50 protein-coding genes (2 of these 50 cut by a window edge) are annotated in these 57,671 nt (G+C 60.6%); 16 read left to right on the forward strand and 34 right to left on the reverse strand.

Features of this window, described 5'->3' with window-relative positions; translation table 11 throughout:
• The 5 genes from BMZ40_RS06330 to BMZ40_RS06350 form a co-directional block, all read right to left on the reverse strand.
• Positions 1-514, reverse strand: partial view of a 2-isopropylmalate synthase gene (locus BMZ40_RS06330; RefSeq protein ID WP_092373260.1) — the start only. 1,019 nt of this gene lie to the left of the window's left edge; only the first 514 of its 1,533 coding nucleotides appear in the window; it begins with the start codon at positions 512-514; its stop codon lies beyond the left edge, outside the window.
• A gap of 124 nt (positions 515-638) precedes the next feature.
• A complete protein-coding gene (gene pssA, locus BMZ40_RS06335; protein ID WP_092373261.1) occupies positions 639-1,397 on the reverse strand; it encodes a CDP-diacylglycerol--serine O-phosphatidyltransferase in 759 nt (252 codons plus the stop codon).
• A gap of 25 nt (positions 1,398-1,422) precedes the next feature.
• Positions 1,423-2,064 (reverse strand): phosphatidylserine decarboxylase family protein, encoded by a 642-nt coding sequence (locus tag BMZ40_RS06340; RefSeq protein ID WP_092373262.1) that lies wholly within the window; start codon positions 2,062-2,064, stop codon positions 1,423-1,425.
• Between the two features lie 77 nt (positions 2,065-2,141).
• Positions 2,142-3,416, reverse strand: a complete 1,275-nt coding sequence (locus BMZ40_RS06345) for a CgeB family protein (protein ID WP_092373263.1) — start codon at positions 3,414-3,416, stop codon at positions 2,142-2,144.
• Entirely contained in the window at positions 3,409-4,671 is a 1,263-nt protein-coding gene (locus tag BMZ40_RS06350) for a glycosyltransferase family 9 protein (protein WP_245751045.1), read from the reverse strand. Before BMZ40_RS06350 ends, BMZ40_RS06345 begins: the two co-directional genes overlap by 8 nt.
• A 139-nt stretch (positions 4,672-4,810) precedes the next feature.
• On the opposite strand from BMZ40_RS06350, the gene BMZ40_RS06355 reads away from it, so the two are divergent.
• The 6 genes from BMZ40_RS06355 (at position 4,811) to BMZ40_RS06375 (ending at position 9,670) form a co-directional block, all read left to right on the forward strand.
• The gene (locus BMZ40_RS06355) at positions 4,811-5,500 is read left to right on the forward strand and encodes a precorrin-2 dehydrogenase/sirohydrochlorin ferrochelatase family protein (protein WP_092373264.1); all 690 of its coding nucleotides are present in this window, start codon (positions 4,811-4,813) and stop codon (positions 5,498-5,500) included.
• Positions 5,478-6,305, forward strand: coding sequence for a cytochrome C assembly family protein (locus BMZ40_RS06360; RefSeq protein WP_092373265.1), 828 nt, complete (start codon positions 5,478-5,480; stop codon positions 6,303-6,305). The genes BMZ40_RS06355 and BMZ40_RS06360 overlap by 23 nt, the downstream gene beginning before the upstream one ends.
• Positions 6,306-6,326: 21 nt before the next feature.
• Entirely contained in the window at positions 6,327-7,655 is a 1,329-nt protein-coding gene (gene hemA / locus BMZ40_RS06365) for a glutamyl-tRNA reductase (RefSeq protein WP_092373266.1), read from the forward strand.
• Between the two features lie 11 nt (positions 7,656-7,666).
• Complete coding sequence (locus BMZ40_RS19150) at positions 7,667-7,999, forward strand: hypothetical protein (RefSeq protein ID WP_092191123.1); 333 nt, start codon at positions 7,667-7,669, stop codon at positions 7,997-7,999.
• Between the two features lie 11 nt (positions 8,000-8,010).
• Positions 8,011-9,015 (forward strand): tRNA lysidine(34) synthetase TilS, encoded by a 1,005-nt coding sequence (gene tilS, locus BMZ40_RS06370; protein ID WP_177193047.1) that lies wholly within the window; start codon positions 8,011-8,013, stop codon positions 9,013-9,015.
• 310 nt (positions 9,016-9,325) lie between these two features.
• Positions 9,326-9,670 carry a PilZ domain-containing protein gene (locus BMZ40_RS06375; RefSeq protein WP_092373268.1) on the forward strand — a complete coding sequence of 115 codons (345 nt, stop codon included), beginning with the start codon at positions 9,326-9,328 and terminating at the stop codon, positions 9,668-9,670.
• 87 nt (positions 9,671-9,757) lie between these two features.
• Here BMZ40_RS06375 and BMZ40_RS06380 read toward each other — a convergent pair whose 3' ends face one another.
• The 10 genes from BMZ40_RS06380 to BMZ40_RS06425 all read right to left on the reverse strand — a co-directional run bounded on the left by BMZ40_RS06380 (position 9,758) and on the right by BMZ40_RS06425 (position 20,960).
• Entirely contained in the window at positions 9,758-11,395 is a 1,638-nt protein-coding gene (locus BMZ40_RS06380; protein WP_092373269.1) for an FAD-dependent oxidoreductase, read from the reverse strand.
• A 96-nt stretch (positions 11,396-11,491) separates the two neighbouring features.
• Positions 11,492-12,583 (reverse strand): glycosyltransferase, encoded by a 1,092-nt coding sequence (locus BMZ40_RS06385; RefSeq protein WP_092373270.1) that lies wholly within the window; start codon positions 12,581-12,583, stop codon positions 11,492-11,494.
• A 136-nt stretch (positions 12,584-12,719) separates the two neighbouring features.
• Positions 12,720-13,673 (reverse strand): aminotransferase class IV, encoded by a 954-nt coding sequence (locus BMZ40_RS06390; protein ID WP_092373271.1) that lies wholly within the window; start codon positions 13,671-13,673, stop codon positions 12,720-12,722.
• A 111-nt stretch (positions 13,674-13,784) separates the two neighbouring features.
• Positions 13,785-14,813 (reverse strand): aspartate-semialdehyde dehydrogenase, encoded by a 1,029-nt coding sequence (locus BMZ40_RS06395; protein ID WP_092373272.1) that lies wholly within the window; start codon positions 14,811-14,813, stop codon positions 13,785-13,787.
• Positions 14,814-14,828: 15 nt separating this feature from the next.
• Positions 14,829-15,716 (reverse strand): methylenetetrahydrofolate reductase [NAD(P)H], encoded by an 888-nt coding sequence (gene metF / locus BMZ40_RS06400; RefSeq protein WP_092373273.1) that lies wholly within the window; start codon positions 15,714-15,716, stop codon positions 14,829-14,831.
• Between the two features lie 164 nt (positions 15,717-15,880).
• Complete coding sequence (locus tag BMZ40_RS06405) at positions 15,881-17,086, reverse strand: type II secretion system F family protein (protein ID WP_092373274.1); 1,206 nt, start codon at positions 17,084-17,086, stop codon at positions 15,881-15,883.
• Between the two features lie 66 nt (positions 17,087-17,152).
• The gene (locus BMZ40_RS06410; RefSeq protein WP_092373275.1) at positions 17,153-17,557 is read right to left on the reverse strand and encodes a (deoxy)nucleoside triphosphate pyrophosphohydrolase; all 405 of its coding nucleotides are present in this window, start codon (positions 17,555-17,557) and stop codon (positions 17,153-17,155) included.
• On the reverse strand, positions 17,554-19,497 hold the full coding sequence (locus tag BMZ40_RS06415) for an ABC-F family ATP-binding cassette domain-containing protein (RefSeq protein ID WP_092373276.1): 1,944 nt from the start codon (positions 19,495-19,497) through the stop codon (positions 17,554-17,556). The genes BMZ40_RS06410 and BMZ40_RS06415 overlap by 4 nt, the downstream gene beginning before the upstream one ends.
• A complete protein-coding gene (locus tag BMZ40_RS06420; protein ID WP_092373277.1) occupies positions 19,497-19,919 on the reverse strand; it encodes a hypothetical protein in 423 nt (140 codons plus the stop codon). Before BMZ40_RS06420 ends, BMZ40_RS06415 begins: the two co-directional genes overlap by 1 nt.
• Before the next feature lie 39 nt (positions 19,920-19,958).
• Positions 19,959-20,960, reverse strand: coding sequence for a glycosyltransferase family 2 protein (locus BMZ40_RS06425; RefSeq protein WP_092373278.1), 1,002 nt, complete (start codon positions 20,958-20,960; stop codon positions 19,959-19,961).
• Between the two features lie 210 nt (positions 20,961-21,170).
• Between BMZ40_RS06425 and mutY the strand changes: the two genes are divergently transcribed.
• Both mutY and BMZ40_RS06435 read left to right on the forward strand, forming a co-directional pair.
• On the forward strand, positions 21,171-22,295 hold the full coding sequence (mutY, locus tag BMZ40_RS20035; RefSeq protein ID WP_177193048.1) for an A/G-specific adenine glycosylase: 1,125 nt from the start codon (positions 21,171-21,173) through the stop codon (positions 22,293-22,295).
• Positions 22,292-23,143 (forward strand): alpha/beta fold hydrolase, encoded by an 852-nt coding sequence (locus tag BMZ40_RS06435; RefSeq protein ID WP_092373279.1) that lies wholly within the window; start codon positions 22,292-22,294, stop codon positions 23,141-23,143. Before mutY ends, BMZ40_RS06435 begins: the two co-directional genes overlap by 4 nt.
• 34 nt (positions 23,144-23,177) lie before the next feature.
• On the opposite strand, the gene BMZ40_RS06440 is transcribed toward BMZ40_RS06435, so the two are convergent.
• From BMZ40_RS06440 to BMZ40_RS06465, 6 genes are all read right to left on the reverse strand, one after another.
• Positions 23,178-24,038 (reverse strand): ABC transporter permease, encoded by an 861-nt coding sequence (locus BMZ40_RS06440; RefSeq protein WP_092373280.1) that lies wholly within the window; start codon positions 24,036-24,038, stop codon positions 23,178-23,180.
• Complete coding sequence (locus tag BMZ40_RS06445; RefSeq protein ID WP_092191093.1) at positions 24,035-24,871, reverse strand: ABC transporter permease; 837 nt, start codon at positions 24,869-24,871, stop codon at positions 24,035-24,037. The genes BMZ40_RS06440 and BMZ40_RS06445 overlap by 4 nt, the downstream gene beginning before the upstream one ends.
• Positions 24,868-25,953 carry an ABC transporter ATP-binding protein gene (locus BMZ40_RS06450; RefSeq protein WP_092373281.1) on the reverse strand — a complete coding sequence of 362 codons (1,086 nt, stop codon included), beginning with the start codon at positions 25,951-25,953 and terminating at the stop codon, positions 24,868-24,870. The genes BMZ40_RS06445 and BMZ40_RS06450 overlap by 4 nt, the downstream gene beginning before the upstream one ends.
• 68 nt (positions 25,954-26,021) lie before the next feature.
• Positions 26,022-27,077: an extracellular solute-binding protein gene (locus BMZ40_RS06455; protein WP_092373282.1), complete on the reverse strand. Its 1,056-nt coding sequence runs from the start codon at positions 27,075-27,077 to the stop codon at positions 26,022-26,024.
• A gap of 201 nt (positions 27,078-27,278) precedes the next feature.
• Positions 27,279-29,513, reverse strand: a complete 2,235-nt coding sequence (locus tag BMZ40_RS06460; RefSeq protein WP_092373283.1) for a hybrid sensor histidine kinase/response regulator — start codon at positions 29,511-29,513, stop codon at positions 27,279-27,281.
• Positions 29,514-29,691: 178 nt separating this feature from the next.
• On the reverse strand, positions 29,692-30,729 hold the full coding sequence (locus tag BMZ40_RS06465; protein ID WP_092373284.1) for an acyltransferase family protein: 1,038 nt from the start codon (positions 30,727-30,729) through the stop codon (positions 29,692-29,694).
• Between the two features lie 213 nt (positions 30,730-30,942).
• Here BMZ40_RS06465 and BMZ40_RS06470 point away from each other — a divergent pair, with 213 nt between their 5' ends.
• A complete protein-coding gene (locus tag BMZ40_RS06470) occupies positions 30,943-31,848 on the forward strand; it encodes a VgrG-related protein (RefSeq protein WP_092373285.1) in 906 nt (301 codons plus the stop codon).
• Position 31,849: 1 nt separating this feature from the next.
• On the opposite strand, the gene BMZ40_RS06475 is transcribed toward BMZ40_RS06470, so the two are convergent.
• The 12 genes from BMZ40_RS06475 to BMZ40_RS06530 form a co-directional block, all read right to left on the reverse strand.
• Entirely contained in the window at positions 31,850-32,353 is a 504-nt protein-coding gene (locus BMZ40_RS06475; protein WP_092373286.1) for a GNAT family N-acetyltransferase, read from the reverse strand.
• Positions 32,346-33,368, reverse strand: coding sequence for a D-alanine--D-alanine ligase family protein (locus BMZ40_RS06480; RefSeq protein WP_092373287.1), 1,023 nt, complete (start codon positions 33,366-33,368; stop codon positions 32,346-32,348). Before BMZ40_RS06480 ends, BMZ40_RS06475 begins: the two co-directional genes overlap by 8 nt.
• Positions 33,365-34,363: a D-alanine--D-alanine ligase family protein gene (locus tag BMZ40_RS06485; RefSeq protein WP_092373288.1), complete on the reverse strand. Its 999-nt coding sequence runs from the start codon at positions 34,361-34,363 to the stop codon at positions 33,365-33,367. The genes BMZ40_RS06480 and BMZ40_RS06485 overlap by 4 nt, the downstream gene beginning before the upstream one ends.
• The gene (locus BMZ40_RS06490) at positions 34,348-35,583 is read right to left on the reverse strand and encodes a KamA family radical SAM protein (RefSeq protein WP_092373289.1); all 1,236 of its coding nucleotides are present in this window, start codon (positions 35,581-35,583) and stop codon (positions 34,348-34,350) included. The genes BMZ40_RS06485 and BMZ40_RS06490 overlap by 16 nt, the downstream gene beginning before the upstream one ends.
• Positions 35,584-35,902: 319 nt before the next feature.
• On the reverse strand, positions 35,903-36,877 hold the full coding sequence (locus BMZ40_RS06495; RefSeq protein WP_092373290.1) for a hypothetical protein: 975 nt from the start codon (positions 36,875-36,877) through the stop codon (positions 35,903-35,905).
• 1 nt (position 36,878) lies between these two features.
• A complete protein-coding gene (gene pyrC, locus BMZ40_RS06500) occupies positions 36,879-37,883 on the reverse strand; it encodes a dihydroorotase (RefSeq protein WP_143075562.1) in 1,005 nt (334 codons plus the stop codon).
• Positions 37,884-37,887: 4 nt separating this feature from the next.
• The gene (locus BMZ40_RS06505; RefSeq protein ID WP_092373292.1) at positions 37,888-38,322 is read right to left on the reverse strand and encodes a YqaA family protein; all 435 of its coding nucleotides are present in this window, start codon (positions 38,320-38,322) and stop codon (positions 37,888-37,890) included.
• A gap of 1 nt (position 38,323) precedes the next feature.
• A complete protein-coding gene (locus BMZ40_RS06510) occupies positions 38,324-39,343 on the reverse strand; it encodes a tRNA dihydrouridine synthase (protein WP_092373388.1) in 1,020 nt (339 codons plus the stop codon).
• A gap of 124 nt (positions 39,344-39,467) precedes the next feature.
• Entirely contained in the window at positions 39,468-39,893 is a 426-nt protein-coding gene (locus BMZ40_RS06515; protein WP_092373293.1) for a DUF4079 family protein, read from the reverse strand.
• A 121-nt stretch (positions 39,894-40,014) separates the two neighbouring features.
• On the reverse strand, positions 40,015-43,140 hold the full coding sequence (locus BMZ40_RS06520) for an efflux RND transporter permease subunit (RefSeq protein WP_092373294.1): 3,126 nt from the start codon (positions 43,138-43,140) through the stop codon (positions 40,015-40,017).
• On the reverse strand, positions 43,137-44,090 hold the full coding sequence (locus BMZ40_RS06525; protein ID WP_245751046.1) for an efflux RND transporter periplasmic adaptor subunit: 954 nt from the start codon (positions 44,088-44,090) through the stop codon (positions 43,137-43,139). Before BMZ40_RS06525 ends, BMZ40_RS06520 begins: the two co-directional genes overlap by 4 nt.
• A gap of 252 nt (positions 44,091-44,342) precedes the next feature.
• A complete protein-coding gene (locus BMZ40_RS06530; protein WP_092373296.1) occupies positions 44,343-45,752 on the reverse strand; it encodes a mannose-1-phosphate guanylyltransferase/mannose-6-phosphate isomerase in 1,410 nt (469 codons plus the stop codon).
• Between the two features lie 229 nt (positions 45,753-45,981).
• Here BMZ40_RS06530 and BMZ40_RS06535 point away from each other — a divergent pair, with 229 nt between their 5' ends.
• The 7 genes from BMZ40_RS06535 to mltG all read left to right on the forward strand — a co-directional run bounded on the left by BMZ40_RS06535 (position 45,982) and on the right by mltG (position 57,076).
• Positions 45,982-46,815: a rhodanese-like domain-containing protein gene (locus BMZ40_RS06535; RefSeq protein ID WP_092373297.1), complete on the forward strand. Its 834-nt coding sequence runs from the start codon at positions 45,982-45,984 to the stop codon at positions 46,813-46,815.
• A complete protein-coding gene (locus BMZ40_RS06540) occupies positions 46,808-47,719 on the forward strand; it encodes a DUF362 domain-containing protein (protein WP_177193049.1) in 912 nt (303 codons plus the stop codon). Before BMZ40_RS06535 ends, BMZ40_RS06540 begins: the two co-directional genes overlap by 8 nt.
• A 51-nt stretch (positions 47,720-47,770) precedes the next feature.
• Positions 47,771-50,071, forward strand: coding sequence for a carbamoyltransferase HypF (gene hypF / locus BMZ40_RS06545; RefSeq protein ID WP_092373299.1), 2,301 nt, complete (start codon positions 47,771-47,773; stop codon positions 50,069-50,071).
• Positions 50,072-50,085: 14 nt separating this feature from the next.
• The gene (sppA, locus tag BMZ40_RS06550) at positions 50,086-51,921 is read left to right on the forward strand and encodes a signal peptide peptidase SppA (protein WP_092373300.1); all 1,836 of its coding nucleotides are present in this window, start codon (positions 50,086-50,088) and stop codon (positions 51,919-51,921) included.
• 168 nt (positions 51,922-52,089) lie between these two features.
• Positions 52,090-55,641, forward strand: coding sequence for an FAD-binding and (Fe-S)-binding domain-containing protein (locus BMZ40_RS06555; protein ID WP_092373301.1), 3,552 nt, complete (start codon positions 52,090-52,092; stop codon positions 55,639-55,641).
• Complete coding sequence (gene ruvX, locus BMZ40_RS06560) at positions 55,638-56,039, forward strand: Holliday junction resolvase RuvX (RefSeq protein WP_092373302.1); 402 nt, start codon at positions 55,638-55,640, stop codon at positions 56,037-56,039. The genes BMZ40_RS06555 and ruvX overlap by 4 nt, the downstream gene beginning before the upstream one ends.
• A complete protein-coding gene (gene mltG, locus BMZ40_RS06565) occupies positions 56,036-57,076 on the forward strand; it encodes an endolytic transglycosylase MltG (protein WP_092373303.1) in 1,041 nt (346 codons plus the stop codon). The genes ruvX and mltG overlap by 4 nt, the downstream gene beginning before the upstream one ends.
• A gap of 21 nt (positions 57,077-57,097) precedes the next feature.
• On the opposite strand, the gene BMZ40_RS06570 is transcribed toward mltG, so the two are convergent.
• Positions 57,098-57,671: the 3' portion of an HD-GYP domain-containing protein gene (locus BMZ40_RS06570; protein ID WP_245751047.1), read on the reverse strand. Its footprint extends 536 nt past the window's final position; only the last 574 of its 1,110 coding nucleotides appear in the window; the start codon falls outside the window, past its right edge — the gene reads right to left on this strand; it ends in the stop codon at positions 57,098-57,100.

Raw genomic sequence — 57,671 nt, forward strand, 5'->3', positions numbered from 1 at the left:
CGGTGTCCGGCACGTTGATGGTCGTGGCCCCGGCCGCGATGACGCGCTCGAAGACCTGGGCCAGAAAGGGCCAGTCGGAACGGGAGGCGTCCTCGGCCGAGAATTCGACGTTGGAGGTCTTCGACGCCGCGTATTTGACGGCGGCCTCGGCCATGTCCAGCACCTCGTGACGTTCCTTGCGCAGCTTGTACTTCATGTGAATGTCCGAGGTGGCCAGGAAGGTATGGATGCGCGCCTGCGGGTTGCCCTTGATCGCCTCCCAGGCACGATCGATGTCGCTGGGCAGCGCCCGGCAAAGCCCGGCCACCTGGCAGTTCTGCGCGGCCAGGGCGATGTCGCGCACGGCCTCGAAATCGCCCTGACTCGCGGCCGGAAAGCCGGCCTCGATGATGTCGACACCAAGTATTTCAAGCTGACGGGCCAGGCGTACCTTCTCATCGCGGTTCATGGTTGCGCCGGGAGACTGCTCGCCATCACGCAAGGTCGTGTCGAAAATGTAAATTCTTTCTGACATGATGCTCTCCTTTTAATGGATGATGTATAATCGATAGTTGATAAAGACAACGACTGATCCTGGCTGAATGTACGCCTGGATGGCCGTTTTCTGCAAACGATGCTGAGGGGGTTACGTTTTTCCTTTACGAGATCTTGTGAGAAGACTCTCGTAGAAAGGATTTCCCGCGTAGGGGTAGAAAGAAGTAGGTGTAGATGAGGCCGGAGAAGATGTAGCCGATGAAGAACACAAAGCTCAGAAGCTTTGGTTCGGATGCGACGAGCACGAAAATGAGCAGTGCCGTGACCGTGGCGCTGAAGCGATGCGCGCGAATGACCTCGGCGTCCTTGAAGGATGCGTAGCGGACATTGCTGACCATGAGAATGGAGACCAGAAAGGCGAGCCCGAGCGTGATGCCGGGCACCAGATCGGCCATGGATTCAGGGATGTACGAGGAGAAGAGAACAAAAGTGGCCAGGGTACAGGCCGCCGCCGGAATGGGCAGGCCGATGAAGAACTTCTTGCTGATCTTGCCTGTCTGGATGTTGAAGCGGGCCAGCCTAAGTGCTCCGCAGGCCATGACCAGAAAGGAGGCCATTATGCCCAGGCGGCCGAACTCGAAGGTGTTCCACTGGTGGATCATGATGGCCGGTCCCACACCAAAAGCGATGAGATCGACCAGGGAATCCAGCTGGACGCCGAAGTCCGAGGCCGAATTGGTCAGCCGCGCCAGCTTTCCATCCAGCCCGTCAAAGACGCAGCTGACGATGATGGCCACGGCAGCCATCTCGAAACGCCCGTCAATGGACCACAGAATACCCAGGAAGCCGGTCAGCAGACTGGCCATGGTCATCATGTTGGGGAGCAGATAGTATCCCCGATGCTTGGGTTTCAAGTGTTCCATTAAGAGTCCCGAATAAATCTCTTTTTTATTTTTTGCGGGCCAGTATCGACTGCCCTGCAAAAACCTTGTCACCAATTCGAACAGTTGGTTCATACTCGGCAGGCAGGTAAAGGTCAACTCTGGATCCGAACTTGATCAGTCCGAAACGCTGCCCCCGGCCCAGGGAGTCACCCTCCTCGCTCCAGCAGATGATGCGCCGTGCGATGAGCCCTGCGATCTGGACCATGGTCCAGGAACGGCCGTCCCCGTCCTCGATCAAGAGCGAGTTGCGCTCGTTGTCGGTGGAGGCCTTGTCGAAGGAGGCGTTCAGAAATTTCCCGCCAAAATAGGAGATGCGCGCAATGCGGCCGGTCACGGGCATGCGGTTCACGTGGACGTTGAAGACGTTCATGAACACACAGACGGCGGTGCGGTCCTCGCCGGTCATGGGATCGCGCATGGTTTCGACCTTGATGACCTTGCCGTCGGCCGGAGAAACGGCCACGCCCGGCTCCTGGGGCACCACGCGCTCCGGATCGCGGAAGAAATTGAGCACGAAGAAAAGAGCCACGAGCAGGACGGTCGCCATGAACCAGCAGTCGAGCAGGGCGAAGGTCAGGGTGGCCATGGCCGTGAAGAAAATAAAAGGCAGGCCTTCAAGAGAAAGACCGATCGAGGGCTTAAGCATGAGAACTCCTGATCAATTTATGGGCAAGGGTCTGACTACTCGGGGGGAAAGAGAGTTTCAAGCCAAATTTTCCCCGATCATTTCCCCGGCCGTGGGCCCGAATACAGTTTTTTCCATTCATCAAGAAAGAGGATGGCCGTTTCGAGTCGGCCAAGACGCCCTTCCCGGCCGCGCAAGGTCCAGACCAGATCATCGAAGCTCACCGTGGACGCAAGATTCAATTCGGCCAACAGGGCTTCCACTTCCGAACGCAGATGCGGCGCGATTTGCGCCCGCCAATCATCGGGTGGGATCTCCTTGACCTGCATGAATTTTTCCGCGTGCCGCAAAAGGGTCTGCATGCGGTGGGCGTAGGTGTGTTCGGCCAGCACCCGGGCCCGTCCCCTGGCCGCGACCTCGGCCCTGGCTTCGGGATGGGCGAGGTAATATGCTATGCCTTGCAGCAATTCGGGCATGTCGGAGAAAAGGGCCAGCTCATCTTCGGCGAAAAGTTCGGACAAGAGCGCGCGCCGGTCCACCAGCTGAAAAGCTCCGCAGGCAGCAAGCTCGAAGGTGCGCGGATTGACGAAATCCCCGTCCCCGACCAATACGCCGGGCCTTACCGAGGAATGCAGATTCACGTTGATGGTCGTGGAATTGAAGATGCGCACCACTTCCTCGGTGTCAATACGCGCTCCGCCTTTTTGCAGATAGGGCGCAAGGGTCGTCTCCCCGTCCCAGTCATTGCCCCAGATGCGCAGGTCGTGCCCTGTCAGTTGCCGAAAAGCCAGCCGCCGATTGGGGTAACCCGCGCCCACAAAGGAAATTTCGCTGCCGCACTTGCGCCGCTCGACGGCTGAAAGTTCCAGCGGCCGGTGCACGGACGGATCCGCCGCCAGGGGCAGATAGAATGAATCGTGCTGCCCCAGCGCCGCCAGCTGATCCCCGAAATCTCCCTTCTGGATGACCGCGAAAAGGTCGTAATAGGGGGCAAAGGCCTTCCAGTAGGGAAAAACCTCGCGGTCCTCCACGAACCACATGGCCGTGGGCACCCCGTCGCGCCTCAGTCGCTTGAGGGCCTGCCGGGACAAGGGCGCCTGCGCCATGGCCAGGACCAGATCGGGGCAGAAGGATTCGACCTTGGCCAGGACGGCCTGGGACACGACCTGCAGAAAGCTGTTCTCCAGATAGTCGAGACGGTCCGTGCCCACGCGCAGGTCTTTCAGGGCCGAGAAGGCGGAAAAAAAATCCGGAGCCTCGAAATATTCGACCACGTGCCCAAGCTCCCGCAGGGCGTTCCCGCAGTAGCGTCCGATGGGCAGGGAGCCGCCGTACATGGGCAGAACAACCAGAATTCGTCGGGTTTCAGTCATGGGCCCGTCCTCGCAGTGTTTGGGGCAGCATCCAGTCGCGCTCCTGCATCCAGGTTTCCTCCGGCAAGAATTCCGCATCGCTCCGCATGGGCAGCCCGGCGTAGGCGGCGGCCATCGCCCTGAACGCCCTGCGCCGCCCGAACTCGGGGTCCGTACCGGCGACGACGGTGAAGGTCAGGCCCAGTTCGTCGAAGCCGCTGGTCATGACCGCGCACCCCGGTGCAAGTTCCCTGGACGTGTGCCCGCTGACATGACGCAACACGGACGGGTCGCCAAAAACACTGCGGCAGGCTACGTCGTGCGGGCAGGGCGCGGTTTCAAGGCAGGGCGCGCACTCTCGTGTGGCCTGCAGGACCAGGTGCCCCCGGCCGTAGGGCCCGGTCTCGTGACACCAGGCCGAGGAAAGAAAAAAGGCCAGCACGGGCACGCCCAGATGGGCAGCCAGATGCATGGTCCCGGTATCAGGCGAGACGAGCAGGTCGAGCCCGCCCACGGTGTCATGGAGTTCCTGCCAGCCGGTGCGGCCGACCAGGTCGCGGACCTCGCCCCGGAGCGACGCGGGCAACAGTGCGGCAAGTTCCCTGGCGGCCCGCCGCTCGCTACCTGAGCCGAGCAGATGGATGGGGCCGCGCCCCACGCGCCCGGCCGCGGCCTGGACCAACGGGGCCAGCATCGCGGCGGGAAGGGACCTGCGTGCGTTCTGCCCGGCCATGACCACGCCAATGCCGCCGCCGCGCGGAACCGCGTCGGGATTGACCCGCTCCGGAAGCGCCGGCTGCTCGGCATAAAGCCCCCACACGTCGACCAGATTGAGGCCGGTCAAGGCCCGGGCCCTGGTCCAGCGCATGATCTGTCCGGGCCAGGAATCGATCAGCCGCTGTCCCCGATGCGACCGATAACCCCGGACCGTCGAGCACGGAAACATCCCGGCCAGGGCAAAACTTAGCCCGGAAAAATTGAGATTGTAGACGCGGTGGAAATCAAGCTCCATAATACCGGCCAATTCCTCGTGCACCCGGGCCAGAATGTCGGGGCCGTGAGTTCCGTGGGCAGCGATGCCGTGCACTTCAACCCCCGGATAGACGATACGGGCCAGGGATTTGAGGGAATCGTCGACCAGCAGATGCACCTCACCGTCACCTTGCAAGGAACGCAGCAGGCGCTTGGTCTGGAGCAGGTCGCCGAACCGGGCCAGCTGAATGACCAGATATCTGGGGGAGGATTTGCACTGCATGTCGGAATCGCCGGAATTCATGACCCTTCATCCGGCAAAAACCCGCAAAAGTCCAGAACTCCCCGGATTATCAGGCCCTCTCAGCCGGCAGGACCAGACAGAACAGGACCGGGGCCCTGACGTCTTGGACAAGTGGGGCCCGCTCTGCTAGACGGCGGGCATGCGTTACTACCCTCTGCTTTTGGACCTGACCGGCATGCGGTGCCTGGTCGTCGGCGCCGGCGAAGTCGGCCTGCGCAAGATCGAGGGGCTGCTGCAATGCGGCCCGGAGCTGGTCACGGCCATCGATCCCGCGCCGCCGAACACCGAACTGACCGAGCTTCTTGCAAGGCAGGGCAACTTCTCGTATGAACAGCGGCCCTTCGCCGAAACGGACCTGGACCGGGCGCGGCTGGTCTTTGCCTGCACCAGCGATCGCGCCGTGAACGCCGGAATCGGCCGGATCTGCATGAAGCGGGGGATTCTGTGCAACATGACCGATGCCCCCGAGCACGGCAGTTTCGTGCTCCCGGCCAGCATCACCCGCGGCGATCTGACCATATCCATTTCCACCAGCGGAACCAGCCCGGCCCTGGCCCGGGTCATCCGCCGGGATCTGGAAACCCGATACGGGCCGGAATACGAGACCATGACCCGTCTTCTGGCCGACATCAGAACCGCGCTTCTGGCCCTTGGGCGAAGCAGCGACGAAAACAGGGAGATCTTTCGCAGGCTGGCCGCCTCCTCCCTGCCGGACCTGATCAAAAACGACGACCGGCACGGCTGTCTGGAACTGCTCCGGAACGTGCTTCCCACTGACCTGCATACAAGAATCGGAGAATGGTGTGATGACTGCTTCCCGACTTTTTGAATTGATCATAGCACTGCTCTACCTGTCAGGCTCGGTTTCATACCCCCTGGGACTGGTCCTGCGCCGCGCGTTCCTCAAACGCCTTGCGGCCTGGACATCAGCGGCGGCCTTCGGACTGCACACCGTGGACCTGGCCCTGCGCTCCCTGGAACTGGGGGCCGCCAACCTGCAGCACGGCCAGTTCTACATGAGCCTCATGGCCTGGTTTTTTGTGCTCATCTTTTTTGTCCTGTGGTGGCGCCTCAAGCATGATTTTCTGTCCATGATCACCGCGCCCCTGGCCCTGATCCTCTTCAGTTCGTCCCTGGCCGTGCGCACCCAGGTCCTGGCCGTGCCTGAGCAGTTCAGCGTGTTGTGGTTCAGCCTGCATGTCGGCACCATCTTCGTCTCGCTCGCGCTCATCGCCATGGCCTTTGGCGCCGGGGTGGCCTATCTGCACCTGGAACGGCTGATAAAGACCAAGGCCAAGCTGCCCGGCTTCTCCAAGGAACTGCCCTCCCTTGAAACCTTCGACAGAGCCAACCACTGGGCGGTGAGCATCGGATTCCCGCTTTACACCATAAGCCTGCTGGCCGGATTTCTGTGGGCCTCCTTCACCTGGAAGAAGGTAATCAGCTGGGACCCCAAGGAGCTGATCTCCATCGTCACCTGGATCCTTTTCGCCCTGCTTTTCCATCAGCGCATGGTGCTGGGCTGGCGGGGCCGCAAACCGGCCAAAACGGCCATAATCCTTTTCATTCTTTGTCTTGTGTCCCTGGTCGGGGTCAACTTCCTGTTGCCGTCACACCACAGCTTTAGACAGTAATCCTATAGACATCACCAATCCATGAATCAGGAAATCTATCTCGTTGGTTTGAATCACAAGACAGCCGGTGTCGACATCAGGGAACGTTTCGCGCTGACCGATTGCGACCCCGCCGCCACCGGTCTGGTCATCGACGACGGAGTCGTGAGCGAAGCCATGATCCTCTCGACCTGCAACCGCGTCGAATTTCTGGTCGTCGGATCGGAAGAAGCGGACATGCGCGCGAAAATCCTGCGCTTTTGGGCCGACCAGTGCGGACAGCCCTCCGGCGACCTGGAAGGCCACACCTACTGTCACGTCGGCGACGATGCCGTAAACCACCTCTTCACCGTGGCCTCCAGCCTCGACTCCATGATCCTGGGCGAGCCCCAGATTCTGGGTCAGCTCAAGACGGCCTACCGCAACGCCGTGGAAAAGGGCGTAGCCAAGGTCATCGTCAACCGCTTGCTGCACAAGGCCTTTTCCACGGCCAAGAGGGTCCGCACCGAGACGGCCATCGCCTCCAGCGCCGTATCCATCAGCTATGCGGCCGTGGAGCTGGCGCGCAAGATCTTCACCGACCTGACCAACCACCGCGCCCTCTTGATCGGCGCGGGGGAAATGGCCGAACTGGCGGCGACACACCTTCTTTCCTCGGGCGTGCGCGACATCACCGTGGTCAACCGCACCCTGGCCAAGGGCGAGGAGCTGGCCAGACAGTTCAAGGGGCGCGCCATGCCCTTCGAAGAGCTGCATCAGGCGCTTCTGGAAACGGACATCGTCATCAGCTCCACGGGTTCGCCCACGGCCATCATCCGCGCCAAGGACATGAAGGACGTGTTGCGCAAGCGCCGCCACAAGCCGATCTTCTTCATCGACATCGCCGTGCCGCGCGACATCGATCCCGACATCAACGGACTCGACAACGTCTATCTCTACGACATCGACGATCTTAAGGAAGTGGTCGAGGAGAACCTGGCCGGAAGGATGCAGGAGGCGCAGAAGGCGCGGGGTATCGTGGCCGAGGAGGTTACAGCCTTCATGCGCTGGCGTGACGGTCTGGCCCTGCAGCCGACCATCGTCGCGCTGCTGGACCAGGGTGAATGCATCGCACGCAAGGAGCTCAGGAAATCCATCAAGCAGCTCGGCCCCAACCCGGACCCGCAGATGGTCGCCATACTGGAGCGTCTGGCCAAATCCCTGTGCCACAAGATCTACCATGAGCCCATCAGCTACCTCAAGCGCCGCTCCCTGGAAGAAGGGTCGGCCCAGCGTTTCATCCACAACGCCCGCCGGATGTTCAATCTGGACGAGGAAGCCATCCCCGAGGACGCCCATCTGAACCGAAAAGTCCAGACCGGCAGCAAATAACGGAGAATCCCATGCGCGCCTTTGTCATTGACGAAATCACCCCCGAAGACATGGAAAAGCTCGAAAGCAGGCTCAAAGAACAGGAAATGCTGAGCATCGAGCACCTCTATCACTTCAACCTGCCGCCCTCGCTGCTCACGCCCATGCAGCAGGAGCACGCCCCCGAATGCGGACCGTTCTACATGGCCGTTGAAACCGGGCGCGACTGGGTCCGGCTTGAACTCCTGGTCCGGGCCAAGCGCATTCTGCGCTGCGCATGCATCGCTTACGCCACTCCCGAGCAGCAGGAACACATGATCTCCTACCTGGAAAACCTGCTCAAAGACCTGAACATTCCCCTCTGATCCCAAAGACCATGCGACTTCAGGAGCTCCCCCGACACCTGGCCCGGCGCTGCCTAGGCATCCCGCGCTTTTGCCGGGAGACCCTTGGAGTCGATCTGCGCGGCACGCGCCTGGTGGTCGCCTATTCCACGGGCCTCGATTCCACGGCCCTCCTGCACCTGCTCGCCCTGCTGCGCGCGCCGCTTGACCTCACCCTTGTCGCCGCCCATGCCCATCACGGGCTCAGGTCCGAATCGGACCGGGAAATGGCGCACGCCGAGGAAGTCTGCGCGCACCTTGAAATTCCCTGCCGAACGGCGCGGCTCGACGTCCCCGCGCTTCAGGCCGCGTCAGGACAGGGCCAGGAGGAATGCGCCCGCCGGGCGCGCTATGCATTTCTGGATTCCGTGCGCCGGGATCAGCGGGCGGACTGGGTCGTGACGGCCCACCACGGCGACGATCTGGCCGAAGACATCGTCATGCGCCTGCTGCGCGGCACGGGCTGGCCCGGCCTGGGCGGAATGCCGGGCGTGGACCCTGGACGCGGCCTGCTGCGGCCGCTGCTTGATTGGGAAAAAAGCGAACTGCGCGCCTTTCTGGAAGAAACAGGCACAGATTGGTGCGAAGACCTGTCTAACACCTCGCCGGAGCGCACCCGCAACAGAGTCCGCCACGACATCCTGCCGCTCCTGCGCCGCGAAAATCCCTCGCTGTTCAAGACCGCCATGCAGCTCTGGACCCTGGCTCGCATCGACGAGGAATACTGGACCCTGGAACTGCCGGAACTGCCCGCTCCCGGGCGGGATTTTCTGCTGGATTCGGCACTGCTTGGCGGGCACCAGGCAAAACGCCTGCGCCTCTACAAGGCCATCCTTGACTCCATGGGCCCGGGCCAAACCCTGGCGAGCCATCTTTTGCTCCTCGACAAGGCCTGGATGCGCAAAAATTGTGGCCGGACCATCCAGTTTCCCGGCGACAAGATAGCCTCGGTGGAACCAGGCGGCATCCGCTTTCACTTCCAAAAACGCACTCCGTAAAATCCGGAATTTCCGGAAGCTGCCCCGCCATCCCCTCCAGATCCGGAGTCACGGCGGTTTTCATCGCCAATAGCTCGAAATATAAAAACAGAATCATCCCACAATCTGATCCGCCCGGAAAATCCGCATCCAAAACTGATCCGGCAAAACTGGAACAACTCCTTCACCCGTCTGATTGTACTCCGTAATTATACCTACGTACACGGCTACAAAAATCCGCATTATTTGGCATATAGTTTGCTAATTTTATACAGAGATATCGGTAGTCCGGGTTCGCGCAGCCTGACGCCGCAGAAAGGACGAGGTACATATGAGAGTAAGAAACACGAAAGATAATCGGGAAAAGGATCGCATTCCGCACAAGGCCGTCATCCGCTTTTGTGCCGGAGATCATGATGAATGCCGAATTGCCAGAATGATCAATTACAGCAGCACCGGCATGTATCTGGAATTGAACTACCCCCCGCCGAAGCTGGGTGCCAATCTGCTCATCGAGGTTCTGGAGGGCGAAGAACTCCAGAACCCGATGATGGAATTTCAGAACCCGAAGACATGCTATTACGCGAAGGTCATCTGGAAAAAAAATCTGCCCGATTCAAACGCTGAGTACGGAGTAGGTCTGCGCTACCTGTCCTCTGCCCCTGCGGAAGGTTAACCCCGCGCGGCTGTGTTCATGCCCCATTGCAAGGCATTCGGCCCCGTCAGAGGGCTAAATGCGAGATGGCCCTTTGCAGGGCCATTTTCATTTGCGCGCGGCCAGTTCCGCCTTGCGTCTCGTCAGATCCTCGAAAACCGCCATGGCCGCTGAAGCGCCCTCGCTGACGGCCGTGACGATCTGCTGCACTCCCCCGGTGATGTCTCCGGCCGCATAGATGCGCGGAATGCTGGTCCGACCCTGTCTGTCGACGCGGATATAGCCGCCCGGCTCCTGGGCCAGACCCAGATGGGACACGGCCTGCACGTTGGGCACGATACCGATGGCCAGAAAGACCCCGTCCACATCGACCCGTTCCGTCTCGCCGCTCTTGACATGCCGAAGGGTTATGAAGCGAAGAGTCTCCTTGCCCCCGATCTCCTCCACGACGTTGTTCCAGCGCACGGGGATTTCCTCCCTGAGCACGGAATCGACAAGGTGCTGCTCAGCCCGAAAACTGTCGCGGCGATGCACGATGAACACGTCCACGCCCAGATTCTTCAGATGCAGGGCGTCGGTCAGGGCGGTGTTCCCCCCTCCGACGACGGCAACCTTCTTGCCCTTGAACATGAATCCGTCGCAGGAGGCGCAAAAGGACACACCCTTGCTCATGAAACGGTCCTCTCCGGGCACATCGAGCTTCTTCCAGGCCGCTCCCGCCGCGTAGATCACGGCATCCGCCAGAAAACGCCGGTCCTGGGTCAGAACTTCGATATTCCTGCCTATCTTGATCTCCTCGACGGTCTGTCCAGTGATGACATCCACGTACTGTTTGGCCTGTTCATGAATCATGTCCATGAGCATCTTGCCGCCGATGTTGATGAACCCGGGATAGTTCTCCACTTCCGGCGTGATGCTGACCAGGCCGCCGACAATGCCTTTTTCCAGCACCACGGCATCGAGACCGGCGCGTTTGGCGTAGATTCCGGCCGTAAGTCCGGCAGGCCCCGACCCGATGATGACCACGTCGTGATGGCTTGCGTCCGCGGCGTCCAGATCGTCCCTTTCCTCGGCCAAGTCCTTGGCGGCCTTGAGGGTCAAAAGCTGAACGACAAAAGCCAGCTCCGATTCCATGCCCACGGTGGAAAGCTTTTCATCGTAAACCGTATGCGGGATGGAGCCTACGGAATACTCCTCGGCATACTCGGGGTTCTCCCCGGTCTCGACGCACTCGACACTGACCAGGAGCGGCTTCTCGACGGCCGCCTTGATGGCGTTGACGCACTGCCCGGGACAGTACGGACATGTCGGACTGACAAAGACCTTGACCAGCCTCGGCTCCTGCAATTCCTGCAACAGCTCCCTGGCGCGCTCGGACAAAAAGCTCTTTCCCGTGGAAACCATCATCAGAGCGTGCAAAAAGGCCTGTCCTTCCTCTCCGGCCGGGGCGCCTGTGAAGCGGATGGAATATTTTTCGGGGGCGATGAGCAGAGTGGGAAAACGCTCCACGCCATACTTCTCGTTGGCCGCCTCATCCTGCGAGTGCAGGCTGAGCGTAACCTTGTCGGTAAGGCGAACGAGGTCCTGCATGAGGTTGCGCGCAAAATCGGCATAGGCGTCGTTCTGCCCCTGCTTCACAAAAAGATGAACTGGCACCACATCCTTAAAGTCCTTCAGAAAGGAGGCCAGGGCCTTGCGTTGATCCTCGGGCAGAAACCATTCTTCTTTTTTGTTGGCTTTGGTCATAGAGATCTCCGTGAATGAGTCAAAAACAAGCTTAACGAGGTGATAAACAACGCACTTAGCTGTCGTCTTCGCGACAAGCAGGGAATTGTTCGTTGGTCAGGACAACATTACACCTTCTAACTCTTGAACGGTTTTTGCCAAGGTGAACTTCGATTCAACCCTCTTCCGTCCGGCCTCACCCATACGAATACGCAACCCTTCATCGTGAACAAGTTGCGCCAAGGCGTCAGCAAAGGCAACGACATTCCGTTCCTGAACGAGCAAACCTGCCTGACCGTGCAGCACGACCTCGGGAATATTGCTGACCTCGAATGCCACTACCGGAAGGCGCATGCTCATGGCCTCGGAGAGCACATATCCAAAGCCTTCCCAAAGCGAGGGCAGGGCCAGTATGTCGATGGACGAATAAAACCGCTTCATCTCCTCGACAAAACCAAGAAAGTGAAAACAATCTTCCAGCCCCAACTTTTTGACGTGGTCACGCAATTCCCGTTCAAGCTCACCTGTTCCTGCCAGCAGCACTTCAACATCGAAGCCTCGCTGTCGCAGCAAGGAGATCGCTTCTATCAAGTATTTCTGTCCCTTCTGCTTGGTCAAACGACCGGCACAACCAATAACTACTTTTTGATGTGCTCTGGGAACCAGAGCATGACTGGGCAAAGCATCAAATGCAGACAGATCTAAACCATTGTAGACAACAAACGTACGTTCGAGCGAGATCAAGTTCTTGTTCAAAGATAAAACCATACGTCGTGTATTTTCGGAATTGCAAAGCAATTTCGTCAATACGCAACGAAAAAGGAATCGGTTCAAAACGCTATCTTTGGTCGGCAATGCCAGTCCGCGACGAAAAATGATGTCCTTGACTCCGGCCATTCGCGCGGCGAAACCGCCACATTTCAAGTCCGAAGGTAAAGCCAGGATGACACTTTCCACAGCATTACTTCGAAAAAAAGAAACGAGTCCGGCCAGAATCACCGGGTTCAGAAAACTCAAGTTGCCGATTGGCAATCGCAGAAGCTCAATTTGCGGATGACGTACAAGTCTGTCCCCAAGAACCGAAGACGTGTTGGTTACGACGCAAACTCTCCAGCCTCGCTCCGCCAGAACAAGGGCATGCGTGAAAAACCACTGCTCTCCCCCGCCCCAAGCCCGATTTGAATTAAACAGACAAACCGAACGATTCACGGAAGGCCACCATGTGCGTAGAGCAAGTGAACGACTGCGGCCTCAAGGCACGCAAGAGTTCTTTCCTGATCCGCAGGCTGGAAGAGGATAACCCGCGCTTTCCATGCGCTGAGTGCTTCAACCACCGGCATGACGTTCACAAGTGCCTGACCAGCGGCCGGCCATGGGCCTTGCGGTCCGCCACCAGCAGTTCACGCAGGCGCAGACTGACCGGGCCGGGGGCGCCGTCGCCCACGACGCGGCCATTGTACCGGACCACGCCGACCGCGTCGATGCTCGTCCCGAGAAGAATGATCTCGCGGCAGTCGTAAAGTTCGGACTCTGGCACGGGACGGGTGGCGACCGGCATGAAACCTCCGGCCAGGCTCATGGCCCGTTTGAGGGTCGTGCCCATGAGGGCGTTCTTGAGTTCCGGCACGACGAAAACCCCGTCCCGGTCCACCAGCACCGCGTTCTCCGTGGAGCCTTCGGCCAGAAATCCGTCCCCATCGAAGCACAGCGGGTAGTCGGCGCCCTGCTCCACGGCGTCCTTTTTCATGAGCACGTTGGGCAGATAATTCACGCTCTTGATCTGGGACATCCAGCCCTGTTTGGCCGGAATGCGCGTGCGCACCGCGCTGACCCCGGCGGTCCAGAAGGATTCGGGCTTGCGGGCGAAACGTTTGGCCACGATGTAAAGGCTCGGATGCGGGCATTCGCGGGTGTCCAGGGTGAACCCGCCAGGGCCGCGCCCCACAAAAACCATGACATTGCCTTCGTCCGCCTTGCTGACCACGCAGACCTGCCGGATCAGGTCATCGAGTTCGGCGGTGCCGATCGGCAGCGCAAGACCGATAGCGCCTGCGGAACGCTCCAGGCGCAGCAGATGCTCGCCCAGCTGATAGATGGCCCCATCCTCGAAGCGTAGCGCCTCGAAAACGCCGTCGCCGCGATGCACGAGGTGATCATCGAGGGGGATGAGCATGAGGCGCGGATTGGTGAAAATCGCGCCCAGCCGGTGATCGTAGAAAGCCAGGAAATTCTCCTCGCCGGGACGCGGGAGTGACTGCAACCGTTCCCAAAAGAGCTGCTCATTGCCGATTTCGACCATTTTTCCCTCCATGACTGCAAGCCGCGCTTCATTGCGCCCCGCTCGCAAAACACGCCCCAAGCCGTCATTCGGTTCGGGGCGTGCGGACAAACCAGAAAACGCGTCAGGCGTTCAAGCTATGCGCAAAAGATCCCGTTCCAGGAGCACTTCCGCGATCTGGACGGCGTTCAGGGCCGCGCCTTTGCGGATGTTGTCGGCCACGATGAACATGTTCAGGCCGTTCTCGATGCTTTCGTCTTCGCGAATACGGCCCACGAAGGTGTCATCCTCGCCTGCCGCGAGAATGGGCATGGGATAGATCTTCTCGCCCGGGTTATCGAGAACGCGCACGCCGGGTGCCTGGGACAGGATGGCGCGGGCCTCCTTGGAGGTCAGCTTCTTCTCGGTCTCGATGTTCACGCTCTCGCTGTGTCCGTAGAAGACCGGCACGCGCACCGTGGTGGCTGTGAGGCGAATGGAGTCGTCGCCCATGATCTTCTTGGTTTCAAGGACCATCTTCATCTCTTCCTTGGTGTATTCGTTGTCCAGGAAGACGTCGATCTGCGGCAGGCAGTTGAAGGCGATGCGATGCGGATAAACCGAATTGGTGCTCTCCTGACCGTTGAAAAGCTGGCGCACCTGACTTTCGAGCTCGACGATGGCCTTCTGGCCGGTGCCGGAAACAGCCTGATAGGTGGAGACCACAACACGCTTGATACGGGCCGCGTCATGCAGGGGTTTCAGGGCCACGACCATCTGGATGGTCGAACAGTTGGGGTTGGCGATGATGCCCTTGTGCCAGGAAAGGTCGTCCGGATTTACCTCGGGCACGACCAGGGGAACGTTCGGGTCCATGCGCCAGGCGCTGGAGTTGTCGACCACCACGCAGCCGGCCTTGACCGCGCAGGGCGCGAATTTCTCGGACGTGGAGCCACCGGCGGAAAAAAGGGCCAGATCGACGCCGACGAAGGAATCTTCGGTCAGCTCCTGCACCGTCAGTGTCTTCGAACCGAATTCCACCTTGCTGCCCGCGGAGCGCGAAGAGGCAAGAGCCCGCACTTCCGAGTGGGGAAAATTCCGGCGAACCAACGTATCGAGCATCTCTCTGCCAACGGCGCCAGTCGCGCCAACCACGGCCACTACGGGAATCTTCTTCATCATCGCCTCCAAAATATGTTACTTCAGCCCGTCCCTGCGCGAAAAATCCTTCCAGATATCAAGGCAGGTGTCGGCTTTGTTAAGAGTGTAGAGATGCACTCCAGGGGCTCCCCGGTCAAGCAGATTTCGGATCTGGTTCTTGGCGTAGCCAAGGCCCAGCCCCCGCACCCCGCTCTCTCCGTAGACCTTGTGCACGTGCTCCAGGTCGCTCATGTACTCTCCGGGCACCGAGGCTCCGCAAAAGGAGAGCATCCGCTTCAAAGCCGCCAGGTTCTGGACCGGCAGAATGCCCGGGATGATGGGCACGCCGATGCCGACCGCCCTGGCCCGGGCCACGAAATCGAAATAGGCGTCGTTGTCGAAAAATAGCTGCGTGATGATGAAATCCGCCCCGCAAGCCACCTTGTGCCGCAGGCGCTCCAGGTCGTCGTCCATGTTTGGGGCTTCGGGATGCTTTTCGGGATACCCGGCCACGCCGATGGACAGATCTGAAAAATCCTGCCGGATGAAGGAGACCAGATCGCTGCCGTGCTGGAACTCCTCACTGTCGGGAGTGAAGGTGCTCTCGCCGCGCGGAGGATCGCCGCGCAGGGCCAGGACATTGTCCACTCCGGCCTGGGCCAGGCCCGACAGAAACGAACCGATTCGCGCTCTGTCCGCGCCGACACAGGTCAGGTGCGCCAGCGGCTCAAGGCCGTACTCCTGCTTCATGCGGGTCACGATCTCCAGCGTGTTGTGCTGAGTGCTTCCGCCCGCGCCGTAGGTCACGGAGCAAAACAGGGGGCCAAGGTCGCGCAGTTGGCGCACGACGTCAAAAAAACCGGGCCACTGCGCCCGGTCCTTGGGGGGAAAGAACTCCAGCGACAGGAACGGTTCCTGCCGCTGGAGCAACTGGGCAATGCGCACGAAAAACTCCCGGACTTTGGCTGATTGTTGAAAAATTCAAAATTCACGGGCCGTTCTAAAATGTCGAGCAGGAAAGCGAAAAAGCCAAGACGCGCAGTCTTGCGCTTACATGAGCGGTCTGGCTTTTTCGCTGACGCGACAGATCGCCGTTTTTGGGCAACCTGTCAGGCTACCGTGTCGGCGATGGAGAATATGGGCAGGTACATGCTGATGACCAGGCCACCAACGACCACGCCTAGGAAAACGATCATGATGGGCTCGATGAGGGAGGTCAGGGCGTCGACGGCCACGTCAACCTCGTCATCGTAGAAATCCGCGATCTTCGAGAGCATGGAGTCGAGCGCGCCAGTGGTCTCGCCGATGGCGATCATGTGGATGACCATGGGCGGGAAGACGCCCGTGTCGTCCAGGGGCTCGGCCAGGCTCTGGCCCTCGGCGATGGATTTCTTGGCTTCGAGCACGCCTTTCTCGACGGTCTTGTTGCCCGATGTGCGCGAAACGATGTCGAGCGCATTCAGGATCGGCACGCCGCTTGAGACCATGGTCGCCAGCGTCCGGCTGAACTTGGCCACGGCGGCCTTGCGCAACAGGGGCCCGAAGACGGGCACGAAAAGGATCCAGCGATCGACGATGATCTGCCCCTTCTCCCATTTGTAGAAGAACTTGAAGGCCACGAAAAGAGCGATGATGCCCGCGACAAGCAACATGAAATTGTTGATGACGAAATTACTCATGTTGATGACTATCTGGGTCGGCAGGGGAAGCGCGCCGCCGGATTCCCGGAACATCTGCTCGAAGGTCGGGATGACGAAGATGAGGATGACCGCGATGACCGCCAGGGCCACGGTCACGACCACGCCCGGATAGATCATGGCGCCCTTGATCTTGGCTTTGAGCTTGGCGGCCTTTTCGATGTATTCGGCCAGACGCAGCAGGACCTGGTCCAGGATACCGCCTGTCTCGCCGGCGTTGACCATGTTGGAATAGAGGGCGTCGAAAATGTCAGGATGCTTTTTGAGAGCCTCGTACAGTGAACTGCCGCCCTCGATGTCGTTTCTGACCGCGTAGAGCTTGCGGCGCAGCTTCGGATTTTCGGTCTGCTCGCACATGATCTGCAAGGCCTGCAGGATGGGCACGCCTGCATTGATCATGGTGGCGAACTGCCGACTGAAGACGACCATGTCTCGATCGGACACACCGCCCTCAAGAAAGGTACCTTCCAGAATATCCTTGGGTTTCGGCTTGACCCGGACATTGCCGTATCCCTTGCGTCGCAGGATATTTTCGGCAAATTCAAGGCTTGGAGCGTCCAAATCCCCTTTGACTGATCTACCGCCGCGTGTTTTAGCCTTATAGATGAAGACAGGCATGAACGTCCTCCAGAAGTTGGGTCGGGAAAATACGTAACCAATCGCTGCCGCGAATCCGGTGGGGGGTCAAAGCGTTTGCAGGCATGCAGAAAGTTCGGACAGAATTTCCTCGTCGGCCGGCAAAAAAGAGTAACCCCGGGCTTCTTCACAAGTGATCCAGGCCAGTTCCTGACCTTCACGCGGCGTTGGTGCGCCGGAAAATTCCGTCACAAGATGAAAGAAGAGCCGAATTGCACCTACCTTAACCTTTTTTTCCTTTACTTTCCAGAGGGAAAAAGCATCTATTGCAATGGATAATTCCTCTTCCAGTTCCCGCACAAGTGCCTGACCAAGCGTCTCCTCGGCCTCGACCTTGCCGCCCGGAAATTCCCAGAATCCCGACTCGGTCATGGATGCCGAGCGCCGGGCGGCCAGGAATCTGCCTTCGCGCACGATGATCGCGGCCACCACATCGATGGTGTCCGCGCTCATGCATCCCTCTGAATCTCAAGCTCCTGGAGTTCCTTTTCCAGATAGGCCAGATCCGACATCAGCTCTTCGGCCCTGTTCTGCAAGGCCGCGAAGCGCTGCCCGAGTTCCCGGGACAGGGCCACGTCCTCGTAGGTCGCAGGGTCGGCCAGCCGCGTCTCCAGGGTTTCCTGCTCGACCAGGTTGGCTTCAAGCTCCGCTTCGAGCTTCTCGTATTTCTTGCGCAGGGGCTTGAGCTGCTGATAGATTCTGTTGCGCATCTCGGCCTGCTCGCGCTTCTTGAGCTTCTGCTCGTTGCGCAGCGCACGAGTCATGTCTGGCTTTTCCTGCTCCTGCGCCTCCCGCGCCTTCTTGCGGGCGTGGTATTCGTCAAAGCCGCACTGATGCACCTCGATGCCGTCGGCATGCAGTTCCCAGATTTCGCTCACCACCTCGCTCAAAAGGTACCGATCATGGGCGACCACCAGCATGGTGCCCTGATACGCCGAGAGCGCGTCCATGAGGGCCTCTCGGCTCTCCATGTCCAGGTGGTTGGTCGGTTCGTCCAGAATGAGGAAATTGGCACGGCTCAGGAAAAGGGTGCTCAGCACCAGGCGGTTCTTTTCGCCGCCGCTCAGATCCTCGACCTTCTTTTCCCAGTAGCGCTCGCCGAGCATGAACAGGCCAAGGGCGGACTTGAGCTGCAGATCCGTGCATGAAGGCGAGGCCAGCCGCTTGATCTCGGACATGACCGTGAAGGCCGGGCGCACGATGTCGGTCTGGTGCTGGCTGAAATACCCGGTGACGATGCTCGACCCCATGTTGATCCGACCCTGGCTCGGCTTCAACTGGCCGGTGATGAGCTTGATCAGGGTCGATTTGCCCCGTCCGTTGGGGCCGACCAGGCCGATTTTCTGACCTCGATAGATGTTGAAGGACAGATCCGAAAACAGGGACGCGTCCGGAAAGGAAAAGGACAGCTCCACTGCGGACAGCACGGTCTGGTTGCCTCGCTCGGGCTCGGGCCAGCTAAAAGACAGGGTGCGGGCGCGGGTCTCTGGGGTCAGGGTCTGGAGTTCGTTTTGCAGCTTGCCGATCTGGCCGAGCCTGCTCTGGGCCTGCTTGGCCTTGGTGGCCTTGGCCCGGAAACGATCCACGAAGGCCTGCTTCTTGCCGATCTCCGTGCGCAGCTTGTCCGCCTGTCGCCGGATCTGATCGTTGCGTTCGGCGTTCCATTCCAGAAACTGGGTGAAATTGCCGTCCCGCAAAAAGGGCTTCTCGCCTCCGAGAAACAGGACCTTGTTCGCGACCCGGTCCAGAAAATAACGATCGTGAGCCACGAAGACGAGCACGCCCTCGAAGCTCAGCACGTAGGACTCAAGCCACTCCACGGCCTCCAGGTCGAGGTGGTTGGTCGGCTCGTCCAGAAAGAGAATGTCCGCCCCGGCCACCAGCACCCGGGCCAGCTTGGCCCGTTCGCGCCAGCCGCCGCTCAGCTCGCCCACGGGACGGGAGAAAACAGAGGGCGCAAAGCCCAGACCGGAAAGAATGGCATGAGCCCTGTGCTCAGGGTTGTACCCGTACTGATGCTCAAGTTCCTCCTGCCGGTCGTGCAGGCGGATCAGGGCGGCCTCGTCGTCCCGGTCCAGGGCGGCGCGCCACTGCGTCCAGAATTCCCCCCAGGAGGGCAGCACTTCCAGCACGAACTCCTGCAGGGGCTTGGCCAGATCGAGCGCACCCAGTTCCTGACGCACGAATCCTATCTGGGACCCCTTGGGCACCGTCACCTTGCCGGAATCGGGCGCGGTTTCACCGGCCATGATCCTGAGCAGCGTGGACTTGCCGCACCCGTTGGGACCAACCAGGGCGAGACGGGTCCCGGAATGGACCTCCATGGACAGGCCCATGAAGAGATCCACTCCGGAATACGCCTTGGAAACAGCTTGAACGGTAATCTTGGACATTATTCCGCTTCGAAGAAGATGGACATCTGGGTCATAAGGGAAGTGACGGACTTGTTGAACATGTCTTCGGAGAACTCCGAGGCCACGAACTTGGTCTGCAGCATGAGGAACTCCTCCTGCTCTTCGCCGAGCGGCGGGGTGATGGTCAAGGAAGCGCCGAGCAGGTCGCCGTTGATGATCAAGAGATCCATCAGGTCTTCCTTGCTCACCTCTTCGATGGAACCCAGGGACAGGGACACGGTCACCGTGGGCACATCGAGGGTGCCCTGGTTGGATTCCAGGGACAGAAAGCCGCTGGCGTCCTCGCCAAGTTCAAAACCCCAGATGGCGCCGTCTTCCGAGGCCGGAGAAACCAGCTCGCTTTCGGTCGCGGCCGCCTTGAGCACAGTCTCCATTTCTTCGGCAAATTTGATCAGATCCATAATAAGCACCTCAACGTGTAAAAGTGTGATGCCGGCCCTTCAGGCGGCCAGCAGAAAATGTATCCCGGCAATCCAGCCCCGCTCTTCCAGTTCCGAGGCGATGCGCGCCCCGGCTCCCCTGTTCCCCACATAGGACAGGAGAAATTCCCCCTGCGGAGCGCCCACTTCGTGCCATGAACAGACCGGACGACCACCGGCCCGTCCGCCGATCTTGTTTTGATCGACCTCCAGCCAGCAATTGATGACAATGCCGTGTTCCTCAAGCATCAGGGCCCGACGCCGGGTGATGCGCCCGCCACCGATGATCGACACCCGGTCTATCCCCCTCGAAGCAAGCCACCGAGCCAGATATTCGGCCTTGGTGCGATAGAATGCATCGGGATCGTAGCGGGGGTCCGTGCGCGTGAGCCGGGAAGGCGGATCATTCCAGATCAGCACCTCCTGGGGAACCTTGTCCATGCGCACGTCGGCGGCCATCAGACGCAGCAAAAATTCGTAATCTTCGGGAAACGGGCCGTCATAAAACGGGCCGCACCGACTGACAAGCTCTTTGCGGAACATTATGCTTGGATTGGCATAAGGCGGTTCCACAAAGCGGGACAGGGAGATCTCCTCTTCCGTCACCAGGGTGTTGGTCCAGTCCACGTAGGCTTTGTAGCCCCGGCCGGTCTCGGGATCGCCGCCGAAGCGGACCCGCCCGCCGACCAGGCCCAGGTGGGGGTGGCGGTCCAGATGGTCCTTTTGCAGTTCAAGACGGCGCGGCAGGCAGACATCGTCGCTGTCCATGCGGGCCACGTACTCGCCCCGGCACTGTTCCACGGCATAATTCATGGCCTGCACCACGCCCCCGTGTGGACGGTCGAAAACACGGATTCTGGAATCCCGGGACGCGTATCGCCGGAGCAGGCCGAGGGTGTCGTCAAGAGACCCGTCGTTGACCGCCACGACCTCGAAATCCTCAAAGGTCTGGCCCAGCAGGCTGTCCAGGCAGGCCTCAAGGCCGTCCCCGGAATTGTAGCAGGGCAACGCCACGGAGATCATACCCCGGACCCGCCGAAGCAAAGGTCATGGACACGGACCGCGATCACGGCCGCAAACTGGACACGGGCAACAGACATCAAATCTCCCTGAGCGACAATTTCGGACCACTCTTGACAGCGCGCCGAGCGCTGACCAAAGCAGAACACAGATTTCACATTTCCCGCGCAAGGTAAATCCATCCCGTCAACCCCGAACCACGGAAACCCGTCAATGCCTTCAATGCCACCAAACGGCACAGCTTCCGAAACGCTCATCGCAGACGCCCTGCTGGACTGGTTTTCCCGCCACAAGCGCGACCTGCCCTGGCGCATGACCTACAGCCCCTATCACGTCTGGATCTCGGAGATCATGCTCCAGCAGACCCAGATGGAGCGCGGCGTGGAATATTTCAAACGCTGGATCGCGCGCTTCCCGGACGTGGACAGCCTGGCCCAGGCTCCGCAAGACGAGGTCCTGAAACTCTGGGAAGGCCTTGGATACTATTCACGCGCCCGCAATCTGCACAAGGCGGCGCGGATGGTCGTGGAGCTTCACGGCGGGACCCTGCCGCCCTCGATGGAAGCGCTGCTGGCCCTGCCCGGAATCGGCCCCTACACTGCCCGGGCCATCGCCAGCATCGCCTTCAGGCAGGATGTCTGCGTCGTGGACGCCAACGTCGAACGGCTCGTTAGCCGTCTGTACAACATCGGGCAACCCGTAAAATCCCGTCAGGCCCAAAAAGAGATCGGCGAATACGGGCAGCGCCTCCTGCCAAGTGGGCATGCGCGGGAATTCAACCAGGCGCTGATGGAATTCGGCAGCCTTGTCTGCACGCCAAGAAATCCATCCTGTCCGCAGTGCGCACTGGCGCACTGGTGCCGGGCCCGGGAAGCCGGAGTGCAGGAGGAACGGCCTGTCGTCGCCAAAGCCCCCTCCCCCGTCTACCTGACCATGGCCACGGGAATACTGATCCATGACGGCCACATCCTGACGCAAAAAAGGCTGGCCGAAGATGTCTGGGGCAACCTCTGGGAGTTCCCGGGCGGAGTCGTGGAAGAGGGCGAGACACCGCAGGAGGCCGTGATCCGCGAATACATGGAAGAGACGCGGCTGATCGTGAACCATCCCGAGCCCATCGCCTCCTTCAAACATTCTTTCACGCGCTTTCGCGTGACCCTGCACGCCTTTGTCGTGACCCTGCTCTCAAGCCCGGAGGAGCTGGACCTCCAGGCCGCCCAGGAACATCGCTGGGCCAGCTGGTCCGAAATCATGAAGCTGGCCTTTCCGGCCGGTCATCGCAAACTCGTCCGCCACCTCGACAACGATCCGAAATTCCGGGCAAAGGTACACACATGATCACATTTCTGCTGACCGTCTTTCTCGCGACGACCCTCCTTCTCGCCCTCCTGACCTACACGCTGTACTGCTACGAGGAGAGCAATCAGGCGGGCAAACCGCTGGGTCCCTTCCTGGCCCTGGCCGGAAAAACCGCCCTGCGCAGCATCGCGAGCGAAATGGCGATCCTGCTGCTGCACCCATTGGGCCTGTGGCCACGCCTCTGGAAAGAGCCGACCGGCGGGCGGGATCTGGTGGTGCTCGTGCATGGGCTCTTTCACAACCAGAGCGCCTGGATTCTCTTTCGACGCTGGATGCAGGCCCAAGGTTTCGCCACGGTCTGTTTTTCCTATGCGAGCTGGAACTCAGGGTGGGACGAAACCGTAGCCGGTCTGCGCAAGGATCTCGAATCCCTGCTGGCCGCGCACCCGGACCGGGAAGTGCATCTGGTCGGGCACAGCATGGGCGGGCTGCTCCTGTGGTCGGCGCTGGCTGGGCTTCATGACTCAAGCCGCATCAAGAGCCTCGTGACCATGGGCACGCCCTTTGCCGGAAGCAAGCTCTCGCCCTTTGCGCTGTCCTCGCTGGGCAGATATCTCGGCTACCAAGGCGAAACCGTGCGCGCGGTCACGCGGTTGCCGCTGCCTTCCCACGTGCGCCGTCTGGCCCTGCATTCCCCGGCGGACAACATGGTGCTGCCCAACGCGGCCCTGCGCTGCAAGGCTCCGGGATGGGAAGAAATGACGACACGGCCGGTAAGCCATGTGGCCATGCTTCACTCTCGCGAGGTGTTCCGGGAAGTTCGCCGCTGGATCAGCACCGAGAACGCAAGCGAAGGATCACGAACCGCCGCTCAGGACCTTGCCTGAGCCTCTGCCCGCGCGGGGCGGGCAGGGCCGGTTCTCACTTGAGGCCTTCCTTGCGGTCAAGGTACAGATTGGTCAGGGCCAGCACGGACGTGCCGAGGATGAGCAAAAGCGAGATGGCATTTATCACCGGCGTTGAGCCGTCGCGGACCTGCAGATACAGATTGATGGGCAGAGTGGGCTGCGAGCCGACCAGAAAGAGGGTGGTATTGAAATTCTCGAAGCTCATCAGGAAGGCCACGGCCCCGGAGCCGATAATCGACGAGCGCAGATAGCGCAGGGTGATGTGCCAGATGACCTGAAAACGGGTTGCGCCGAGGTTCAACGCCGCCTCTTCCAGGGAATGGTCGAACTTGCGCAGCTTGGCCGAAACCACCAGCGTCACGAAGGTGGTGATGAAGGAAAACTGCCCCACCACGACCAGCCAGAAGCTGGGCCTGAAAAGATCGAAATCCAGGTTCCAGTGATCCTCGAAATAGATTCCCGCCGTCGTCGCCCCCAGCAGAATGGAGATGCCAAGGATCACGCCCGGGATGACCAGGGGTGCGAGCATCAGAAAATACAAAAAATTCTTGCCCCTGAAGTTCTCCTGCTCGAACAGAAACGCGGCGCAAACTCCCACCACCACGCACGAAGCCGAGACCCACAGCGCGGTCTGGAAGCTGACCCAAATGGAGCGCAGGTTGTCTGCGTCCTCGAAGATGCCGACCCGTTTCGGTCCGGCCGAAAAGAACCAGTCCAGGGTGAAGCCGCGCCAGGGCAGGGACGGAAAATCGGAATTGTTGAAGGCCAGCACGCAGGTCACCAGGAGCGGCGCGAACAGGAAAAAGAAATAGAGCAGGATGAAGACCACAAAGGCGCGGTCGTAGGCCCGGGATCTGGGCAGCGAGCGAATCATGAGGCCACCTCGCCCAGGCGCTGGCCCGAGAGCCTGAGGCCCACCCAGATGATGCCCGAACTCAACACCAGCAGCAGAAAGCCAAAGGCCGCGCCCTGGTTCCAGTTGAAGCTGGCGATGAACTGGTTGTAGATCTGTTCCGTGAACCACAGCGAGTTCTTGCCGCCCATGAGGTTGGGGGTCAGGTAGTTGCCGAGCACCAGCATGAAGACCACGATGGACCCGGACGTGATGCCCGGCTTGCAGTGCGGAATGATGATCGTACGCCAGATGCAGGACTTGCTCGCACCCAGGTCATAGGCGGCCTCGACCAGGCTGTCGTCCAGGCTCTCCATGACCGAGACCAGCGGCACCACCATGAAGAGCATGGACGTGTACACAAGGCCCATGATCATGGTCGCGTCATTGTAGAGCATCTCGATGGGCCGCGAGACAAGGCCAAGCTGCAGCAGAAAATAGTTGATTACCCCCGATTCGCGCAGCAGGATCATCCAGCCGTAAACCCGCACCAGTTCGCTGACCCAGAACGGCAGCAGCAGAAGGACCATCAGAAAACCGCGCACCCCTGGCCGGGAAAGCTTGGTGATGTAGAAGGCCACGGGCAGGGACACGATCAGGGTCAAAAAGGTGGTGATGACGGAATAGGCCGCCGTGCGCACGAAGGTCAGCCAGTAGATGGGCTCCAGAAAGAAATTGCCGTAATTTTCGAGACTCCAGCTCTTGCCGACCCTGAAGCTCAGGATGAGCAGATCCAGATGCGGCAGCACGATGAGCAGAACAAGCCACATCAGCACCGGAGCCAGAAAGATCCAGAACAGGCCGGAGCGCTTCATGGCGTCTCCTCCCGCGCGAACGCGATGCCGGACTCGGGATGCCAGCCCAGGGTGATGTCCTCGCCGGGACGGATGTGGTCGAAGGCGCGGTTCTGGGGCAGAGCCACGAGCAGTTCGTGACCGCTCGCGGTGGCGGTCAACAGGCGGCTGTTGGCCCCGTCGAAGAGGATGGCCTTGACCGTGACGCCGAAGGTGTTGAGCCCGGCCGGATCGGGCGGCTCGATGACCATGGCCTCGGGACGCAGAAAAAGAGTGGCCGGGCCCTTGCGCGCATCGGCCTTCTTGCGGGCGCGAAAAACCAGGTTCTCATCCGTGCGGATGATCACCGTGTGGTCGTCCATGTCCTCCACCCTTCCGGCCCAGCGGTTGTTGTCGCCCACGAATCCCGCCACGAAAGGTGTGTGCGGATCGCCGTAGAGCTCCTGCGGGGAGCCGACCTGCTCAAAGCGTCCCTTGTTCATGACCGCCACGGTGTCGGACATGACCAGGGCTTCGGACTGGTCGTGGGTAATGTAGACAAAGGTCGTACCGATCTTGGCCTGGAGCTTCTTCAGCTCGACTTTCATCTGTTCCCTGAGCTTCAGGTCAAGGGCGCCCAGCGGCTCGTCCAGCAACAGGACCTTGGGGTCGAGCACCAGGCATCGGGCGATGGCCACGCGCTGCTTCTGACCGCCGGAGAGCTGCTGGATGCGCTTGGCGCCGAATCCGGGCAGGTCCACCCGTTCCAGGATTTCCTCCGTGCGGCGGCGGATCTCGGCGGCAGGCATGTTGCGGCGCTTCAGGCCAAAGGCGATGTTCTCGGCCACGTCCATCATCGGAAAAAGGGCCAGATGCTGAAAGACCAGATTGACGGGCCGGTTGTTGGGCGTCACCCCGCGCATGTCCTGTCCGCTTATCTCGATGCTGCCGCTTGTGGCTTCCTCGAATCCGGCGATCATGCGCAGAAGCGTGGTCTTGCCGCACCCGGAAGGACCGAGGATGGAGAAAAAGGAGCCCTTGGGCACGGAAAAGGAGACATCTTCAACAGCCGAAAATGTCCCGAACTTCTTGACCAGACCGGTAATGACCAAATCGAATTGCATGCGCCTTCCGTTGTGGAAAAAAAGAAAAAAATGAGGTCCGAAGCCGGGAGGCTTCGGACCTTTCGTGCTTAGTTGGAGGCCTTGACCTTGTCCAGCACCTTGCCTTCCATGGCTTCAAGGTTGGCGGGAACGGGCGGATACCATTTGATGTTGTCGATGGTCGCCTGCGGGAAGGAACGATCGAAATTGGCCTGGAAAGCCGGATCGACAAAAGGCCCCGCACCTTTGGATGCTGTAGGAGCCTTCTCTGCAGATGTAAAATAACCACTATTCTCCGGTCGAAGCATAAAATTAATCCACTTATATGCTGCATCCAAATTTTTTGCTTTAGCTGGAATAGTGAATGTATCAATCCAACCTAAAGCGCCTTCACTTGGAGCAACAAAATCGATATTCTTGTCCTCTTCGTACAGTTTCCAAGCGCCATTATCCCAAGCTTCCGCAACAGTAATCTCTCCTGTACGAACTGATTCCAGTAATTGATCTCCATTTGACCAATAATTCTTTACCAAAGTCTTGGTCTTTATTAACTCAGATTCAATTTTTGAAAGCATTTCAGCGTATGCTTTTTCATCAGTATAAAGTTCAAACGGATTGTACCCAAGGGCAAAGCCCATTGCGATAATGAGAGGACGTTTTAAACGATAGCTAATCCGCCCCTTGTACTGCGGATCGATGAGAGCCTTCCAGGAGGTCGCGCCCTTGGCCTTTGCGGTGTTGACCACCAGACCGGAGGTGCCCCAGCAGAAGGGAACCGCGTGCGACTGGCCTCCGACCAGAGTGTTCTTCTTCACGGCTTCGAGCATGGAGGGAATGAACAGGTCGGCCTCGATTCTGGAGTAATCGATGGGCTGGTAGATGCCGAACTCTTCCTGCACCGAGGAGATACGGTCCTGACTGGGCTGGGCCAGGTCAAAGCCGGCACCGCGCGTGGCCCGCAGCTTGGCGATCATTTCCTCGTTGTTGGAGTAGGTCACCTCGACCTTGACTCCCGTCTCGGCCTCGAACTTGTCCACCAGCTCCTTGGGGGCGTACCCTTTCCAGGTCAGCAGCTGGAGGGTATCGGCCATGGCCAGAGATGAACCGACCATTAGAAAAACGATCATCAAAACAATCCGTTTCATGCGTAATTCTCCTTATAAGTGTGTAGGAAAAGCCAAATAAACATGTATCAATCTCAATCAATTTCGACAAGTGCATGACACCGTGAAGACAAGACAACGGCAAAAAAATTTCCAGGGTATTCCACGTCCGCCCTGCACAAAAAAAACTGAACGCACACTCCGGTCCGAGCAGAAAATCTTCCGCATCGCCCCCGTTAAAAATCACCTTTTGGCGAGAATCGAGATGATGGTTTCTTTGAGGTGCGCCATGTCCACAGGCTTGGCGATGTAGGCGTCCATTCCGGCTTGCAGGAAGCGCTCCCGGTCTCCGGCCATGGCATAGGCGGTCATGGCCACTATGGGGACGTCCCGGCCAAGCTCTTCCCGAATGATCCGCGTGGCCTCCATCCCGTCCATGACCGGCATCTGCACATCCATGAAAACCAGATCGACGTGCTCGCGATCCAGTATTTCGATGGCTTCACGGCCATTGGTGGCGCTTATGACCTCGCAGCCGAACTTTGCCAGTATCCGCTCCATGGCCATGCGGTTCACCCCGTCGTCCTCGACCAGCAGAAAACGCCGCCCGCCAAGGTCTGCCGCCATGTCCTCGCGTTGCGTCCGCGCAGGTTCGCTCGACCCAACGGCGAAAGGAAGGGTCACGCCGACCGAGGTGCCTTCGCCCTGCACGCTTTCGATCTGTATCTGCCCTTGCATGAGATCTACCAGACGGCGCACGATGGCCAGTCCAAGACCCGCGCCCTGATGCGTACGCACGCAGGAGCCATCGACCTGAATGAACGGCTCGAAAATATCCTTGAGGCGCTCGCTTGGAATGCCCACTCCGCTGTCCTGGACCGTGCAGCGGATTTGGCAGGGGGATTCCCCCACCGCCGAGACAAGGACAAAACTCACATCGATCCGACCCTTCGGTGTGAACTTGACGGCGTTGCCCACCAGATTGAAAAGAATCTGCCGCAGTCTGACCTCGTCGCCGAACAGGTGGGCAGGGATGCGCGGATCCGTCCGCACCTCCAGCCGCACCCCCTTTTCGCGGGCCGGAGTGCCGAAGATGTCGATGATGCTCTGCCGCACATCGGCCAGGGCGAAACTTTCCTCCTGAATGACCATCTTGTTGGATTCGATGCGGGAAAGGTCGAGAATGTCGGAAAGCAGACGGGAGAGCCTATTTGTGGAACGAATGGCCGCTTCGAGATATTCCTGCTGCTCGACATCGGGAGCCGTGGTCTCAAGCAACTGCAACATGCTCAGGACTCCATTGAGGGGCGTTCGTATTTCATGGCTCATGTTGGCCAGAAATTCGGATTTGCTGCGGGAAGCGTCCTCGGCCGCCTCCTTGGCCCTGTTCAGATCGTCCTGCGCTATCCGTCGCTCCAGCGCCATGCGGTCGAGGGCTCCGGCCACAAGACCCAGTTCTCCGGCGTCATGGTCCACCCCGGTGGGTCTGGTGTAGTCGCCGGTCCGGAAACGCTCGGCGGCCATGACCAGCGCGTTGATTCTGGGCATGAAAAAGGCCCTCTCCGCGACCCAGGCCATGACCAGGGCCAGCAGGGCCGCGCAGGCAGACAAAAGAAGGCCCGTCGCCATTGCTTTGTGGGCGTCGGCGCCTATGGAAGCCTCGGGCACTCCGACAAAGATGGTCATGTACGGTTCCGCCCCAGGAGCGTGTCTGATCTTGTAAAACGCGTTCATGCGACTGAGTCCGTCGGAACCCTTGCTGACAAAAACCCCGCTGCCCCCGCCCTGCTTTGATTTCGCCGAGGCTACAGGGCTGACGAATTCGCCCAGGGGAAAAGATTCATCGACGACGGACCTGAAGATGCGTCTGCCCTCATGGTCGGCAATGCCAATATAGGAATCGTCAGGCAGATGCTGCTCGACAAAAAATGAATGAAGCCGCGTCAGATCGAGAGCCACGGTGAGAACCCCTTTAACCTGCCCCAGTCCATCCAGGAGGGGATAGGCAAACGCAAAGGACGGAATCGAGGTTCCCCTGGAAACGATATATTCTCCCGGGGAAAAATCCCTGGTGCGCATGGCGTCCCTGAAATGCTTGCGGTCCGCAAGACTGCCGAAGGACATGGGCACGGCCGATGCCAGCACCTCCCCTCGTGGGTCAGTCAGGGCGATGTTGGTATAAAGGGGGTTGTGGAGCAGAATTCTCTTGAAGATCGCCATGCAGCCAGCGACATCCTGGTTTTGAACCCGATCCATGACCGACAGGGTCGAAAGAGTCTGCCGGGTCACCTCGGAGGTCCTGTGCTGCACACCGGCCATGGCCGTGACTATCCGGATCAACTCTTCCTCGGCGTGGCGAAACGCGTCGTCGCGGCTCTGGAGTCCATTGAACAAAATGATCCCCAGCGCCGGAAGCACTGACAGAAGCACCAGGCCGAAAAGCATGGCCCGCAGGGATTGAAAAAAAGCCAGCCGCATGAGCGTACTCCCAAGCCCCGAAAGACGGATGCATTCCGGGGCTTATTGAGCCATCCATAGCGCGCTGGCGAAGAAAAGGGAAGGAATCGGTTGAAGCGGGAAGGCTTCATCCGCGCGATCGTGACGGCGCCGGAACACGGATTCCGGCGTCATCGCGAGGAGGACAAACGGCTGAACGCTACCAGCCGATGAGCATGCGGCTCTTGTTGGGAAATTTCTTTTTGACCCGCTTGGCCACTGCGTAGGAAGCCCAGATGACAAGCGGCGACAGGATGGGCAAAAGATGCAGCCCGTAATATGGCCTGTAATATGACTGAACCGTTGAAATGAGATAAATGATCCAGCCATGCAGAAAATAAATGGCAAAACTTGAGGCCGCAAGTGTTTTTAGTAACGTGCTATCAATATGTTCATATTTATGCAAAAAGACCATGAAATAGACACACAATATCTGCTTCTGTACAAAAGCTATATCGATCCAATTGAATTCAAAAGGTTTTTTCTGCAAATTTCCACACGCATCAAAAAAAACAGCCTGCACCACGGCCAAAAAAATTGCACATCCTAACAGGTTGAAATCCTTTCCTTTAAATTTTTCATATATGAAATCTCTTTCCATCGAACATAAAATACCGAACATGTAAACAGGAGAAAAATATACAACAGACTGAACTATGGACCAATTATTTACAGGTCTATGCATAAAAATTGATATCAAAGAAAGAATTGATATTATATATATTTTTTTACGCAGATCTATTCTTATAAACCAAATGAACAAAGGGGATATTATAAACATGGCCATGATGAAAGGAATATACCAATAAACCATGACACCTCCATACCAGTAGTACAGAAGCGTTGGGCGGACAATCTGATCGTAGAAAGTAGGTTCAGGACCAAAATAAAAATCCGGAAATGGCGCTTTTATGACCAAAGCCCAGATAATGGGCAGAACGGACAAAATGAGATATGGTACGTACACATTCTTGAATTTCTTTTCCAAAAATTTGCGATAAACAAATTTTGGATAGAAAACATGATGAAAAAGAAATCCTGAAATGAAAACGAAAAGGGATGTCCCACCCGAAATCATATTGGCCACCACCCGCTCCCCAAAACTGTCGATCACCCATCCGGCGATGCCGTAGCAATGGCCAATTACAATCAGAACAATCGCAACCGCTCGAAAATACTCAAAAGATCTCAGATGCATGCTTATTATCCAAAGAAAGAAGTTGACGACAGGCGAACCGCCGCGATCAGGACCAAGTCAACCACATCCGGCAAACCAGAAAAAAATTCCCGGCATCCCGCCCGAAAAAACGCTCCGCCCGCGCCATGCCGGACCTGCCCGGGTCTGGCCCAAAATCTGCTAAGATTGCCCTGAAGCACCGATAGCGACACGATTTTGACATGGAGACGTTACATGAGCCTTCTTGATCCCATCCAACTGATGACCCTCATGGGGACCAAGCCCGAACGCAGGAGCCACAAGACTGCGCTGGAGGACGGATTTCAAAGCCACATGCGTCAGGCCCTGGGAACCAAAGACATAAACGAATTGAGCGCGAACCTTGGCGGCTCCTCCATGGAAAACTCCCTCATGCGGGATGCCCTGCACGGACTGGCCGCCATCATGAAGCAGCAGTCCTCCTCGGACGCTGGGACAGGCTCGGCGCGCAGTTCCCGTGGACAGAGCCCGATAGGCTCCCTGTCCGCGACCTTCGAGTCCGGAACATCGGGCGTGAACGCCATCGGCCATGACAGAAACGGCGGCACATCCTACGGAACCTACCAGATCGCGTCCAAGCCCGGCACCATGAAAGACTTCATCACATTCCTGCGTGACAAGGAGCCCGGCTGGGCCTCGAAACTCAAGGCCGCCGGACCTGCGGACACGGGCTCGACCGGTGGACGCATGCCGGAAGTCTGGCGTGAAATCGCGGCCGAAGACCCGGATAAATTCGGCGCGCTGCAACGGGATTTCATCGAGGCCACCCATTACGCCCCCGCTCGTGACAAGATTTTGGCACGAACCGGCGTGGACATGGACACCATGCCAGCCGCAGCCCGCGAAGCGCTTTGGAGCACGGCGGTTCAGCATGGAGCCGGCGGAGCGGCCAGGATCTTCGGACGGGCCATCAAAGCCATCGGCACGGAACAGCCTGAGCACCAGTTCGCGCAAAAACTCATCGACAAGGTCTACGACAACCGTAAATCACAATTCGGCTCCTCCACGGCCAGCGTGCAGGCCAGCGTGAAAAACCGCATGAACGTGGAAAAGGAAATGGTCCTGGCCATGCTAAGTGGCGACAAACAGTCCGTGGCCTAGCTCATTCCTGCCTCAAGGGCCCGATATTTTTTGTAAAATAGAGGATGTCCTCACCCGGGGCATAGTAATCGCGAATGCGGGCCTCCAGGCTGAAACCGCAGGACAGATAGAACCTTTGCGTCGGCGCGTACTGTTCCCGTGACGACGTCTCGGCGATGAGCTTGCCTCCCTTGCCCCTGCGCAACCGCGCCTCCACTTCCGCCAGCAGTTTCCTGCCCAGCCCCTGACCGCGCATCTCTTCATGCACCGCGATCCAGTACAGATCATGGGTGCTCTCGGTGCACGGCGTGGGGCCATAACACGCATAGCCCAGGGGGCCACGCCCAGGGATCTCGGCGAACACGAAAAAATATCCGCTCTCCTCTCCTTTGGCCAGACGCTCGGCCACCAGCTCCTCGGCCACATCCACCTCGGAAGCCGAGAAAAATGTCGTGGAGGTCACTATTTCGCGCACGGCGTGCTGGTCTTCGGCGCGTACCTGATCACGAAAGAAAATCTCATGCACGGCAGGTCTTCTCCCCCCGGCCCGCCCTCTCCAGGGCATCGAGGACGATGTCCCGGACCAGCGCGGCATGGTCCAGCCCGGCCTGCCTGGCCGCGGCCACAAAGCCCGCGTCCGGGGAAATGCACGGATTCGGATTGACGTCGATGATGCGTACCAGGCCGCCGTCGCCAACACGAAAGTCGATGCGTGCGTACCCGGCCAGACTGAAAAGTTCCCAGCAGGAAACGCCGATCCGCGTCATCTCACGGACCAGGGACTCATCCCCGGCAAGATCGAAGCTGCGCGACGAAGCGGCGTAATCCGCACTGTCCTGCTCCCATTTGGCCGCATAGTGCAGGATGGCCGGACCCGGCGTCGCCGCATCGAAGACCATCTCCGCCAGGGGCAGCGCGCGGACCTTCCCGCCCTGCTCCGCCAGCAGGGCCAGGTTGAACTCCCGGCCGCTAACATAGCCTTCGGCCACGCAATCTCCGCCCATGCGCGGAGCCAGTTCCTTCATGACCGTCAGCAGCTCTTCGCGCGCACGCACCTCGACGACGCAGTCCGGGCCAAGGCCGAGGGAAGCATCCTCGAAACGCGCCTTGACGATGTATCTGCCCGGCCCGGGGAAAACGCCCCGCTGCAATTCCCCGAGCGTCGCACCGCAAGGCACGGGCAGCCCGGCCGCATGCATGAGCCGCCGGGCCAGGGCCTTGTCGCCTGCCAGGCTCATGCTGCCCTCGTCCGCCCCGGTATAGACAAGCCCGGCCTTGCGAAACAGGGCCGGCGCCAGGCATGCGAGGCTGGACACCCCATGACAGGACTCGACCAGATTGAAGACCACATCGGGCCTGCGGTGCGCCAGAGCGGCCTCAAGCGCCGAGGGATCGGAACCCAGGACATGCTCCGAGGTCCGCCAGCCGCAACGGGCCAGGCTCTCGCGCACGCTTCGGGCCTGCAGCACCGTGTCGAGGGCGTCGGGGGAAGCGGCGTCAGGAACGCTCTCGCGCACCACGGCCACATGCAAAGGGCTCACGTGCGTTTCCTTTGAGCCCTGTTTTCGGCTCTGCGCATGGCGGAATCCATGATGCCCCTGATGAGTTCGGCATACTCCAGCCCGATCTTGCCGCAGAGAATGGGCAGGTCGGAACTCTCCGGATTGAGGCCCGCCAACGGATTGACCTCGATGAACCGAGCCTCGCCCCGCTCGTCCAGACGCACGTCGACACGCCCGGCGTCCAGGCATCCAAGGGCCTGCCATGCCGCGCGGGCCACCTCGGCGGCCTGCCGAGCCGGGCCGTCGGTGGCCAGTTCGTAGAGCGCCCGCTCGCGCCATTCCTGCTTGTTGGCGTAGGTGTAGGCGCACGCGTCGCCCCGGGCGGTGGCGAGCACCTCCATGACCCCGAGCACCCTGCACTCCCGGCCGCTGCCCAAAATGCCCACGGTGAATTCCCGGCCCGGAAGAAACGTCTCGACCAGGGCGGGCTGACGATACGTGCGCAGGACATGGTCGCAGATCTCGCGCAATGCCTGCCGGTCCCTGACCAGGGACTTGTCGCTCACCCCCTTGCTGGACCCTTCGGCTACGGGTTTGACAAAGAGCGGAAAGGGCAGATCGATTTTTTCCACCTCGTCCATGCTGTTCACGATCCTGAAATCGGCCGTGGGCACGTCGTGCGCCCGCAGCACCGCGTTGGTCCAGCCCTTGTGCAGGGACAGGGCCAGCACTTCGGGCCCGGAGAAGGTGTAGGGAATGTCCCACGCATCCAGCAGGGCCGGAACCTGGGCCTCGCGGGCCAATCCGAGCATGCCCTCGGCGAAATTGAAGACCATGTCCCAGCGCCGCCCGCCCGCCAGGGCGCGCACCAGCGGGCCGGCCCCGCCGATCAGCTCCACGTCGTGCCCCTGGGACAAGAGCGCACCTCTGACGGCCTCGACGGTGACGGGACTGTCCAGTTCCGCCACCTCGTCCCTGTCGTATCCGGCCGCCAGGTAGTCCTGCTGCAGATCGTAGGTCATGCCAACGAGCATGATCCCTCCTGCGGGCAAAGCTGATCGGGGTAATGGAAAACACGGTTTTCATAGTTGCGCAGCACGATGCCCTGCTCGTCCCGGCCCTGAAAATAGTCCGGTTGCAGCGGCACCTTGCCACCGCCGCCGGGAGCATCGATGACATAGGTCGGGATGCAGTAGCCCGAAGTGTGCCCGCGCAGATTCCGGATGATGGTCAGCCCCGTCTCCACCGGAGTCCGGAAATGGCTCGATCCGGGAATCGGGTCGCACTGGTACAGGTAGTAGGGCCGGACGCGATTGCGGATCAGCCCGTGCATGAGCCGCTTCATGGTCGGCGCGTCGTCGTTGACGCCGGATAGCAGCACTGTCTGGCTCCCGAGGGGGATGCCGCCGTCGGCCAGCCGGTTGCAGGCCTGGGCTGTGTCCGGCGTCATCTCGTCGGGATGCGTGAAGTGCAGGCTGATGAACAGCGGATGATAGCGGCGCAGCATGCGCACCAGCTTGGACGTGATGCGCTGGGGAAGCACGGCCGGAACCTTGGAGCCGATGCGGATGATCTCCACATGTGGAATGGCGCGCAGTTGGGACAGCAGCCACTCGATCTTCATGTCCGGCAGGGTCAGCGGATCGCCCCCGGAGAGCAGCACGTCGCGCACCTCGTCATGTTCACGAATATAGTCGAGGGCGGCCTGCCAGCTGCGCATGTCCGAGCGGTGCCCGACCTTGCCCACCAGCCGGGAGCGCGTGCAATAGCGGCAATAGGTCGAGCAGAACTCCGTGACCAGAAACAGCACCCTGTCCGGATAGCGATGGACAATGCCGGGAACCGGGCTGTGCCCTTCCTCGCCGAGCGGGTCCGGAGTCTCGAAAGGCAGACTCAGCGTTTCACGCACATCAGGCAGGATGCAGCGTCGCACGGACTCGCTGCGGGAGGCGACCCACAGGTAATAGGGCGTGGCGGCCGCGGGCAGTTGCCGCCTGGTCTTTTCGAAGACCGGGGCGGGCACGCCAAGAATCCGCGCCATGGCCTCCACGGAGGTGACACGGTTCTTCAGCTGCCAGCGCCAGCTGTCCCAGTCTTTCTGCACGGCACCGGGAAAATGCGTGCTCATGAATTTCTTGCGATGCGCCCAGAGGCCAAGCTCCAGGTCTTCGGGAAGGGAAGATAATGAGGGGGGTTCGGCCAGCTCCTGGTCGATTTCGGAAGGCTCTGCCGCGACTAATTCGACAACGTCCATGGTTTCCTCTGCGCACGTAAAATTATTCAAAAAATGAAAACGCGCCAATCATCGACAATATATTGAAATAAAAACATAAAATCAGCGAAAATCATCCATGCGCATCCTCTTTAAACAGCGAAAAAAGACGCATGTTCCCTGATGCGACGGCTCATATGCCTTTCCCATTTTCTTGTCATCAGACTTATGCCCATGACGGCGCAAAATTTTTGAAATTTTCAAAAATATTTCCAAGAGGCCCGCAGGGACTTGGAGGAGGGAAAAAATCCAGTGGTTCAGAAGGGTTCAGTACGAACGAGGCAGGGGTGATCAAAAGGCCCTATTCGGGCTTCGAGGACACGATGCGCTTGTAGGTTTCGAGCAGTTCCACAAAGGCGTCATGATCCCCGCCCTTGTCCGGGTGCATGGACATGGCCTTCTTGCGAAAGATGCGCGCAAACTCGCGCCTGGTCATGCTCCTGATCTCGGCCATGTCCATGCCGAAGAGTTCGCGCACCCGTTCCGGGGCGACGGTTCTCGGGCGGGGACGGGGACGGCGAAAATCGTTCATGAAATCGTGAAAGATACGCTCGAAGCCTGCCGACGCGGCGAAATCGAAATCAAAATGCAGACACGCATAACGCCGCAGATACGTCCGAGCGCCGGTGCCAAGGCCGAAAGCAAAGTCCGCATCGTCCCACAGGGCGCAGAATTCATGCATGAAGGCCTCGTCAAGACCGGTCGGGTCCAGGGCTTCGGGCATGGTCCGGGCCGCCGGGGAGGTGAAATGGCGTTGCAGATTGAACACCGCATGCACGTAGCCGCGCACCTCCTCCATGGGCAGGGAGCGTTCCAGGCGCAGGAACAGCTGCTCGATTTCGTCCCGGCTCTTGCCCATGAGACTCAAAAACAGCTTGGGGCTGACTTCGTCGATGCGGTTCAGGTTGATCTCGCCCGAACGCATGAAGGCCATGCGTCTGCGATCAAAGGGGTGCAGGGCGCGGATGGCGTCTTCCTGGGTGCGGGTCAGCACCGTTCGCGTCCATGTCCTGGAACGACCGGCCCGGTCCCTGAAGTCCTGCGGGGCAAATGGGGCAAACGCCTCGTCGAGTTCATCCATGTCCAGATCCATGTGGGCCAGCGCCTCAAGAAGCTCCTCGGCATAGGAGATCCCGAAACGGTCGAATCGAACCATGCGGCCAGGGTCCTCCCCCAAGGATGCAAGGGTCTCAAAACCGAAGCCGCCGTCCAACGGCACGGAACGCCGCAGCTCGAAGCGCAATGGCCTGCCCTCTCCCAGCACCGCCACGTACATGTCAGTCCACCACCCGCCAGGTCAGGGTCTGACCCGCAAGATAGGGCACGACGGAACCGAAGCGCTCCGGCACGGTCCAGGCGCGGCGTTCAAGGCGCACCTCCCTGGCCATGGGGGTCAGGCCGTAGGTGGCGCAGGCGCGATCCGAGACAAAGGCCTGCAACAAATCCAGGGCATCCAACTCCTCGAAGAGACCGGCCAGGGCAGGCAGGGCCACGGGCGCGGAAAAGATTCCGGCCGCGCAGCCGGGCGCTTCCTTGGCCGTGATCGGATGCGGGGCCGTGTCGCTGCCGAAGAACGCACGGGGATGATGCAGCGCCGCCTGCCGCAGGGCATCGCGATCCTCGGGGCGCTTGGCCACGGGCTTGCAGAAAAGATGGGGCCGCATGAGCCCGCCGAGCACGTCATCAAGGGTGATGAGCAGATGGTGCAGGGTGACCGTGGCAAAAAGGTTGTCGAAACGGTCCAGAAGCTCCACCCCGGCGCAGGTGGTGACGTGTTCGAGAACAATGCGCAGCCGGGGAAACGAGCGCGCCCACTCCGCCACCACGGGCAGAAAAACCGCCTCGCGGTCCATGACGAATCCGCATCCCTCCCCGTGGATCAAAAGGGGGATGTCCAGCTCCTCCATGATGGCCAGGGTTTCGTGGGCCTGCCTCATGTCGGCCAGACCGGCCTCGGAGTTGGTCGTCATTCCGGCGGGATAGAGCTTGAGGCCGATGATGTGCGGCCTTGCGGCCAGCAGCTCGGCCCTGGAGTAGGACTTGAAAAAAAGAGTCATCAGCGGGGAGAAGGATTCTCCCGCCACGCGAAGTATTTCCTCCCGGTAAGCCAGCACCTGCGGAAGGCTGGTCACCGGCGGAGTCAGGTTGGGCATGACCACGGCAGCGGCGAAGTCCCGGGCCGTGTGCGGCGCCACCAGGGCCAGCATGTCGCCCTGACGCAGGTGGACATGCATGTCCAGGGGGGAATGCAAGATCAGCATGAAACCTCCAGGAAATACCATTATGTCAGGAAAGAAGATAGGCAAGAGCGGCGTAGCGGGCAAGCTTGCCGAGCAGCACCGGCGGAACGAAGCGCTTAAGGGACAGCCCGAAGAGGCCGGCCACGGCGCAAAGCGGGTCTCCGAGTATGGGCGTCCAGGCCAAAAGCAGGCTCCACGAGCCATACCGGGCAAAAATGCGCACCGCCCGCTCCCGCTGCGCGGCGGAGAGACGCAGCATCCGGGTCAGAAAAGGCTCGCTCCCCCAGCGCCCGATACCCCAGGTGGCCATGGCCCCCAGGGTGTTGCCGGCGGTGGCCGCCGCCACGCAGGCATATGGATCCATCCCGGCCAGAATCAGGGCGCCAAGGGCGGCCTCGGAGACCACGGGCAGAAACGTTGCGGCCAGGAAGGACAGGATGAAAAGCCCGGTCAGTCCGTATTCAAGGAGCAACTCTTCCATGTCAGGACGTGAACAGAAATGCGTTGGGGGTGGACGCAACACTGGGCCTCTTGCCCAAAACCCGCATGGCGTTCTCCGTCATGTCCTCGCGGGTGAGCCCCCGCGCCAGCTCCGGCCAGAGGCTGTGGCCGAAAACGAAATTGGCGGCCAGATAGGGCAGGTATTTCTTGTACATCTTGATGGCCCGGGTAGGCTCGAAATGTCTCCAGATGGCGTCGATGAGCTTCAGCGCCGTGTTCAGGAAGATGTCCTCATCGGGCTCGAAGCCATGCACCAGCTGGGCGAAAATCCAGGGCCGGGCGATGGCCATGCGGCCGATGGACACTCCCGCGCAGCCGGTCTCGGCGACCATCCGGACGCAATCCCCGCCTGAAAAAGCGTTGCCGTTGCCGAGCACGGGAATCGAAACGGCGTCGGCCACGGCCCGGATGTGCGCCCATTTGGGCGGCCGGGACCTGCGATCCGGGGCAATGCGCGGGTGAAAGGTCAAAAGATCCGCGCCCGCGTCCTCGAAACGCCTGGCCAGGTCCACGGCCAAATCCGGAGAGTTTTCCCAGCCGCTGCGGAACTTGACCATGACCGGACAACGCACGGCCTGCCGCACGGCCCGCACGATGGCCACGGCGCGTACCGGATCCTTGAGCAGCGCCGCCCCGTATCCCTTCTTGCAGATGGCGGCCACGGAGCAGCCCATGTTGATGTCCACGCCCATGAGCCCTTCGGCCTCGATGCGCCTGGCCGCCCCGGCCATGACTTCGGGCTCGCCCCCGAAAATCTGGCAGACAAGACGGCTGGCCTCCTCGTCGCGCCAGCGGAACACGGGGGAATGATGACGGCTCTCCTGCGGCACGGCGCGGGCGTTGCACATCTCCGTGACCATGAAACCATACCCGCCGAATCCGCCGAGCACTTCCCGAAAGGCCACATGCCCAAGACCAGCCATGGGCGCAAGGACAAGGCGCGAAGGCAGGGTCACGGAGCCGACGCTCAAGGGATCCGAAAAAAAAGCGGGGTGCTGCATGGGCGCGTTCTCCACAAAACCGGAAAAATCGGGAACAGGAGCCGAAACGGCCAGGAACGAAAAAGCTGAAAAAGCGCCCTCCACCGGGGAAGAGCGCTTCGGAAGATGAACCCGGCAAGAAAAATCAGGAAAGCATGAAAACCCGAATGACGCCGATTCCGGTGATTATCTGCACCAAGGCCAGTATCACTGCCACCGTATTGAAAACGGCGTGCACCAGAGGCAGATAGCGGCGTTTCATCCTGTTGCGATCCATGATCACGCCCGTGATATACCCACCCGCGATGCAGGGCATCATCAACTGGCCGATCCAGTAATGGTTGCCGGTGATGGTGTTCTGGCCCCAATACTGGCCGACGGCATAGAGGCCAAGGACCAGTCCGCTCATCCACAGAATGTGCGCGTACTTGCCGAGCCGGACATGTTCGGCCCACATGAACTTGCCTTTCTTCCCCAGGTGGTTGGCCTGAAAGCGTGGCCATCCGAGGGACAAGACGTACAGGGCCAGGCCGGTGGCCGCGAGTTGAAGCAGAGGATGAATCCAGAGCATTGTGCACTCCTTGAAAGGCAAAGTGTGGGCGAAAGCATCCGCCGCATGGTGGCGGACAGGTGAGTGCATAGATGAGGGGGCCATGATTGACAAGGCCTCCCTCGCGCGCCAGGCAGGCGACCTAGCCGATTGCCCCGGCCCTTACAGCCCTGCGCCGGGCCATCCAGCCCCTGGCTCCGTCCTGCAATGAACACAGCACCGGCACCACGACCAGGGTCAGCAGGGTGGCCACAAGAAGTCCGAAAATGACCGCCACGGCCATGGGCCCCCACCACTGCGCCGACTCCGACTCCGTGATCAGCTCCAGCCTGAAGAAGTCAAAGCTCACCCCGAGGGCCATGGGCAAAAGGCCAAGGATGGTGGTCACGGCCGTGAGCAGCACCGGGCGGAAGCGGGTCAGTCCGGCCGTCATCAGCGCCTCGCGCGTTTCCATGCCCGTGGTTTTGAGCTGCTCGAAGTAGTCGATGAGCACGATGGCGTTGTTGACGACCACCCCGGCCAGGGAGATGACGCCCACGCCAGTCATGATGATCCCGAAAGCCGTACCGGTGAGCAAAAGCCCCGCGAAGACCCCGATGAAGGACAGCACCACAGAGGTCAGCACGATGAGCGGTGTGACCATGGAATTGAACTGGGCCACCAGCACCATGAAGATGAGAAAAATGGCGACCACGAAGGCCTCGCTCAAGAATTCCTGGGCCTTGCGCTGCTCTTCCTGCTCTCCGGCGAAACTGTAGGTGTACCCGCGCGGCCAGGCCAGGGTCCCGAGCTTGCCATCCAGTTCGCGGATGATGTCGTTGGCGAGCCTGCCGCTGACGTCGGAGGAGACCGTGACCACCCTTTTCTGGTCCTTGTGGTTGATGGACCCGAGGCCGCTGGCCAGTTCCACCCGGGCCAGGGTGGTCAGGGGCACCGGTTCGCCGTCCGGACCCGAGACCGTGATACGCTTCAGGGATTCCACCGACTCCCTGTCCTTGCGCGGCAGCTTGGCGACGATGTCGTATTCGTCCTTGCCCTCGCGGTACACACCGACCTTGGCCCCGTTTATGGCCGCCTTCACGGTGTAGGCCACGGTGTAGGTGTCGAGGCCCAGGAGCGCAGTCTTCTCCTTGTCCACCCGGATCTGGATCTCCGGCTTGCCGGTGACCAGGTTGTCCTTCATATCGACGATGCCGGGGATCTCGCGCATGAGCTCGCGAACCTGCTCCACGATCCCGGCCAGCACCTGCATGTCGTCACCGTAGATCTCAAGGCTGACCGGATCGCCGGTGGGCGGCCCTTCGTCTTCCTTCTCCACGCGCAGTTCCACCCCGGTGATCTGTGCCGCAAGCCTGTCTCGAACCTCCGAGACAATCTCCGAGGAATGCCTCGTGCGCTCGCCGAGGGGCTTGAAATCGAGGGTCACGGAGCCGAGGTGCGTGCCGCTTCCGCCCCCGCCGAAATCCCCGCCCGTGGCCGCGCCAGTGCTGCCGATGACGTAGCGCACGTCCTCGTATTCGGAACAGACGTCCTCGATGAGCCTGATGTAACGGTCCGTGGCGTCAAGGCCAGTGCCCACGGGCAGCTTGACGTTGGCGTAGGCCCGCTTGGGCTCGGTTTCCGGAAAAAACTCCACGCCCTTGCCGAATTTGCCGAACGCCAGGGCCGAGCCGAAAAACATGACCACGCAGACCCCCAGAACCAGCGCCCTGTGGTTCAGGGCCCATCCCAGAAGCCACATGTAGGCCCTCTTGGACCTGGACCGGGCAACGTTTCCGTCACCGGCGAAGCGCGGGGGCGCGGCGGTCTGATAGCGCGCGGACAGGACCGGATTGATGACCAGGGCCACGAAAAGGGAGCCCATGAGCGCCAGAATGACCGTCTTGGGCAGAAAGGACATAAATCCGCCCATGATTCCGGGCCAGAATATCATGGGAAAAAACGCGCCGATGGTGGTCAGGGTCGAGGTGATGACCGGCCAGGCCACTTCGCTGGTCCCGTCGAGGGCCGCCTGGAAGCGGTCCTTGCCCTCCTGCATGTGGCGATAGATGTTCTCCACGATGACGATGCCGTTGTCGACTAGCATGCCAAGGGCCAGGATGAGGGAAAAAAGCACGACCATGTTCAGGGTGATGTCCAAAAGGCGCAGGAGCGCGAAGGTGATGAGCATGGACACCGGAATGGCCACGGAGACGAACACGGCGGAGCGCCCGCCGATGAAGATGAGCACGACAAAAAGAACGAGGATGAGCCCTGTTAGGATGTTGTTCTCCAGATCGGCGACCATGTTGCGGATGTCCTCGGCCATGTCCGCGGTCAGACTGATGTTCAGGGAGGGCGGGAGCAGCTCGCGCATTTCCACGACGGCGGCCGCGATCTGGTCGTTGATGTCGATGATGTTCTCGCCGCTGCGCTTGATGACCTGCAGGGTCACCGCGTTCTCCCCGTTCAGGCGGCTCAGCGTCATAGGGTCCTTGTAATGATCGCGGATGGCGGCCACGTCGCGCAGATAGACGGGCTTGCCGTCACGCACGAAGGCCACGATGGAATCGATCTCCGCCGGATTCTGGAAATCCTCGGGCACGCGCACCTGATAGCGCATGTCGCCGATATCCATGGATCCGCCGGGCATGTTCACGTTGCCCCGCTCCACGGACTGCAGCATGGCGGTGAAGGGCACCCTGTAGGCGCCGACGCGGTCGAGGTCGAACTCGACGTGGATTTCACGTTCGAGGCCGCCGATGATCCGGGCGTCGAGCACTCCGGGAATGGACTCGAACCTGTCCTCCAGGTCCTCGGCAAAGACCTTGAGTCGCTTCAAACTGAAAGGGCCGGACAGGACCACCTGAATGATGGGCATGTCGGAAAAGTTCATTTCGCTGACGACCGGATCGTCCTCAAGATCCGAGGGCAGATCGCCGGAAGCCTGATCGACCTTGTCGCGCACCTTCTGCAGCGCGTCGTCGATGTCCTCGCTGGGCAGAAACTTGATGGCGATGGTGGACTCGCCGTCGTTGGACTGCGAGGTCAGTTCCTCCACGCCCTCCAGGCCCTTGAGTTTACGCTCCAGTGGGATGGTGACCAGCTTCTCCATGTCCTCCGGAGCCACGCCCTCGTAGGTGGTGGTCACGAAGATGTAGGGGATCTGGATGTCGGGGGCGGCCTCGCGCGGGAGTTTCACGTAGCTGTAGAGCCCGGCCACGATGATCAGAACCAGGGTGACCAGGACCAGGGGTTGCCGGTGCTGTGCGGTTTGGTTGACAATCATCGCACGTTCACTCTTGTCCCGTCCTCCACCTCGGTGTGCCCGGCCACGATGAGCCGGTCGCCGGCCTTGAGGCCACCGAGCACCTGCACGCGGTCGCCCTCGATGACGCCCAGCTCGACGGTGCGCGCCTGGGCCACTCCGTCCAGCTCCACGAAAACGACCCGCTCGCCGCCCTTGTCCTGCACGGTGAAGAGAGGCACGGTCACGGCGTTTTCGATCAGGCGGCGCAAAAACGCCGCCCGCGCGATCATGCCGGGCCGAATTCTGCCGTCGGCATTGTCCACCACCACCCGGACCTGAAAGGTGCGGGTCGCGGGGTCCGCCTTCCAGGCCACGAAATCGATCTCTCCCATCCACTGCCGCTCGGGGTAGGTGTCCACGAGCACCGTGACCTTTTGCCCCTCGGCCAGGAAACGCACGTCGCCCTCGGGCACGTTGCAGTTGATGCGTATGGTGGCCACGTTGACGATATCGGCCACGGGCCCGCCCTCGGCCACGAATTCGCCGGGGTCGACATGGACCTTGTTGACCACGCCGTCCAGGGTGGACGACACCGTGCCGTGGCCGTACTCGACCTCGGCCTCGCGCAGTCGCGTCACGGCCGAGGTCAGCTCGTTCTGGGCCTGCTCCAGTTCTTCCCGGGCCAGAACGCCCTGCGCGTGAAGCTCGCTTCTGCGCCGCAGCTGATCTTCGGCCAGCCGCACGTTCGCCCTTGCCCGGTCGCGGGCGGCGCCCAGGGCGGACAGGTCAATGCGGGCGATGTGATCTCCGGCGCCAACGACACTCCCTTCGGTCACCCCGACCCACTCCACCACGCCGCCGCGCTGGGCGGCCAGACGCACATCATGCAGAGCCTCGGTTTCCCCGGGCAGGACCAGCATGTCGCGCATGGTGACGGTATTTATCTCCTCGGTCACGACATTGACCACGTGCACAGGCCTTGCAGGCACCGCGGTCTCGGAAAAAGGAGAATCCGCAAACCCATCGGAATACCCGGCAAAAAAAACTCCCAGACAAAGGAGAAAACGCAAAAACATATTTTTACCCCAAGCCATGTTAATGGAAGCTATCCTCTAAACCGTCCACGATTCTCAAGGTAAGGGACAAAAAGGCCCGAGAGCAAGACGCAAGGCCAAAACGCAAGTCGAAAGCCTTCTTGCATTTTGGCCGCAACATCGCAGCAATCGGACCTTTTCAGTCCCTTACCGGCCGTAGACATCCTCGAAGCGCACAATATCGTCTTCGCCAAGATAGCTCCCCACCTGCACCTCGATCAGTTCAAGCGGGATCTTGCCGGGGTTGGCCATGCGGTGCACCGCGCCCAGAGGCAGGTATACGGACTCGTTCTCGCGCAGCAGGATTTCCTCGCCGTCCCGGGTCACCAGCGCCGTTCCCTGGACCACCACCCAGTGCTCGGCGCGATGAAAATGCTTCTGCAGGGACAACACGTGCCCCGGCGCGACCACAATGCGCTTGACCTGGTAGCGCACGCCATCGCCGATGGACTCGTAATGCCCCCAGGGCCTGAAGACCTTCTTGTGGGAGACAGCCTCGATGCGGTTTTCGGCCTTGAGCTTGTCCACGATCTTCTTGACTTCCTGCACCCGATCGCGCGGCGAAATGAGGACCGCGTCCGAGGTCTCGACCACGATGTGGTTCTCAAGGCCCACCGCGGCCAGAAGGCGCGTCTCGGCGTGCAGATAGGAATCGTGGACATCGCAGAGCACCACATCCCCCTTGCTCACGTTGCCGCTCTCGTCCTTGCTTCCGGCCTGCCACAGCGCATCCCAGGAACCCAGATCGTTCCACCCGCAGGACAGGGGGACCATTACCCCGCGGTCCGTCTGCTCCATGACCGCGTAATCCACGGAATCCTCGGGGCAGGCGGCAAAGGCGTCCCGGTCCAGCCGCAGAAAGTCGAGGTCCTGTCCGGCAAGTTCAAGAGCCTTGCGGCAGGACTCCACGATGGCCGGTGCGAAGCGGTCCAGCTCGGACAGCACGGCCTTTGCGCGGAATACGAACATGCCGGAATTCCAGAAATATTGCCCGGAGGCGACATAGCTCTCCGCCGTCGGCTGATCGGGCTTTTCGACGAAACGCTCGATGGCGCGGGCAGCGGAGTCCGGAAGCGCCGGTCCCTGAAGGATGTAGCCGTACCCGGTCTCCGGGGCCGAAGGAACGATGCCGAAGGTGACCAGATGGTCCGCTTCGGCATGCACGGCGGCCTGACGCACGGCCTCGTGAAACCGCTCCGGTTCGCCGATGAGGTGATCCGCCGGAAGCACGAGGAGCACGGCCTCAGGGTCGGTCTCCAGGGCCTTCATGGCCGCGATGGCCACGGCCGGGGCAGTGTTCCTGCCGACGGGCTCAAGGATGATCGCCGCCGGTGACACGCCAAGGGCCCGCATCTGCTCGGCGATGATGAAGCGGTGCTCTTCGTTGCAGATGATGATGGGCCGTGCGACCTCGTCCAGTCCCTGCAGGCGCAGCAGCGTGTTCTGGACCAGGGTCCGGTCGTCGATGAGCGGCAACAGCTGCTTGGGATACAGTTTACGCGACAGGGGCCAAAGCCTGGTGCCGGAGCCACCGGCAAGAATGACTGGAATGATCATGTTCTGCTCCAAAAAAATGAAATGGGGAGATGCGCGCCAAAACTCGGCTTATGTACCTTGGATGATGACAAAATCAAATGGCAATTTAGCCGCCCCTTGCCACGCTGGAGTGGTGTGCGCCGGTCGTTAGACCCTTGCCGGTCATGTGCAGCCAGGGGTCTGGATTTATGAATGTCTTTGCCGTACAGGGAGGGTTAACGCCAACCAAGGCACACAAAGAGGCAGGGTGATGACCAGACAAGTTATTGATATCTTTCCAGATGAACTCGAAGAACTCAAGAACAAGACCAGGGAACGCGACTATCTGCTGATCGATGTCCGACAGCCCGGAGAATTCGCCCAGAGCCACATTCCCGGCGCTCAGCTCATCCCGCTGCCGGAGATCGAAAGCCGCATGAAGGAGCTGGACGGGGAGAAAAATCTGATCCTGTATTGCCGCACCGGCGGCAGATCCTCCGTCGCCGCTGCCCTGATCAAGGACGCGGGACCATGGCAGGGCGCGATCTACAATCTGGTCGGCGGAATCGCGGGCTGGGAAGGCAAGGGCCTCAAAGACATCCCGCATCTGGAGCTCTTCCCCCGGGACATGGCCTTGAGCCAGACCCTCTACCGGGCCATGAACATGGAAAAGGGAGCCTGGCTTTTCTACAATGACCTCGCCCAGGAATACAAGGACAAGGAACTCGGCGACATGATCAAGGATCTTGCCGGCATGGAAGAAGTTCATGCCCGCGCCGTCTTCACCTACTGGAAGAAAAACAGCCCGACTCCCATCACCGACGGCTTCGAGGAAACGTTCGAACGCCTGGACGGACGGATCATGGAGGGCGGCAAGCCCATCTCGGCCTGGATGGCCCGTCTGGGCACGGATCCCGAGGACCGCATGCTGCGGCTTCTGGAACTGGCCTGCGAAATCGAGTACTACGCCTACGATCTCTACCGGGGCCTGGCCAAGCGTGACCGCGACAGCGAAGCGGTCCGGACCTACCTCATGCTCGCCGAGCAGGAAAAAGCCCACGTCCGCGTCGTCACCAAGGCTCTGGACCGGTTCTTTGGTGATTGAGGTCTTCCTGAGGCAGACGCCGGACTACGCCCATGCCGCAAGCATGATCCCGGACCTGCTCGACAACGTGCTTCCGGACATCGCCGGTTCCCGACTGCTCATCAAGCCCAACTTCGTGGCGCAACGCGGGACGCACCCGTGCTACACCCATCCCGTCGTCATCGCCGCCGCTGCAAGGCACTGCATTGAGCGCGGAGCGCGCGTCACCATCGGGGACTCGCCCGCCTTCGGAACGGCCCAGGCCATCGCCCAGGGCATCGGGCTGAACGAACTGTTGCGGCCCCTTGGCCTTGAAGTCGTCACCCTCGACCGCGGGGTTTGCGTCAAGAGCGGACCCGTGCGGGTCCAGGTCTCGTCCGTGGCGCTAAACGCCGACCTGATCCTGAATCTCCCCAAATTCAAGGCCCATTCGCAGATGCGCTTCAGCGGCGCGGTCAAAAACCTGTTCGGATGCGTGACCGGCGTGCGCAAGGCCTGGCTGCATGCCCTGCACGGCGACAAGAAGGACCGTTTCGTGGCCATGATCTGCGGACTCATGCACGTCCTGCCGCCCACGTTCAGCCTCATGGACGGAGTGCAGGCCATGCATCGCACCGGGCCCATCTCAGGCGAGGCCTATCCGCTCGGCTTCCTCGGAGCGAGCGCCAGTCCCGTGGCCATGGACACGGCGGCGGGCATGGTCCTTGGCGCGCAGCCCGAATCTTTTCCCATCTGGGCCCATTGCCTGCGCGAAAGGCTGCCCGGCGCGGACACGGCAGCCCTGGACTTTCCCAGGGACAAACCCGATGACTTCGACGCTGCGGATTTCATCCTCCCGGCGTCGCTCAAGCCGGAATCTTTCCGGCCGGACATTCTCTTTTGCAGCCTGGTCAAACGCGCGTGGCTGTCCCGCTGCAAAAGCTGACCAGGCCGACACGGTTCATTTCAATAAAGGACACAACACCGGATATCTCAAATGCTCATGCAACGCTGGAAATGGATCATCACCGGAGGGGTGCAGGGTGTGGGCTTTAGGCCCTTCGTCTACAAGGCGGCCCTGCACGCCAAGGTCACGGGGCAGGTCCTGAACACGCCCGAGGGAGTGCTCATCGAGGTCCAGGGCGCGCCGGACCGCCTTGAGGCCTTTGAAGACACCTTCTCCGCCACCATCCCGCCCCTGGCCCGCATCGTGACCTGGGACCGGGAAGTGATCACGCCGCTGCCCGGCGAAGACGCCTTCCAAATCCTCAAAAGCACGGGCGGACACGGGCACCAGGTGCTCATCAGCCCCGACGTGGCCACCTGTGACGACTGCATCGCGGACATGCGCGACCCGGCCAACCGCAGATACCGCTACGCGTTCACCAACTGCACCAACTGTGGGCCGCGCTACACCATCACCCGCTCTATCCCCTACGACCGCGCCTACACCTCCATGAGCTGCTTTCCGCTCTGCTCGGACTGTCTGGAGGAATACGAGAACCCGCTGGACCGGCGCTTCCACGCCCAGCCCAACGCCTGCCCCGAATGCGGCCCGAAACTGTGGCTGACGGACAGGCCGGGCCGGACACTGTGCGAAAACGACGAAGCCGTGCGCCGCACCGCCGCCCTGTTGCTTGAGGGCAGACTGGTGGCCATGAAGGGCCTTGGCGGCTTTCATCTCGTCTGCGACGCCCGCAACCAGGATGCGGTGCAGGAACTCAGAACCCGCAAGAACCGCAAGGACAAACCCCTGGCGATCATGGTCGCGGACCTCGATGCGGCCCTGGCCTTCTGCGTCCTGTCCGAGGCGGAACAGAAGCTCCTGACCGGCAGGCAGAGGCCCATCGTCCTGGCCCGGGCCCGCAAGGACTCGGGGCTCGCGCCCGGACTGTCCCCGGACACCGCATTTCTGGGCGTCATGCTGCCCTACACGCCCTTGCACCATGTGCTCTTCGACGAACTGGGACGCTCCGAAAATCTCCCGGCGGCCATGGTCATGACCTCCGGCAACCTGAGCTCCGATCCCATCTGTCTCGGCAACCGCGAGGCCCTGCGCCGCCTTTCCGGCATCGCCGACAATTTCCTGCTGCACGACCGCGACATCCTGATCCGCTGCGACGATTCGGTGCTGCGGGTGGTGGACGAAAAGCCCCAGTTCATCCGCAGGGCGCGCGGCTACACCCCAACCCCCATCGATCTGGCCAAGGACGGCCCGACGGTGCTTGGCGTCGGCCCCCTGCTCAAGAACACCCTCTGTCTGACCAAGGGCCGCCAGGCCTTTGTTTCCCAGCATATCGGCGATCTGGACCACCTCGAAGCCTACGGCTTTTTCCGGGAGATCCGCGCCCATTTGCAAGACATCCTGCAAGTCGAACCGCAGGCCGTGGTCCACGACCTGCACCCGGATTTTTTGAGCACCGGCTTTGCCCGGGAGTCCGGACTGCCCTGCCTGCCCCTGCAGCATCATTTTGCGCACATCCACGCGGTCCTGGCCGAAAACCGGCACATAGGGGCGGCCATCGGACTGGCCCTGGACGGAGTCGGGCTTGGCGACGACGGAACCATGTGGGGCGGCGAGGCCCTGCTGGTCGATACGGCGAAACTCGAACATAGGCGTCTGGCGCGCTTTTCCCGGGTCATGCTGCCCGGCGGGGATGTGGCCACGCGCGAACCCTGGCGACTGGCGCGGGCCCACCTGCATGCCCTGGGCATCCGGGCCCCGGGCGAAAAGCCTTGGCCCTGGCTTCAGGAATACGCCGCCGCCGACAAGGTCGTCGCCCAAGTGCTGGAGCGCCGCATCAATTCGCCGCTCTCCTCCAGTTGCGGAAGACTTTTCGATGCAGTATCGGCCATGCTCGGCCTTTGCGAACGCATCTCCTATGAGGGACAGGCGGCAATCAGGCTTGAAGCGATACAGGACAAAGAGGAAAAAGGTGTTTATTCGTGTCCCGTAATCGAATATGACGGGATCGTGAAACTTGATACCCTGGAACTTTTTGCGCAGGTTCATGCCGAGTGGCGCGACGGTGAACACCCGGCAACAATAAGCAGGCGCTTTCATCTTGGTCTCATTGATGGATTGTGCAGGCTTTACCTCCATCTGGCCGAAAGGTGCTCCTGCACCACCGTGGCCCTGAGCGGCGGGGTCATGCAGAATCTGACCCTGGCCACCGAGCTTCCCAGGGCCCTGGCCGCGCAGGGAGCAACCGTCCTGACCCACCGTGAACTGCCGCCCAACGACGCCTGCATCTCTCTTGGCCAGGCAGCCTACGGACAACTGGTCCTGCAACCCTAACAGGAGCGCATCCCGTGGAAATACTCGCCCGCATGAAAACAATACTGAGCATCCTGTGGAAGGTCCTGAGCACCACAAGAGTCGTCATCGCCAACATATTCTTCCTGGTGATGGTCATCATCCTCCTCGGAGTATTTTTCACCGATACGGAAGAATCGTTGCGCCAGAACTCGGTCCTTCTGGTCAACCCGGCCGGAACCCTGGTCGAACAGCGCAGCGCGCCGGAAGCGGCCGAGGCCCTGCTCAAGAAAATGGGCCGGGAAACGGCCAGGGCCGACGAGACCAAAACCCAGGACGTCATCGACGCCATCCGCAAGGCCGCCACAGATCCCAAAATCCTGGCCCTGGTCATCGACTCCCGGGACCTTCAGGGCTGCGACACGACCAAAATCCTCGACATCGGCAAGGCCATCCTCGACTTCAAGGAGACGGGAAAACCCGTGCTCGCGCACTCCATGGTCTATACCCAGGGCCAATACCTGCTGTCGTCCTATGCCGACACGATCTCCGTCAATCCGCTGGGCGGAGTGCTGATCACCGGATTCGGCATGTACCAGACCTATTTCAAGGGCCTTCTGGACAAGACCCGCATCAATTTTCACGTCTTCCGCGTTGGCGACTACAAGACCGCCGTGGAACCCTTCGTGCGCGAATCCATGTCCGAAGAAGCCCGGGAGGCCGGGCGGGAATGGCTGAACGGTCTCTGGCAGGCCTATCTGGACGAGGCGTCCAAGAACCGTGGCGTCTCCCCTTCCGACATCGTCTCCTACGTGGAGAACATCGACACCAGACTTGCCGCGACGGGTGGCGATGCCGCGCGCCTAGCCGTGAATGCGCAACTGGTCGACGAAATCAAGACCTCCACCCAGTTCGACCAGCTTCTGGCCGGTAAGACCGGAAAGAGAATCGAAGACCTGCACCGGGTCGGTTTTCAGGACTACCTTGCCATGTCGCCCTCCGCCGAACCCTCCGGCAAGGAAGTAATCGGCATCATCAGGGCCCGGGGAGCCATCCTGCCCGGCAAGCAACCGGAAAACAGGACCGGCAGCGAGTCCATCGCCGAACTTTTCCAGAAAGCACGACAGGATCCCACCATTCTGGCCGTGGTCCTGCGTCTGGACAGCCCCGGCGGGAGCGCCGCCGCCTCCGAGGAAATCCACCACGAGATCGCCCGCACCCAGGAAGCCGGCAAGCCCGTCGTGGTGTCCATGGGCAGCGTGGCCGCCTCGGGAGCGTACTGGATCGCATCCGGCGCCAACCGCATTGTGGCCGCTCCGACCACCCTGACCGGCTCCATAGGCATTTTCGCGGCCTTCCCCACTTTCGAAGACACGGCCATGAACCTTGGCATCACCACCGACGGCATCGGCACCACCGGCCTTGCCGATCTGGGCAATCCCCTGCGGCCTCTGTCCGCCCAAAGCGAACGGGCCATCGGGCAGTTGCTGCGTTTCGGCTACGACCTCTTCATAAACCGTGTGGCCAGCGGCCGCAGACTGCCCGCAGCCGAAGTCGAGAGTTCGGCCCAGGGACGGGTCTTCCTGGGCCGCGAAGCTCACGGCCGCAAGCTGATCGACCAGCTCGGCAACCTGGACGACGCCCTGAGGACCGCCGCCAGCCTGGCCGGACTGACCGTGGTGAACAGCAAGGAACTGCGCCGGGAGCCCTCTCCCCACGAAAAGATCCTGCAGGCCTTCTTCTCGTCGGCCCAGGTCCTCTTCACGCAACAGTCCCCGGCCGTGTCCAGACTGCTGAACATGGTCGAGACCCAGGCCCAGGTTCTGGAAAGCTTCGCCGATCCGAACCACATCTATGCCCGCAGCATGGAGTGCGAAGGGTCTCTCTTCTGAGTCAATTCCCCGCCCGGCGCCGATCGCCGGGCGGCCCTTGTCTTTTTGCGCCTTGCCAACCCCTCGCCTTGTGTTTAAAAATACAGGTTTGCCTAACCGCGAACCCGCTTTTCGCGTCCCGTCCAAAAACCGCAGCGGCCGCCCGCCGGCCTTATATATGGAACCGACATGCCTCAAAAAGGACCACATATCTCCCTTGCGCCCGAACGTCTGGTCAAACGCGTTCTTGGCCTCCCGCTCGAAGAATTCCAGACCTGGCCCGAATACCTGCAACAGCTGGCGCTGGATCTGGCCGAAGAACTGTTCATCATCCGCTACAATCCCTTCATCCCGGCCAAGGATGTTCGCCAGAGCGTAAACGCCCGGTTGCAGGCCGAACGCGCGGCCCTGTCCCCGGAGTACTACCGCGAGCTGTCCGGTTGCCTGGACCGTTTCTGGCAGAGCTATGAAGCCGACCAGAAATTCAAGGCCACGCTGACCTCGCGCCTGTCCTCGATCATGAACAAGGAGCAGATCGTCTCGACCTCGAACAATCTGATCGAGTGCTCCACCGACGCCACCGACCTGCGCATGGAATTGCCCGCCCTGGTCGTCTTTCCGGAAAACACCACCCAGATTCAGGGCATCATCCGTCTCGCCAACGAGATGGGCTTTCCCATCGTGCCCCGTGGCGGAGGGTCCGGCCTGACCGGCGGAGCCGTGCCCGCCAAGCCGCGCAGCGTGATTTTAAGCCTGAGCCGCTTCAAGGATATTCTCGACATCGACGTGCAGGCCCGGACCATCACCGTGCAGTCCGGAGTCATCACCCTGACCGCCATCCAGGCGGCGGCCGCCAAGGGGCTGCTCCTGACCGTGGACCCGGCCTCCAAGGCGGCCTCATCCATCGGCGGCAACGTCTCGGAGAACGCCGGAGGTCCCTTCGCCTTCGAATACGGCACCACCCTCGACAACCTGCTGTCGTACAAGATGGTCCTGCCCACGGGAGACGTGATCCAGATCACCCGCAAGGACCATCCCCGGCACAAGATCATGCCCGAAGACACGGCAGTGTTCGAGATCACGGACGAATTCGGCAACAGCCGCGAGACCATCACCCTGCAGGGCGACGAGATCCGAGGCACGGCGCTGGGCAAGGACGTGACCAACAAATTTCTGGGCGGCCTGCCCGGAGTGCAGAAGGAGGGCGTTGACGGCATCATCACCGAGGCCACCTTCACCCTGTACCCCATCCTGCCCCACTCGCGAGTCATGTGCCTGGAATTCTACGGAAATTCCATGCGCAACGCCATGTACGTCATCAAAGACATCGTGGCCCTGCGCGACGAGATCCGCACCCAGGGTGATCTGGTCAAGCTCTCGGCGTTGGAGGAGTTCGGGATCAAGTATGTTCAGGCCATCGAATATTCCAAGAAATCCCAGAAGTTCGACGGCATCCCCATCTCGGTTCTCATCGTGCAGCTCGACTCCATGGATGAAACTGCGGTCTTCGAGGCGGTGCGCCGCATCACCCAGATCTGCGAACGCTACGACAACGTGGACAGCTTCGTCGCGGCCGACGCCCACGAAGCGGAGATTTTCTGGCACGACCGTCATCAGCTCTCGGCCATTTCCAAGCGTACCAGCGGATTCAAGCTCAACGAGGATATCGTCATCCCCCTTGAGGTCATCCCGGATTTCGCAGATTTTCTGGAGGAGCAGAACCTCCATTACCTGGCCATCGCCTACCGCGACGCCCTGCACCAGGTGCAACTGCTGCCCGGCATCGAGGTCGATGACGAGTTCATCCGCATGGAGATGGACGTGGCCTCGTCCATCATCAAGGGCAAGACCACCAAGGAGAATCTGCCCGAGCAGGAACTGGAACTTCAGACCTCCTTCTTCTTCCAGCATCTGAAATCCAAGTACCCCAAGTTGCACGAAGAACTGACCAAGATCTTCGACAACATGCTGGCCACCCGCGTGGTCATCGCCAATCACATGCACGCGGGCGACGGCAACTGCCACGTCAACCTGCCGGTCAACTCCAACGATCCGCGCATGCTCGGGCTGGCCGAAGAGGCGGTGGAAAAGATTTTCCACAAGGTGCTTGAATTCAAGGGCCAGGTCTCAGGCGAGCACGGCATCGGCATCACCAAGATCGGCTTTCTGGCCGAGGAAAAAATCGCGGCGCTTCGTACCTACAAAAAAAAGGTCGATCCCAACAACATCTTCAACCCCGGCAAGCTGACCCAGCGCGACCTGGTGGTCGTGCCCTACACCTTCTCCTTCAACCGGCTGATAAAGGACATCAACAAGACCGCGCTGCCGGGCAAGGAAAGCCTGATCAACCTGCTCCTGAACGTCCAGACCTGCACCCGCTGCGGCAAGTGCAAGCAGGTCTGCCCCATGTACCTGCCCCAGAAGGGACTGCTTTTTCATCCGCGCAACAAGAACATCACCCTGGGCGCGCTGGTGGAGGCCATCTACTACTCGCAGTTGCAGAACGGCGAGCCCCAGACGCGCCTTCTGGGCGAACTGCGCAAGATCCTTGAGCATTGCACGGCCTGCGGCAAATGCTACGCCATCTGTCCGGTCAAGATCCGCACCCAGGACGTGACCCTGCAGATGCGCGCCTATCTTGAGGAAAAAGGCGCGGGCGGACACCCGTTCAAGAACCGGGTCCTGAACCTTTTAAGCCAGGACCCGCAGACCACCCTGCCCAAGATGGCCAAGATCGCAGGCATCGGTCAGGAGATGGGCAACCGCGCAGTAAACCTGTTGCCCGCCAAATGGAGGGAGCGCCTGGACAGCCCGCTGCTGCGCGGCAAGGGGCCAAGCACCCAGTTCCGGAATCTCAAGGAAGGCCTCGGCCTGGCCAGGGGCAACATCATCACCGCCGAGAACCTCGGCAGCAAGCGCGCGGTGATCTATTTTCCGGGCTGCGGCGCGGGGCTCTTCTACCGCTCCATCGGCATGGCCTCGGTGCGCCTGCTGCTGGACGCGGGCGTGAGCGTGATCCTGCCCCCGGACCACCTGTGCTGCGGCTATCCGCTCCTGGCTTCCGGCTGCAAGGATCAGTTCGAGCGCATCGGCATGGAAAATCAGAAGGTCATGGAAGGTCTGATCCGCCAGGCCGAGGCGGCTGGATTCGTCATCAAGGCTGTGCTGACCTCGTGCGGCACCTGCCGTGAAGGCATCCGCAACTACCGGCTCAAATCCCTGGAGACGAGGCAGGTGGAATTTCAGGACGTGGTCCAGTTCATCATCCAGCAGGGCAAGGGCAAATTCGGGCAGGGACCCGAGCAGCTGCTCTACCATGCGGCCTGTCATCACGAATGGACGGGAGTTCCCCCCCTCAAGGCCGGGGAAATCTACGCGTCGGAACTGGGCAAGATGGTCGACTCCAAGGTCGCCATTTCGCCCCACTGCTGCGGCGAATCAGGCCTGGGCGCGCTGACCTCGCCCAAGATCTACAACCGTCTGCGCTTGCGCAAGAAGGAGCAGCTCACCGCCGACCTCACGGGCTACCCGGTCGACAGCCCGGTTGTCGTCGGCTGCCCGTCCTGCAAGATCGGCATCAGCCGCACCTTGCTTGAGATGGGCGTCAAGCGCGACGTCATGCACACGCTCGAATTCCTGGCCCGGCTCAGGCACGGCGACACCTGGCGCAAGGACTTCCACAAGCTGTTGGCCAAATCCTCCGTGCTAAACGAAGTGCAGACACTGACGCGGATTCCATGAAGATACTCGGCATCGATTACGGCCAAAAGAGAATCGGACTGGCCATGGCCCGGCACGGCATGGCCTTTCCGTTCAAAACCTTGGAAAAAGGCACCCGCGACAAGCTCTTCGCCGACCTCATGGGCATCATCGAGAGTGAAGGCGTGGAGGCCATCGTGCTTGGCCTGCCCCTTGACATGAACGGGGAGGAGACCCTCACCACCCGGCAGGTCCTGAACTTTCGCGACAGCCTGGCCAGACGAACAAAGATTCCCATCCATCTGGTCAACGAGGCCCTGACCTCCTTCGATGCCCGGCAGCGTCTGCGGGAAGCCGGCGTGCCGGAACGAAGGCACAAGGAAATGCTCGATCAGATGGCCGCGGTCTGCATTCTGGAAACGTATCTGGGGAATTCATGAAACTTTGGCTGAAGCTCTTTCTGGCAGGAATCACGCTCATGCTGCTCGCGGCCGGGGCCACGCTCTTCGCGGCCCGGCAGTTCATCGAGACCCCTCTCGACATGGCCGCCAGCGGCACGGTGATTTTCAATGTGGATCCGGGCGAAAACCTGTTCACAGTGTCCGCTCGGCTGGAAAGGGAAGGACTGGTTCGCTGGGGCGAGGCTTTCCGGACCTACGGCCGCTTCCGCAAAGCCATCCTGCAGGCCGGAGAGTTCGAACTCTCCGCGAGCATGTCGCCACGGCAGATACTTGAAGTCCTGGCCTCGGGAAGACCCATCCTCTACCGTCTGCACTTCCCCGAGGGGCTGACCATGCGCGAAGTGGCCCAAGCCGTGAACGCCACCGGGCTGACCACCGCAGAAAAATTCCTTGCGGCCTGCCGTGACCGGGACTTTCTTGTTTCCCAGGGAATAAACGCCACCGACGCCGAAGGCTATCTCTTCCCCGAAACCTATTTTTTCCCACGCATCCCGGACAAGAATCCCTACCCCATCCTGAAAGCCCTGCTGGGCCACTTCAAGGACACCGTCGCGGACCTGCCGCAGGCGCGAGACCCCGAAGAGCTGCACCGCATGGTCATCCTGGCCTCGCTGGTGGAGAAGGAGACGGCAGTGCCCTCCGAGCGTGGCACCGTGGCCGGAGTCTATGCCAACCGCATGCGTGTCGGCATGCTCCTGCAATGCGACCCGACCATCATCTACGGCCTGGGCGAAAATTTCGACGGCAATCTGCGCCGCTCCCATCTGCAGGACCCCAAGAACCCCTACAACACCTACGTTCACCCGGGGCTCCCCCCCGGTCCCATCTGCTCCCCCGGCGCGGCGGCGCTAGAAGCCGCTTCCAACCCGGAAAAACACGACCTGTTCTACTTCGTGGCCAAAAAGGACGGGTCCCACCACTTCAGCCGGTCCCTGCGCGAGCACACCAACGCGGTCATCAAGTACCAGCGCCGAGGCAAGCCGTTCCCGGACAGGTCGGACGAAAAAGGCAATTGACACCGCGACCACGGGGCATTTTCAGCACATAAGAGCATCGCGCTGTTCGTCGGACTCGGAATTGAACAGCGCGACCTGCCTGAAGCCCGGAGCGAACTCGCCGAAGACACTCACCAAGTCGGGATCAAAATGCGTCCCCGCACCATCGATGATTATCTCCATCGCCCTGGTGTGGGTAAAGGGCGCCTTGTAGACCCTGCGGCTGATGAGCGCATCGTAGACATCGGCCAGGGCCATGATCCTGCCCGAAAGGGGAATGTCGGTCCCGGCAAGCCCCCTGGGATAGCCGGTTCCGTCCCATTTTTCGTGATGCGTGTACACGATGTCCTCGGCGATCTTCAAAAAGGGCATCGAGCCGAGCTTCTTCTGCACGGAGAGGATGGCGTTGCGTCCGTAATCGGTGTGGCGCTGCATTTCCCGGAATTCGTCGGCGCTCAGCGGACCGGGCTTCAGAAGAATCTGATCCGGCACTCCCACCTTGCCAATATCGTGCAGGGGCGAGGAGAGGGCCAGGATTTCGATGTAGTCGCGGCTCAGCAATCCGGCGTATTCGGGCAAACTCCGCAATTCCTCGGCCAGCAAGGTCACGTAACCC

The sequence above is a fragment of the Desulfomicrobium apsheronum genome (genome assembly GCF_900114115.1).
Classification (GTDB): Bacteria; Desulfobacterota; Desulfovibrionia; order Desulfovibrionales; family Desulfomicrobiaceae; genus Desulfomicrobium; species Desulfomicrobium apsheronum.

What these genes read in the sequence shown, in the direction of transcription:
- BMZ40_RS06450 (WP_092373281.1), bottom strand. Translation starts at nt 25,953, where the DNA reads ATGCAATTCGATTTGGTCATTACCGGTCTGGTCAAGAAGTTCGGGACA.
- BMZ40_RS19150 (WP_092191123.1), top strand. Translation starts at nt 7,667, where the DNA reads ATGCGCGCCTTTGTCATTGACGAAATCACCCCCGAAGACATGGAAAAG.
- mutY (WP_177193048.1), top strand. Translation starts at nt 21,171, where the DNA reads ATGCCTTCAATGCCACCAAACGGCACAGCTTCCGAAACGCTCATCGCA.
- BMZ40_RS06350 (WP_245751045.1), bottom strand. Translation starts at nt 4,671, where the DNA reads ATGAATTCCGGCGATTCCGACATGCAGTGCAAATCCTCCCCCAGATAT.
- BMZ40_RS06505 (WP_092373292.1), bottom strand. Translation starts at nt 38,322, where the DNA reads ATGGAAGAGTTGCTCCTTGAATACGGACTGACCGGGCTTTTCATCCTG.
- BMZ40_RS06555 (WP_092373301.1), top strand. Translation starts at nt 52,090, where the DNA reads ATGCCTCAAAAAGGACCACATATCTCCCTTGCGCCCGAACGTCTGGTC.
- BMZ40_RS06345 (WP_092373263.1), bottom strand. Translation starts at nt 3,416, where the DNA reads ATGACTGAAACCCGACGAATTCTGGTTGTTCTGCCCATGTACGGCGGC.
- BMZ40_RS06520 (WP_092373294.1), bottom strand. Translation starts at nt 43,140, where the DNA reads ATGATTGTCAACCAAACCGCACAGCACCGGCAACCCCTGGTCCTGGTC.
- BMZ40_RS06470 (WP_092373285.1), top strand. Translation starts at nt 30,943, where the DNA reads ATGAGCCTTCTTGATCCCATCCAACTGATGACCCTCATGGGGACCAAG.
- pyrC (WP_143075562.1), bottom strand. Translation starts at nt 37,883, where the DNA reads ATGGTATTTCCTGGAGGTTTCATGCTGATCTTGCATTCCCCCCTGGAC.
- BMZ40_RS06440 (WP_092373280.1), bottom strand. Translation starts at nt 24,038, where the DNA reads ATGATTCGCTCGCTGCCCAGATCCCGGGCCTACGACCGCGCCTTTGTG.
- BMZ40_RS06360 (WP_092373265.1), top strand. Translation starts at nt 5,478, where the DNA reads ATGACTGCTTCCCGACTTTTTGAATTGATCATAGCACTGCTCTACCTG.
- mltG (WP_092373303.1), top strand. Translation starts at nt 56,036, where the DNA reads ATGAAACTTTGGCTGAAGCTCTTTCTGGCAGGAATCACGCTCATGCTG.
- BMZ40_RS06420 (WP_092373277.1), bottom strand. Translation starts at nt 19,919, where the DNA reads ATGGATCTGATCAAATTTGCCGAAGAAATGGAGACTGTGCTCAAGGCG.
- BMZ40_RS06510 (WP_092373388.1), bottom strand. Translation starts at nt 39,343, where the DNA reads ATGCAGCACCCCGCTTTTTTTTCGGATCCCTTGAGCGTCGGCTCCGTG.
- BMZ40_RS06395 (WP_092373272.1), bottom strand. Translation starts at nt 14,813, where the DNA reads ATGATGAAGAAGATTCCCGTAGTGGCCGTGGTTGGCGCGACTGGCGCC.
- BMZ40_RS06445 (WP_092191093.1), bottom strand. Translation starts at nt 24,871, where the DNA reads ATGAAGCGCTCCGGCCTGTTCTGGATCTTTCTGGCTCCGGTGCTGATG.
- tilS (WP_177193047.1), top strand. Translation starts at nt 8,011, where the DNA reads ATGCGACTTCAGGAGCTCCCCCGACACCTGGCCCGGCGCTGCCTAGGC.
- BMZ40_RS06455 (WP_092373282.1), bottom strand. Translation starts at nt 27,077, where the DNA reads ATGAAACGGATTGTTTTGATGATCGTTTTTCTAATGGTCGGTTCATCT.
- BMZ40_RS06435 (WP_092373279.1), top strand. Translation starts at nt 22,292, where the DNA reads ATGATCACATTTCTGCTGACCGTCTTTCTCGCGACGACCCTCCTTCTC.
- BMZ40_RS06495 (WP_092373290.1), bottom strand. Translation starts at nt 36,877, where the DNA reads ATGTACGTGGCGGTGCTGGGAGAGGGCAGGCCATTGCGCTTCGAGCTG.
- BMZ40_RS06490 (WP_092373289.1), bottom strand. Translation starts at nt 35,583, where the DNA reads ATGGACGTTGTCGAATTAGTCGCGGCAGAGCCTTCCGAAATCGACCAG.
- BMZ40_RS06390 (WP_092373271.1), bottom strand. Translation starts at nt 13,673, where the DNA reads ATGGTCGAAATCGGCAATGAGCAGCTCTTTTGGGAACGGTTGCAGTCA.
- BMZ40_RS06535 (WP_092373297.1), top strand. Translation starts at nt 45,982, where the DNA reads ATGACCAGACAAGTTATTGATATCTTTCCAGATGAACTCGAAGAACTC.
- BMZ40_RS06415 (WP_092373276.1), bottom strand. Translation starts at nt 19,497, where the DNA reads ATGTCCAAGATTACCGTTCAAGCTGTTTCCAAGGCGTATTCCGGAGTG.
- BMZ40_RS06460 (WP_092373283.1), bottom strand. Translation starts at nt 29,513, where the DNA reads ATGCGGCTGGCTTTTTTTCAATCCCTGCGGGCCATGCTTTTCGGCCTG.
- BMZ40_RS06425 (WP_092373278.1), bottom strand. Translation starts at nt 20,960, where the DNA reads ATGATCTCCGTGGCGTTGCCCTGCTACAATTCCGGGGACGGCCTTGAG.
- BMZ40_RS06375 (WP_092373268.1), top strand. Translation starts at nt 9,326, where the DNA reads ATGAGAGTAAGAAACACGAAAGATAATCGGGAAAAGGATCGCATTCCG.
- pssA (WP_092373261.1), bottom strand. Translation starts at nt 1,397, where the DNA reads ATGGAACACTTGAAACCCAAGCATCGGGGATACTATCTGCTCCCCAAC.
- BMZ40_RS06355 (WP_092373264.1), top strand. Translation starts at nt 4,811, where the DNA reads ATGCGTTACTACCCTCTGCTTTTGGACCTGACCGGCATGCGGTGCCTG.
- hemA (WP_092373266.1), top strand. Translation starts at nt 6,327, where the DNA reads ATGAATCAGGAAATCTATCTCGTTGGTTTGAATCACAAGACAGCCGGT.
- hypF (WP_092373299.1), top strand. Translation starts at nt 47,771, where the DNA reads ATGCTCATGCAACGCTGGAAATGGATCATCACCGGAGGGGTGCAGGGT.
- BMZ40_RS06410 (WP_092373275.1), bottom strand. Translation starts at nt 17,557, where the DNA reads ATGAGCGCGGACACCATCGATGTGGTGGCCGCGATCATCGTGCGCGAA.
- BMZ40_RS06380 (WP_092373269.1), bottom strand. Translation starts at nt 11,395, where the DNA reads ATGACCAAAGCCAACAAAAAAGAAGAATGGTTTCTGCCCGAGGATCAA.
- BMZ40_RS06465 (WP_092373284.1), bottom strand. Translation starts at nt 30,729, where the DNA reads ATGCATCTGAGATCTTTTGAGTATTTTCGAGCGGTTGCGATTGTTCTG.
- BMZ40_RS06515 (WP_092373293.1), bottom strand. Translation starts at nt 39,893, where the DNA reads ATGCTCTGGATTCATCCTCTGCTTCAACTCGCGGCCACCGGCCTGGCC.
- ruvX (WP_092373302.1), top strand. Translation starts at nt 55,638, where the DNA reads ATGAAGATACTCGGCATCGATTACGGCCAAAAGAGAATCGGACTGGCC.
- BMZ40_RS06485 (WP_092373288.1), bottom strand. Translation starts at nt 34,363, where the DNA reads ATGCTCGTTGGCATGACCTACGATCTGCAGCAGGACTACCTGGCGGCC.
- BMZ40_RS06340 (WP_092373262.1), bottom strand. Translation starts at nt 2,064, where the DNA reads ATGCTTAAGCCCTCGATCGGTCTTTCTCTTGAAGGCCTGCCTTTTATT.
- BMZ40_RS06405 (WP_092373274.1), bottom strand. Translation starts at nt 17,086, where the DNA reads ATGCCTGTCTTCATCTATAAGGCTAAAACACGCGGCGGTAGATCAGTC.
- BMZ40_RS06530 (WP_092373296.1), bottom strand. Translation starts at nt 45,752, where the DNA reads ATGATCATTCCAGTCATTCTTGCCGGTGGCTCCGGCACCAGGCTTTGG.